Genomic DNA, 55,297 nt, shown 5'->3' on the forward strand with positions numbered 1-55,297 from the left:
CGTCAATTCTTTGCCCTGCCGGACAGCGAAAAAGCCGCAGTCGGTATGATCAACTCGCCACACTTTCGCGGCTACAACCGCGCCGCTTCGGAGATCACTCGCGGCAAGCCGGACTTGCGCGAACAGTTCGATCTGGGCGCCGAGCGCGAGGTGTTGCCGCAAGATGAAAACAGCCCGTTCTGGGCGCGTCTGCAAGGCCCCAATCAATGGCCGGACGCACTGCCGGCGCTCAAGCCGTTACTGCTGGATTGGCAGCACGCCATGACCCGCATGTCCCTGCGCCTGCTACAGGCTTTCGCCCAGGCGCTGGCGTTGCCAAGCGACGCGTTCGACCGCTTGTACGGCGACAAACCCAACGAGCACATCAAGCTGATGCGCTATCCGGGGCAGGGGCCTGGCGGCAGTCACCAAGGCGTCGGCGCGCACAAGGATTCGGGCTTCCTGAGCTTCCTGCTGCAAGACCAGCAGGCCGGTTTGCAAGTCGAGATCGAAGAGGGCCGCTGGATCGATGCGCTGCCTCGGGACAACACCCTGGTGGTGAACATCGGCGAATTGCTGGAGTTGGCCACCAACGGTTACCTGCGCGCCACGGTGCACCGGGTGGTGTCGCCGCCCAAGGGCAGCGAGCGCTTGTCGATCGCGTTTTTCCTCGGCGCGCAACTCGACGCGGTGGTGCCGCTGTATCCCTTGCCCACGGCGCTGTTGCGCGAAGCGCGAGGCCCGGCGAGTGATCCGGACAATCCATTGTTTCGCGATGTGGGCTGGAACTACCTCAAGGGCCGCCTGCGTTCCCATCCCGATGTGGCCCAGCGTTTTTACGCCGATGCACTGATCCCCAAAGCACTGTCTGCTTAATCAAAAAGGACTGCGAACATGTTGAAAAAAACAGGATTGACCCTGGCCGTGCTCGGCGCTCTGGTGACTTCTTTTAGCGCGTTGGCCGTGGAGCCATTGCGCGTTGCGGCGGACCCGGTGCCTCACGCACAGATTCTGGCGTTCGTGCAAAAGCTCGACCCAAAACTGAACCTCAAGGTCATCGAAATCCCCAACGGCGTGAACTCCAATGAGCTGCTGGTGCATGGCGACGTCGATGCCAATTACTTCCAGCATTTGCCGTACCTGAAGTCTCAGGAACAGGCCCTCGGCGAAAAACTCGCGGTGGCGGCGACCGTGCATATCGAACCGCTGGGGATCTATTCCCATCGACACAAGACCTTCGCCCAAGTCCCGCAACAAGGCACCGTTGCCGTGCCGAATAACGTCACCAACCTGAGCCGCGCCTTGTACCTGTTGCAGGACAACGGCCTGATCAAACTCAAGGCTGGCTTCAACGACCCGGCCACCGATCAGGCAACGCCGAAGGACATCGCCGAGAACCCGAAACAACTGAAGATCCTCGAAATCGAATCGCCGCAAATCCCTCGCGCTTTGGATGATGTGGACCTTGCGGTGATCAACGGCAACTACGCGCTGGAGGCCGGTCTGGTGCCGGCCAAGGACGCGTTGGGGCTGGAGAAGGCCGAGCACAACCCTTACGCGAATATTCTGGTGACCACGCCAAAATTGCAGGACGACCCACGGATCAAGCAACTGGCCAAGGACCTGACGTCCCCGGAAGTGGCCAGGTTCATCACTGACAACTTCGCCGGTTCGGTGATCCCGGTGGTGCCGGTGAGCGTCGCGGCCAACAAGCCATGATCATCGTCGAGCAGTTGAGCAAAACCTACGGGCCAGGGCAGGCACCGGCGCTGGATCAGGTGTCCCTGAGCATTCCCGATGGCGCGATCTACGGGATACTGGGCCGCAGCGGCGCGGGCAAATCGACGCTGCTGCGTTGCCTCAATCTGCTCGAACGGCCCAGCGCCGGGCGCATTCTGCTGGACGGCGAGGACCTGACGGCGCTGTCCGACATCGAACTGCGCCGCCAGCGCCAACGCATCGGCATGATCTTCCAGGGCTTCAACCTGCTGCACTCGCGCAACGTGTTCGACAACATCGCCGTGCCGCTGGAAATCGCCCGCGTCGGCAAAGCCCAGCGGCAGGCGCGGGTCCGGGAATTGCTCGATCTGGTGGGCCTGAGCGACAAGGCCCAGGCGTTTCCTTCGCAACTGTCCGGCGGTCAGAAACAACGGGTAGGCATTGCCCGGGCCCTGGCGGCGCGACCGGCGTATTTGCTGTCGGACGAAGCCACCAGCGCCCTCGACCCGGAAACCACCGCCTCGATTCTGCAACTGCTGCGCGACATCAATCGCCAGTTGGGCCTGACCATCGTGCTGATCACCCATGAGCTGGACGTGGTCAAATCGATTTGCGATCACGCTGCTTCGCTGGCCCACGGTCGATTGGTCGAGGCCGGGCCGATTGCCGAATTGCTGGCGAATCCGGATTCCAGCCTTGGCCGCTCACTGCTACCGGGCTACAGCGCAACGTTGGGCAGCGATGCCCTCGACCTGAGTTTTTTCGACAGCCTGTTGGCCACCCCGGTACTCAACGAACTGCAGCAACAAGGCGTAGAGCTGGACCTGCTGGCCAGCGGCGTCGAGTCCATCGGCGGACAACGAGTCGGGCGTCTGCGCGTAGCTTTCCGGCAGCCCGCCGATGAGCCGAAATTGAACCAGGTGGTGGCGTTTCTCAAGCAACGTGGCGTCAGGGTGGAGCGTTCATGAACCGTGTAATCGACTGGAACGAGATTTTCCAACTGGTGCTCACGGCCACCGGCGAAACCCTGTACATGGTGCTGTTGGCGGGTTTGTTCACCTTGCTGATCGGCTTGCCGCTCGGTGTGTTGCTGTTCATCAGCCGCAGCGGTGGTTTGTACCCGATGCCGCGTCTCAACAAAGGTCTGGGCAGCCTGGTCAACCTGGGGCGCTCGCTGCCCTTCGTGGTGATGCTGATTGCCCTGATCCCGCTGACCCGGCTGGTGGTCGGCACCACTTTGGGCAGCACCGCCGCCGTGGTGCCGATCACCATCGGCGCCTTTCCGTTCTTCGCGCGCATCGTCGAGAACGCTTTGGACGAAGTGGACAAGGGCCGCATCGAAGCGATCCTCGCCATGGGCGGTGACATCTGGCATGTGATTTTCAAAGTGCTGCTGCCCGAAGCGCTGCCGGCGTTGCTGGCGGGCATCACGCTGACGTTGGTGATGCTGATCGGCTTTTCTTCCATGGCCGGGGTTATTGGTGGCGGTGGCCTCGGCGACTTGGCGATTCGCTACGGCTACCAGCGTTTCAATAACCAGGTGATGGTCGCCACGGTGGTGGTGCTGGTGATTCTGGTGCAGAGCGTGCAAAGCCTCGGCGATCGGTTGGTTCGCTCGTTGGCGCACCGTCGATGAGGCCGCTGTCCGTAGTACCCGAGCCGCTGATTCGTGTACGTGAACTGAGCAAAACCTTTGGCGCCAGCCGCGCGCTGGATCGGGTCAGCCTGGATATTTATCCCGCCGAAGTGGTGGCGCTGCTGGGTGCCAACGGCGCGGGCAAATCGACCCTGGTGAAGATTCTCGGCGGCAGTCAGGCCGCCGATTCCGGTGAGCTGTGGGTCGATGGCCAACCCCGGCATTTTGCCTCGCCACTGTCGGCGCGGCGGGTCGGGATTGTCGCGGTGCATCAGCAGGTCAACGATGGCATTGCCCCCGGTTTGAGCGTGGCGGAAAACCTCTTGCTCGATGAACTCTGCCAGCCCGGCGCGGACTTCTGGCTCAACCGCAAGCGTCTGTTTGAGCGGGCCGCGAGCATCGCTGCCGGCCTCGGGCTGGAGCTGCCACTGGAGCAACCGATCGAACGTCTCGGCCAGGCTGAACGGCAATTGGTGGTGCTCGCCCGGGCCTTCGCCCTGCAACCGCGTCTGCTGATTCTCGATGAGCCGACGGCGGCTTTGTCGGACGTCGAGGCCCAGCGGCTGTTCGGTTTGATCGACACCTTGCGCAGTCGCGGCGTGGCGATTCTGTATATCTCCCATCGATTGTCTGATCTGCAGCGGGTCGCCGACCGCGCCATCGTCCTGCGTGACGGGCAACTGGCCGGCGAATTCAGCGCCCGCCAGTTGCCCGAAGCGGTCGAAGCCATGCTCGGGCATGCGCTGGACACCCATGTTTATGAACCGCGCACGGCGGGGCGGGAAGTCCTGACTTTGCTTGGGGCGAAAATCGCTCCGCAAAAGCAGGCCTTCGATTTGACCCTACGCGAAGGCGAAGTCGTAGTGCTCACCGGGTTGCTCGGCGCCGGCAAAACCGAGATCGCCGAAGTGTTGTTCGGTCTGCGTGAAACGGCGGTCGGCAATTTGCAACTGGATGGCGTGGACTGGCAACCGGGCTCGCCACGGGAGGCGATTCGCAGCGGGGTGTTCTTTGCCGCCGAGGACCGCGCGAGCCAATCGTTGATCGCCGATTTCTCCCTGCGCCGCACCCTGACCTTGCCATTCCTCGAACGCTTCACCCGTGGCGGTTTTATCCGTAACCGGGCTGAAGCCGCAGCGGTGGAAGCGCAGGTTGCGGCCCTCGGGATCAAGACTGCCGGCATCGATGTGCCCATGAGCGCGTTGTCCGGCGGCAACCAGCAGAAAGTCGTGCTGGGCCGCTGGCTGTTGGGGGAAGGGCGGGTGTTGATTCTTGATGAGCCGTTCCAGGGTGTCGACGTGCGCGCCCGCCGCGAGATCGGCCAATTGCTGCGCGACAGTGCCGCTGGCCGCGCGACCCTGGTGATCTGCGCCGATGTCGACGAAGCCCTGGAAATCGCCGACCGGATTCTGTTGGTGCGCGATCACGCGGTAGTCGCCGAATACCCCCGCGCCGATTTGAGCCGCGCCACGCTGGTGGCGGCGCTGGCCGGCGTCGAGGCCCCGGTTTCACCTGTTCAAGCCACGCCAAGGAGTAGAGCGAGTGCCTGATTCGAGTTCGTTGTTATCGACCACCCCCGCACCCGGGGAGCGTCTGCTGCAAGCGCTGATTCGCTATGGATTGCTCTGGGTGCTGGCGTTGATCGTGGTGTTTTTCAGCGTCGCCGAACCAGCGTTCCTGCGAGTCGGCAACCTGTTCAGCATCTTGCAGTCGGTGTCGATTGTCGCGTTGCTGGCGTTGGGCGTGACCTTGACCATGGCGGTCGGCGGCCTCGATTTGTCGATCGGCGCGGTGGCAGCGATGAGTTTGATGATCGCCAGTTACGTGATGGTGGTGCTCGGTTGGGGCGCGGTGCCGGCGGTGCTGATCAGCCTCGCGGGCGGCGCGCTGGTGGGGCTGCTCAACGGCTGGCTGATCGTGAAGATGCGGGTGCCGGACATCCTCGCCACCCTCGGCAGCATGTTTCTGGTGATCGGTGTGCAGTTGATTCCTACCGGCGGACGCTCGATTGCGGTGGGCATGACCCTGCCCAATGGCGACGAGGCCGAAGGCACCTTCAATGCGCTGTTTCTCGCCCTCGGTCGCGGCCGGCTGTGGGACACGGTGCCGATACCGGTGTTGATCACCGCCGTGGTGGCGCTGGTGGTGTGGCTGTTTCTTGAGCGAACGCGCATCGGCCGTTTGTTCTACGCCATTGGCGGCAACGAGCAGGCTGCGCGTCTGGCAGGGGCGCCGGTGCAGCGTTTCAAGTTGCTGGCCTATGTGCTTTCAGCCGTGCTCGCGTCGTTGGGCGGGTTGTTGCTGGCGGCGCGTTTGGGCCGGGGCGATGTCAGCTCGGGCAACGGCTTGGTGCTCGATGCGCTGGGCGCGGCGCTGATTGGTTTTGCCGTGCTCGGGGCGAAGAAACCGAATGCCTTCGGCACTTTGGTCGGCGCGTTGCTGGTGGCCACATTGCTGAATGGCCTGACCATGCTCAACGCGCCGTATTACGCCCAGGATTTCGTCAAGGGACTGGTGCTGGTGCTGGCCCTGATGTTCACCTTCGGCCTCGCGCATCGGGCGCGTTGAGCCGCTTTTAACGTTCGACCAAGGAAGCTGTATGCGCGGATCACTCAAGGTTTTTGTTCGTCATTGCCTGGCCACCGCTGTGCTTTCGGCACTGGCGCTGAACGCTCAGGCCAAGGCACTGCCGGGAGCACCGGCACCGTTCGACAAGGGCAATGTGCAAATAGCCCTGGTGGGTTATCTGTTCTCCGGGGATTTCACCGAAGCCTATTTGCGCGGCGTCGAGAAACAGACCGAAGCCCTGGGCGCGACCTTGCGCGTGTTCGACGCCCGGCAGCAGGCGGCCAGCCAGCGGGAGATGATCGATCAGGCGATTGACCTTGGCGTGGACGGCATCATCGTTCAGCTCGGTCTGGCGGAAACCCTCAAGGGCCCGATTGACCGGGCCATCGCCAAGGGCATCAAGGTCGTCGCGTTCGACGTCGACCTCAACACCCCGCAAGTCACTCAGGTCGAGCAGGATCACCATGCCCTGGCGCGTCTGGCACTGGATCAAGCGGTCAAGGACAACGGCACGCGCTTCGATGCCGGTTACGTCTACATCAGCGGTTTCACCCCAATGGAGCGCCGCGACGAAATCTGGAGCCAGGTCAAAGCCGCGAATCCGGAAATCATCGAGAAGGCGCGCTTCGGCACGCTTAACCCACCGATTGCCAACTCGGTCGCGGACCAGGCCAGCGCCGTATTGCGCGCCAATCCGGGGATCAGCGTGATCTTCGCGCCGTTCGACGAGTTCGCCAAAGGCGCGAAAATCGCGGTGGACGAGGCGGGGCTTGGCAAGAAGGTGAAAATCTACAGCGCGGACATTTCCACCGCCGATATCCAGATCATGAAAGAGCCGGACAGTGCGTGGGCGGCGACGGCGGCGGTGAATCCGCAAGTGGCCGGGGCGATCAGCGTGCGCAGTTTGGCGATGCTGATTGCCGGGGAGAATCCTGGGCACAAAGTATTGGTACCGCCGACGTTGATTACCCGACAACAACTGCTGGACCTCGATGTGAAGAACGTGCGGGACCTGGCGCAGAAACTGCCGGCGTTTGGTGATACGGCGAATGTGGCGCGGACTTCGTGGATTCCTGCCGCGGACTAAGTTAATACACAAATTTCCTGTGGGAGCGGGCTTGCTCGCGAAGGCGGTGTGTCAGGCACTATTAATGTCGACTGACACACCGTATTCGCGAGCAAGCCCGCTCCCACAGTTTTATTGTGATTGACTTGATATAGCCTGCGTTTGTTAGTTGGTTTTTTGCCGATATAACCTAAGTAGTATTGGTTCTTTTCCAAACTTCAGCCCCTCGTCTAGCATCGGCATTCACTAACTTTGGGGTTCTATTGTTCGGGTGCTATTGCACTTGAAAACATGCTTTAACAGCCTTCGCTGCCTTCCTGATTACTAAAACTACAGCAGACATTGCCGTGCACTGTTGGCCGACTTCTTTTTGTTGGCAAGGGCCGGGTATTAGCTGCGATAAAAGGAGCTGTTCCATGTATCACCGTTCTCGTTCATTACTCGCCGCTGCTGTAGTCACAGCAATGACGCAACTTCCCGTGCAGGCCGAAGAAGTTTCGGCGCGCGCCGACGACGACACACGGCTGGGGACCGTGCTGGTCACCGGCACCCGTGGCACCGCCCGCACGGTGCTGGATTCACCAGTACCGGTGGACGTGCTGACCGCCGAGGATCTCAAGTCCGCCGGGGCCAGTAATGGCGAACTCGGTCAGGCGTTGCAGACCTTGTTGCCGTCGTTCAGTTTTCCGCGTCAATCCAACTCCGGCGGCGCCGACCATGTGCGGGCCGCGCAGTTGCGCGGCATGAGCCCGGATCAGGTGCTGGTGCTGGTCAACGGCAAGCGCCGTCACACTTCAGCGCTGGTCAATGATTCGTCGAAGATCGGCCGGGGCACGGCGCCGGTGGACTTCAACTCGATTCCGATCAGTGCGATCAAGCGCATCGAAGTGCTGCGCGACGGCGCCGGTGCGCAATACGGTTCCGATGCGATTGCCGGGGTGATCAACATCATCCTCGACGATGCGCCGGAGGGCGGCGAAGTCTCCACCACCTATGGCGCCTACCACACCCATCAGGATGCGATCGGCAAGACCACCACCGACGGCCAGAACAGCATGACCACGGCCAAGATCGGCACACGGCTTGGCGAGGAGGGCGGGTTTATCCGTGGCGGCACCGAGTACAAGGATCGCGACCCGACCAACCGCGCCGGTTTCGACGGCTTCGCCGATACGCCGGGCCAGCGCAACTACGTGATGGGCGACGGCATCGCGCGAGATGTCAACGCCTGGTTCAACTCCGAATTGCTCCTGGCCGGCGGCAAGGCCTACTCGTTCGGAACCTACAACGAACGCCACACCACCGGCGCCGAGTTCTATCGCTACCCGTCCGAGCAACCGCAGTTCTACCCCAACGGCTACCTGCCGCAATCCCTCGGCGACAACCAGGACATCTCCGCCACCGCCGGTTTCAAGGGCTTGATCGGCGACGACTGGGACTTCGACAGCAGCGTCACCCATGGGCGCAACCACTTCGATTCCGCGACCCGACGCACCCTTAACGTCACCCTGGGCGCCGATTCGCCGACCCGGTTTGACACCGGCGAATACGAGTTGCGCCAGACCACCGCCAACCTCGATTTCACCCGCGAATTGCGTCTGGCCGGGCGTCCGTTCGTGCTGGCCCTGGGCGGCGAATATCGCTACGAAAACTACCTGACCTTTGCCGGCGACGAGGCCTCGTACATCGGCACTGGCGCGGACGGCGCCAACGGCTTGCGCCCGAGTGAAGAGGTGGACCTGGACCGCAACGTGTTCGGCACCTACGCCGAGTTGTCCGGCGACCTCACCGACCGCTTGTTCGTTGACGCCGCCACGCGCTGGGAGCGTTACGACGACGCCGGCAGCAAACTCACCGGCAAGCTCAGCGGGCGTTATCGTTTGACTGATCAATGGGCGTTGCGCGGCGCGGTTTCCAACAACTTCCGGGCGCCGTCCCTGGCGCAGATCGGCTTCCAGAACACCACCAGCAATTTCGGCGACGGCGGCACGCTCACCGACATTCGGGTGCTCTCGGTCAACGACCCGATTGCCCGCGCCCTCGGTGCTGAAAAGCTCGATCCGGAAACTTCGAAGAACTTCAGCCTCGGCCTGACCGCGCAACTGAGCGAGCGCTTCGATGCCTCCCTTGATGTGTTTCGCATCGACGTCAAGGATCGCGTGACACTGTCGCAACGCATCGGCAGTGATGCGCTCGAGCAGTACATCAACGACAACTTCGGCGTGGCCGGCGTGCACGACGTGAACTTTTTCACCAATGCCGCCGACACCCGCACCGACGGCGCCGAACTGGTGCTGAATTACCATCAGCCGTTGTACGAAGGCTTGCTGGGATTGACCACGGCCTACACCTACAACCACACCAAAGTTACCAAGACCAAAGGCACGCCTTCGCAACTCACCGCACTGGGGATCGGCAACGACGCGTTGGTCGGCGTCGAGGAACGCAATACCCTGACCGACGCCGCACCCAAGGATCGCTTCATGATTTCCGCGAATTGGGCCAGTCAGCATTGGGGTTTGCTCGGGCGCCTGACCCGTCAAGGCGAAACCACTCGAGTCTTCGATTTCGGCGATTCGCAGCCGGAGCAAACCTACGGCGCGGTCTGGCAATTGGATGCCGAGGTTCAGTACAAATTCACCCCCAAGTTCGACATCGCCCTGGGCGGCAACAACCTGACCGACAACTACCCGGAGCGCTCCAAGTCGGAAATCAACTACGGTGGCAACCTGCCGTATGACGTGCTGTCGCCGATCGGCACCAACGGCGCTTACTACTACGCTCGCGCCACTTACGGCTTCTGAGTGCTGCCGCCACCCTGCGTGGGTGGCGGTTCACCGTATATTTAGAAAGAGACTTGCGCCGGTTGCGACAGCCGCAGCACCGACAGGTCGCCGGTAATCCGCTTCCAGGCCAGGCGAATCGCTTCGATGTCCTTGTCATGTCCGGCGTCGTTTTCGTGAAGAATCACGATGACTTTGGTGCCCAGGCGCTCCGGCTCCTTGGCCCCGTGGTCACGCCATTGGCCGTAGGCGTCGAGCACGCTGAAACCGTCCGGAAAGCGCGGCGTGACTTCCTGATCGAGAAACTCGCGCCAGCGCGCGGGGCTGATCACACCTTCCTTACCTTCCAGCGGTCCCACCGAGAAATACAACTCGGTGCGCACCCATTGCGCCTGCGCCGGCCGCGAGGCGTCGCCTTGCAGGGTCGAACTGGAGGGATCCTTGGTATGAACAGCAACGGGCGGTGGGCTGGCACACCCGGCGACCGCCAGGAACAGTGCAGCCAATAAAAGGCGTTGAGGCATGGAACATCCTTATTTAGCGAGTTGGAGAACGCCGTTATTATAAGGGGGCGGGTTAATAGCTAGAAAAGATTAAAAAGTCGGACTGGTGGTAACTAACGGAATAAGCAGTCGAGTGAAAAAAGTTGCGGCTGTTTAGAACGAATATTTCTTTCAGTTATTTGTATAGCTTTCCGTCGAATATCCATGACCGCTGAAAACACGTCGCAGTCATCTTCTTGTCCGTAATAACCATCAATAAGCTGCTACAGCAGTCACGAGTGTCCCGTGCGCGACACTAAGTCGGCTCCCGCGTCCGTTTTTGCTGTTTTGTCGCCCTCTTGTCGGCCGGTCGCTAATCCTTAGAATCCACTCCATCAGCTTCGTCCAACTATTCAATCCTTCGGGGAACAACACCATGATGAACGCCATGCAGATGCAAATGCCGATGAACGCCAACATGCCAATGATGCCGATGATGGGTATGCCGATGATGATGGCGACCATGTCGTGCGACATGATGGACGACGGCATGATGTGCAAAATGATGCCGGCTGCCGGCATGGACATGGCGATGTTCAAGAACAGCGCTGAAATGATGCAGATGATGATGAACTGCGGCATGCCGATGATGATGCATTGCGGCAACATGAGCATGATGTGCATGTCCCAGGCGGCCATGACCATGCCGATGATGAACATGATGATGCCAATGCCGATGATGGGCATGCCGATGCCATCGATGAAGTGCGTGATGGAATGCACCATGATGGACGACTGCATGATGTGCAAAATCATGCCGATGGCCGGCATGAACATGGACATGATGAAAAACTGCTGCACCCTGATGATGAAAATGATGAACGACTGCAGCATGCCGATGATGATGAGCTGCAACGGCATGCCGCTGATGTGCTGCACCTGCTGATACCGGGCAGCATAAAAAAAGCCCCCGCAGGCCATCAGGCCGCGGGGGCTTTTTCATGTCCGCAAACACCACAAATCCCCTGTAAAAAACAAACCCCTGTGGGAGCGGGGGATGTGGTTCAGTCCAGGCGTTCCGGGTAGGTCACCACCAGATACGCGACAGCTTCACTGTCCGCCGGGTTGCGATAGCGGTGGGGCTGGTCGGCATAGAACAGGATCGAATCGCCGGTGGAAAGCAGATAACGTTCATCGTTGACGCTGATCTCCAGCACGCCTTGGGACACCACCAGGTTCTCCTGAACGCCGGGGCCATGGCCCTCGGAAACATCCTCACCCAGCGGGCTCAAGCGCAATTCGTAAAACTCCGATTGCCGTGCCACGTCGAACGGAAAAAGCGCCCGGCTGACAAACGCGCCGCTGGCACTGACCAGGCGTTTGCTCTGGCTCGCTGACAACACCGCCACGCCTTCAAAGGCCCGGTGCTCAAGAAACGCTGCCACCGATACTTTCAAGCCCTTGGCGATTTTGCACAGGACTTTGATCGACGGCACGCTGCGCCCGGATTCGATCTGCGCCAGCATCGCCCGGCTCACACCGCACTGGCGGGCGAGGGCATCAAGGGACAGATGCCGCTTGCCTCGCAGGCGTTGCAGGTTCTGCGCGACACGCTCGCAGATCGGGTCTTCTTCCTGTGATTCCAGGTTATTCAAATCCACGACAGGTTCGTCGGCGCTCGCCAGAAAGCGCGAGGGTTGCTGCCCGTTCACGCGTGACGCGTCTCGGAAGCCTTGGCCGCTTGCACCCATTGAAAGGCCTGCAAGCCGGCGTTGCGTGCGTACATTTCCCACATGGCCCGTGCCCGTTGCTGAGCCTGTTTGCGTTTGCGGTAGCTGGCGAAGTCGATGACGTTGGCAGTCGGATTCATGGGGCACTTCACTGTGTGATGAATGACGGGATGAGCTGACAGTACTCGAATATTTTTATAACGATAAATACTGATTTTGTATTTATTAATTCGTTTTGGTTCTTATAGGGGCAATGGCGGGGCGCAAGTGTTGGTGGGGCAACAGGGATTCGGCAGGCTGTGCGCGGGCGATACACGCTATCGAACCAACACTATGGCTTAACTGATTGATAGTTAAGCTTTTAGTGATTGGCACGACGGCTGCAATGGCTGTTTGCAGTCGCCCCCGAAGAGATCGCCCCATGACCCAGACACTGCCCCAGGCCTTGTTACTGCAAGCCGCCACCCGAGGTTCGGCGATCGCCCTACGCTATAAGCAGTTAGGCATTTGGCAGGTCCGGCGCTGGAGCGATGTGGCGCAGGACGTCGGTCGTCTCGCCGTGGGCTTGCAGCAACGCGGGTTCAGCCGCGGCGATGACTTGCTCATTATCAGCCAGGCCAAGGTCGAAGCCGTGTTGCTGGCGTTGGCGGCGCAATGGCTGGGTGGCAGTGTCACGCTGTTGGACCCGGACCTCGATCACCGCCAACGCTTGGCCACGCTGAAACCGGCGTTTGTCCTGGCCGACACCCTGGACGCGGTTCAGCAAGTGCGCGCCGCCGATCACGCGCCACGGGTTTTGCTGTACCTCGACGGACGCGGCCTGAATGCCGCCGCCGATGCCGGATTGAGCGCGTATGCCGATTTGACGACGGGTATCACGGTCGAGCCGCCGGCGCCGGTGACTGAATCAGCGTCAACAGCCTTCGTATTTCACCGTGCCAATGACAGCCAACCCCAGCGCCTGAGCCACGGCCAGTTGCTGGAGGGCGCGCGCAAATTGGTCGCGCGGGAACACCTCACTGCCAACGAAGACGCGCTGGCCGCCAGGGTCTTCGCCGCCAGTGGTCAGGCCCGTTATCTGCTGGCGCCCTGGCTGAACGCCGGGTTCCGCCTGAACTTTCCCGAAGCCCTGGCCACCCGCGACACCGACCGTCGCGAGCTCGGGCCGACCCTGGTGCTGGGCACCCGCGAATCCTATGCACGCCTTGAGCAGTGGGCCCGGGAACGCTTGCCGTTGCCGGGGACGCTCAGTCATCACCTGTATCGCTGGGCGATGGTCCCGGATCCGCATGGGTTACGGCGCTGGCTCGGCCATTGGCTGATCCGCCGACCCTTGCTCGATGTGCTGGGCATGAGCCGTTTGCGCGTGCCGTTGCTGGTGGGGCCGGCCCTGACCGAGGACAGCGCGACGTTCTTCGCGGCGTTGGGGATTCGCCCCGGCCACTGGCAAGAACCGTCCACCCCGCGTGAGCCCGCCGAAGTCCCGGCCCACCTGATTCCTCACTCCGTCTGACGAGCCCCCATGCGCGCAACCACTGAATCCATCTTATTGCGGCTCGATGACATCTCCCTGTCGTTCAAGGGCGTCAAGGCCATCACTTCCATCAGCTTCGCCGTGAAGACCGGGGAGATCTGTGCCCTGATCGGTCCGAATGGCGCCGGCAAAAGTTCGCTGTTGAACGTGATCAATGGCGTCTACCAGGCCCAGAGCGGCAGCGTCAGCTATGCCGGGCAGACCCGGCGCCGCATGCGTCCACACCAGGCCGCCGAGGGCGGGATTGCCCGGACCTTCCAGAACATCGCGTTGTTCAAAGGCATGAGCGTGCTCGACAACGTGCTGACCGGGCGCAACCTCAAGCGCCGCAGCAGCTGGATCGAGCAAATGTTGCGCATCGGCCGCGCCCCGCGCGAAGACGACGAGCAACGCCGTCACGCCGAAAAAATCATCGAGTTCCTGCGCATCCATCCCTGGCGCCATGTGCTGGTGGGCAAGCTTTCTTATGGTTTGCAAAAACGCGTGGAACTGGCCCGGGCCCTGGCGTCTGAACCGGTATTACTGCTGCTCGACGAACCCATGGCCGGCATGAACGCGGAAGAGAAGGGCGAGATGAGCCAGTTCATCCGCGACATCAACCGTGAGTTCGGCACCACCGTCGTGCTGATCGAAGATGACATCAGTGTGGTCATGGGGCTTTCCGATCACGTGGTGGTGCTCGACTACGGCCGCAAAATCGGCGACGGCACTCCCGAGCAAGTGCGCGCCAATCCAGAAGTGATCGCGGCCTACCTGGGTACCCGACGTTCCCGCGCGGAGGCCCGTTGAACATGGAATTTTTCTTTGAAGTGCTGATTGGCGGTTTGCTGGCCGGCGTCATGTATGCGCTGGTGGCGATCGGATTTGTGCTGATCTACAAGGCCTCCGGGGTTTTCAACTTCGCCCAGGGCGCGATGGTGCTGTTCGCCGCGTTGACCTTTGTCAGTCTGCTGGAGCGCGGCTTGCCATTCTTCTGGGCGTTTGTCGCGACGCTGGCGAGCATGGTGGTGATGGCGTTGCTGATCGAAAAAATGGTGCTGCGGCCCCTGGTCAATCGCCCGCCGATCATCCTGTTCATGGCCACCCTCGGACTCTCTTACATGATCGAAGGCCTGGCGCAATTTCTATGGGGGGCGCAGGTGCATGGCCTGGAATTGGGCATCCCGGATGAGCCGCTGGAAATTCGCGGGATGCTGCTCTCGCAATTCGACCTGTTCGCCGCCGGCACCGCCGCAACGCTGGTGATCGCCTTGTCGTTGCTGTTCAACAAAACCCGGGTAGGTCTGTCCTTGCGCGCAGTCGCCGATGATCCGCTGGCGTCCCTGGCGGTGGGCATTCGCTTGCCAAGGATCTGGGCACTGGTGTGGGCGGTGGCGGGGTTTGTCGGGCTGGTGGCGGGGCTGCTGTGGGGCGCGCGCCTCGGCGTGCAGTTCTCGTTGTCGCTGGTGGTGCTCAAGGCATTGCCGGTGTTGATCATCGGTGGCTTTTCCTCGATCGGTGGCGCGATTGTCGGCGGCTTGATCATCGGCGCGGCGGAAAAAGTCGCCGAGATCTACCTCGGGCCGATCATCGGCAGCGGCATCGAAAACTGGGTGCCTTACGTCCTCGCGTTGCTGTTCCTGCTGGTGCGGCCTGCCGGGTTGTTCGGCGAGCGCGCCATCGAGCGGGTCTGACTTTTTTCAAGGAATGCCTCCATGCTTTATCAAGAAGCCGGTCAACTGAACAGCACCTACGCGGCCGAGCGGCGTACGTTTCGCTTGCGCCAGGATCGCCTCGGCCTGTGGCTGCTGTTGGGTTTTGCCTTCGTCGCCGTGCCTTGGCTGGGCAATGACTATTGGTTCAGCGCGATTCTGGTGCCGCTGCTGGTGCTGTCCCTGGCAGGGCTCGGGCTGAACCTGTTGACTGGGTATGCCGGACAACTCTCCCTGGGTTCGGCGGCGTTTATGGCGGTCGGGGCGTTTGCCGCCTACAACCTGCAATTGCGCGTGCCGGGCTTGCCGTTGCTGGTGAGCTTCGCCCTCGGTGGGGTGATCGCCGCGCTGGTGGCGGTGCTGTTCGGTTTGCCGAGCCTGCGGATCAAGGGCTTTTACCTGCTGGTGGCGACTCTGGCCGCGCAGTTTGTCGTGGAATGGGTGCTGACCCGCTTCAGCTGGTTTACCAACGACAACGCCTCCGGGGTCATCACCTCGCCGCCGCTGTTGATCGCCGGGCTGGATTTCAGTTCGCCCCGGGGCCGTTACCTGCTGACCCTGGCGGTGGTGGTCGTGCTGTTCTGGCTCGGCAAAAACCTGGTGCGCAGCGAGTTGGGCCGCAACTGGATGGCGGTGCGCGACATGGACACCGCCGCCGCAGTGATCGGCATCCGCCTGTTCAAGGCAAAGTTGTTGGCGTTTGCCATCAGCGGCTTCTACCTCGGGGTTGCCGGGTCGCTGTGGGCATTCGCTTACCTGGGCACGGTGGAACCCCACGGCTTCGATCTCAGTCGTTCGTTCCAGGTGCTGTTCATCATCATTATCGGTGGCCTGGGCAGCGTGCTCGGCAACTTCCTCGGCGCCGCGTTCATCGTGCTGTTTCCGATTCTGCTGGCCAATGTCTGCGGGTTATTACCGGCGGGGCTGATCGATTCAGGCCAGTTGGAAAACATCCAGAAAATGCTCTTTGGCGCACTGATTATCGCCTTCCTGATCAAGGAGCCCGAAGGCCTGGCCCGACTGTGGCAGCGCTTTCGGCAACGGGCCAGGGTCTGGCCGCTGCGGTACTGATTGCTTTCATCCCTGACAAAAACACCATCGATCTCCCACGAGGAACTGCCTTCATGACTCACCGCACAACGCTGCGCCGCCTGGCACTGGGCCTGGCTTTACTGACTGCCGGGCTGAGTGCCGGGGTCCAGGCTGCCAACGAACAGTATTTCCCATTGCAGAGCTATCGCGTCGGGCCTTACGCCGCTGGCGGCACCGGTTTCTTCGGCGGGTTTATCGATTACCTGCAATACATCAACGCCAAGGGTGGGGTGAACGGGGTCAAGTTGACCTGGAGCGAATGCGAAACCGAGTACGTGGTGGAGAAGGGCGTCGAGTGCTATGAGCGCCTCAAGGGTGGCCTGAACGGTGCGCCGGCAGCCGCCACCAATCCGCTGTCGGTGGGCATTGCCTACGCGACCCTGGATCGCTCGACCGCCGACAAATTGCCGCTGATCACCATCAACCACGGGCGCACGGATTCCACCGACGGCAGTGTGTTTCCGTACGTGTTCCCGTTGCAGCTCAACCCGTATTCAGAAGTGTCGGCGATCATCAACTACATCGGTGAGCGCGAAGGCGGGGCGGACAAACTCAAAGGCAAGAAAATCGCCGTGCTCTACCACGGCTCGCCGTATGGCAAGGAAACCAACGGCGTGCTGGAGACCCTGGCGAAAAACGCCGGTTTCGAACTGACCCTGCTGGAAGTGCCGCACCCCGGCAACGAGCAGCAATCGCAATGGCTGAATATCCGTCGCCTCAAACCGGACTGGGTGATCCTGCGCGGCTGGGGGGTGATGAATCCGGTGGCGCTGAAGTCGGCGCAAAAAGTCGGTTACCCGGCGGATCACATCATCGGCAATATCTGGAGCAATTCGGAAGAAGACGTGGTGCCGGCCGGCGCGGCGGCCAAGGGTTTCATCGCGATTACCACGCACCCGTCGGGCACCGACTTCCCGGTGCTGCAAGGCATCAAGCAAAGTGTGGTGGACGCGGGCAAGGGCAACCTGGCTGATCCGAAACGCTTCGGCACCGTGTACTACAACCTCGGCGTGGTGAACGGCATTCTCAACGTTGAAGCCGTGCGCCTGGCCCAGGAAAAGTACGGCAATAAACCTCTGACCGGCGAGCAAGTGCGCTGGGGCTTCGAACACCTGAACCTCGACGATGCACGCTTGCAGGCCTTGGGCGCCAAAGGATTGGTGCAGCCACTGAAGCTGTCGTGCGCCGATCATGAAGGCGGCGGTGCGGTGCGCTTCCAGCAATGGGATGGGCAGCGCTGGAACCTGATCAGTGATTGGGTCCAGGCCGACCGCGCCTTGTTGCGGCCGATCATCGAAGCCTCCGCCGCGCAGTACGCCAAGGAAAAAGGCATCACCCCGCGCAATTGCAGCCAGGAGCAATAAGGTCCGATGAGCCAGAGCCCGATAGCCGACCCGCTGCTGAGCGTGGAGCAGGTTGAAGTTTTCTACGAACAGTCGATTCTCGCCTTGCGCGGTGTCTCGTTGCAGGTCGGCAAAGGGCAGATGGTGGCGTTGCTCGGGGCCAATGGTGCCGGCAAAAGCACCACTCTCAAGGCGATTTCCAGCCTGGTGCGGGCCGAACGCGGTGAAGTGACCACGGGGCGGATTGTCTATCAAGGGCAAGAGATCACCGAGGCCGATCCCGCCAGTCTGGTGTTGGCGGGGCTGGCCCAGGTGCTTGAGGGGCGACACTGCTTCACGCACCTGAGTGTCGAACAGAACCTGTTGATCGGCGGCTTTTCCGGGCGGCCATCACGCAAGGTTCTGGGGCAGCGGCTGGAGCGGATTTACGGTTATTTCCCGAGGTTGCGCTTGCTGCGCAAACGCCTCACCGGCTACACCTCCGGCGGCGAGCAGCAAATGGTCGCCATCGGGCGGGCGCTGATGTCCGAGCCGCGCCTGTTGTTGCTGGATGAACCGTCCATGGGGCTGGCGCCTCAGGTGGTGGAGGAAATCTTCGATATTCTCGCCCGGCTTAACCGCGAGGAAGGCCTGAGCCTGCTGGTGGCCGAACAGAACATCAACATCGCGCTGGATTACGCCCAGTACGCGTTTGTGCTGGAGAACGGCCGGGTGGTGGACGAAGGTTCAGCGGCCGAACTGGCCGCGCGGGAGGATTTGCACACCTACTACCTGGGCGCTGTGGGGTAGCCAGGTACACCGCGTAATCGTTCTTCGCGAGCAAGCCCGCTCCCACAATTGTCTGGTGTTGTTCGGAAGATTTTCAGTCAACACAGTTCCCTGTGGGAGCGGGCTTGCTCGCGAAGGCGTCAGGTCTGGCACACCGCGTTATTGCTCATCGAGGCATTGCTTCGTGCTGCTTGCGATACGCCCCCGGCTGCACGCCGACCGCTTTGGCAAACGCCCGGGTAAACGCGGCGATCGATTGATAACCCACCGCCGCGCAGACTTGCTCGACGGTGTGGTTGGTCTTGAGCAACTGACAGGCATGGCGGATGCGCAGTGCCAACAACACCTGGCCAGGGGATTGCCCAGCCAGTTCGTTGAAGCGCTTGAAGAACGCCGAGCGGGAAAGGCCGGTGCAGGCCGCCATGCTTTCCAGGGACCACGGTTGTTGCGGCTGTTCGATCAACTGATCCAGCAGCGGCGCGAACTGCGGGTGCCGGGCCAACGCGACGAGTCCGCCGAGGTGCTGGTTGTCGGCCACTTGCTGGCGCAGCACGTACAGAAACAGCAGGTGACTCAGGCGCTCCAGCAAAGCGGAAGAGGGCGCCGGTACGCGTTGGCATTCCTCAAGAATCAACTCAAACAAGGCCCGCGCTGCGCTCAGTGACGGATCGCCGGCGCGCAGGATGATCCAGTCCGGCAAACCCTCGATGATCAACGACGACAACCCGGACTTGAAGTGGAAGAAGCCGCAGACCAACCCGGCGCCATCCTGAGCCTGGCTGTCGAGGGCGGTCATCGCCATGCGCGGCAGGCGCCGGGCGTCGTCGGCCTGTTCGGCGCTGGACAACCGGTAATTCAGGTCCCGCAGCAGAAATACCGCATCCCCGGCATTCAGGCGCAATGCCTCATCCTGGCCGTCGATGTGCAGCCAGCAATGACCCTGCACCACCAGGTGAAAACTCGCGCGCGCCAAGCCGTGGGTGCTCGCATGCCAGCCACCGCAATAGCGCCCGACATGAAACAGGCTGGCCTGAAGTTCGAGGCTTTCTAATAACCAATCAACCAGTGGGCTCGACGAAATCATCTAATGGAAACACTCAGAAGCAAGTAATCGCTACTTTAGAATATGGTTTGGAATTCTTATAACAAACAGACTGGCCGGACACCTCTACAACGGGAGTTCGATCATGTCACGCGTCACGCTACACACCCTGCAAAGCGCCCCGGAAGCGGCCAAGCCGTTCCTGGAAAACGCCCAGAAGACGTCCGGTTTTATCCCGAACCTGTTGGCGATCCTGGCCAATGCCCCGGCGGCGCTGGAAACCTACGTTACGGTATCGGCGCTCAATGGCAAGGCCGAACTGAGCCTTGCCGAACGTGAAGTGGTGCAGCTGATTGCCGCCACTACCCACGGCTGTGATTTTTGCGTGGCCGGGCACACGGCCGTCGCGCTGAACAAGGCGAAGTTGCCGGATGAAGTGGTCAGTGCGCTGCGTGAACAAGCCAGCGTACCCGAGGCGAAACTTGAGACCCTCGCGGCGTTTGCCCGGGAAGTGATCGCCACGCGCGGCAAGGTCAGCGAGCAGACCTTCAGCGACTTCAAGGCCGCCGGCTACACCGAGGGCAACGCGCTGGAAGTGATCCTCGGCGTCAGCCTGGCGACCCTGTGCAACTTTGCTAACGTTTTTGCCGGGACGCCGCTCAATCCGGAGCTGGCCAAGTACCGCTGGCAGTCGGGTCAATGATTCGAAGGAGAACACCACCATGCTCAATCCGGCATTGACTGAATGGCTGGACGCCCACGCCCACGCTTTGGATGTCGGCGAGTGCGACCCGCAACAGGTGCTGTCGCGACTGGCGAACGCCGATGTGCTGCGCGTCGGCATCCGCCGGGAGCTGGGCGGCAGTGGCGGCAATCTGGCGGATGCCGTGGAAGTGTTGGCCGAAGTGGCCAGCCATTCCCTGGCGGCGGCGTTTGTTTTCTGGGGCCAGCGCGCCTTTATCGAGTACTTGCTGCAAAGCCCGAACGCGGTGTTGCGCGAAGGACTGCTGCCGTCCTTGTTGATTGGCGAATTGGCCGGCGCGACCGGGCTGTCGAACGCGATGAAATTCCTCTCGGGGATCGAGGCGCTGCAAGTGCGCGCCCGGCCCCTTGACAGCGGTTGGTCGTTGAGCGGGCGCCTGCACTGGGTCACCAACCTGCGCAAAAGCGGGTTTGTGGTGGCGGCGGCCATCGACGACGAAAGCGGCGGCGCACCCTTTGTCCTGGCGATCCCGGATGCACTGGCCGGGGTGCAGCGCTCGGCGGATTTGCAATTGATGGGCTTGCAGTCGAGCAACACGGCGGCGCTGGATCTGGATCGGGTCGAGGTGGATCGGGACTGGTTGCTGCACGAGGATGCGCGAGTCTTTCTGCCGGCGGTTCGTCCCGCGTTTCTTGGCTTGCAGTGCGGTTTGGCGATTGGCCTGGCGCGCCGCTCGCTGCGGGAAGTGGAGGCGCATTTGCAGGATGGCCGATCGATCCTGCTGGAGCCTTTGGGCGAGCAGCGGGAGCAACTGGAACAAACGGTGAAAGAACTGAAAAACGGTCTGCTCGACGACCGTTTCCTGAGTCGTCCAGCGGCGTTGTTTCGACTACGGATTGCCTTGGCGGAGTCGGCGGCGAATGCCGTGCAACTGGAGTTGCAGGCCAGTGGCGGCAAGGCCTATCTGAGCGAGCACGGCAGCGGTTTCGCTCGGCGCTGGCGCGAGTCAGCGTTTGTGCCGATCGTCACGCCGAGCCTGGTGCAACTGCGTGCTGAGCTGCAACGCCAGGCGCGGGAAGCGCTGGCATGAGCGGACCGTTGCTGCACGCCAGCGGCATCAGCCTTGGTTACCCACGGGAGCAAGGCTGGCAGACCGTGCTGGAGGATTTCGACTTGCAGTTGCAGCCCGGGGAGGTGGTGTCGATCCTCGGTCCCAGCGGTGTCGGCAAGTCGAGTCTGTTGCGTGTGCTCGCCGGTTTGCAGACGGCCCATCGCGGCAGTGTGAGCCTGCTCGGCCAACCGCTGAACGGCCCGCATCCCCGTGTCGCCGTGGCGTTTCAGGACCCGAGCCTGTTGCCGTGGCTGACCCTGGAAAAGAATGTCGCGTTCGGCCTGGATTTCGCCCGTCAACCGCACCTCAGCCAACCAGAATTCAAGGCACGCATCGACCACGCCATCAGCGCCGTCGGCCTGCAACACGCCCGGCAACACTACCCGGCGCAACTCTCCGGCGGCATGGCCCAGCGCACCGCGATTGCCCGCTGCCTGGCGCGTCAGCCCCAGGTGTTGCTGCTGGACGAACCCTTTGGCGCGCTGGATGAAGTGACCCGAACCGACATGCAACAACTGCTGCTGCAGGTGATTGCCGAACACAACACTGCGGCGGTGCTGATCACCCACGACATTGACGAAGCCCTGCTGCTCTCCGAGCGGATTCTGCTACTGGGTAACAGCCCGGCGCGGACCCTCGGCGAGTGGCGCATCGACCTGCCTCAGCCCCGTGCCGAGCTAGTAGAAGAACTGGGCGCGCTGCGCATCGATATTCTCAAAACCCTTCGGCGGGCGAGCCGCAATCCCCTAACCCAACCCTTGCCCGAACCGTCGGAGATTGACCATGTGCCTGGACGACTTCACTCACACACGTCGTGACTTCCTCAAACTCAGCGCCTTGCTGACCGCCGGCGGTGCGCTGCCGCTGCTCAACAGCCTGCAGGCCCGCGCCGCCTCGGAACCCAACGCCCCGGTGCGCATCGGCTACCTACCGATCACTGACGCCACGCCGTTGCTGGTGGCGCACAACAACGGCCTGTTCGAAGCCGAAGGCATCCAGGCCGAACGCCCGGTGCTGCTGCGCAGTTGGGCCCAGGTGATCGAGGCGTTTATTTCCGGGCAGGTCAACGTCATTCACTTGCTGTCACCGATGACCGTTTGGGCGCGCTATGGCAGCAAGGTGCCGGCCAAAGTCGTGGCCTGGAACCATGTCGGCGGCTCAGGCCTGACGGTTGCGCCGGGCATCACCGAGGTCAAGCAGCTGGGCGGACAATCGGTGGCGATTCCGTTCTGGTACTCGATTCATAACGTGGTGGTGCAGCAACTGTTTCGCGATCATGGATTGGTGCCGGTGAGCAAATCCGCCAGCGCCGTGCTCGCGCCGAACGAAGTCAATCTGCTGGTGCTGCCGCCGTCGGACATGCCGCCGGCCCTGGCCAGCAAACGCATCGCCGGTTATATCGTCGCCGAGCCGTTCAACGCGTTGGCCGAAGAGCTCAAGGTCGGACGCGTGCAGCGCTTCACCGGGGATATCTGGCGCAATCACGCCTGCTGCGTGGTGTTCATGCACGAGCAGGATTTGAACAACCGCCCCGAGTGGTCGCAGAAAGTGGTCAATGCGATCGTCAAGGCGCAACTGTGGACCCGCGACAACCGCGCCGAGGCCGCCAAGTTGCTGTCCAAGGACGGCGACAACCGCTACACGCCCCATGCGCAGCAAGTGTTGAATCGAGTGCTGGCGCCCGCCGCCACTGACCGTGGGCAATACCTGGCCAGCGGCGCGATCCAGCACAGTCACTGGGACGAGCAGCGCATCGACTTCCAGCCGTACCCGTTCCCGAGCTACACCGAAGAGTTGGTGCGACGGCTCAAGGACACGCTGATCGAAGGCGACAAAGGCTTTCTCGCCCACCTCGATCCACAGCACACCGCCCGGGATCTGGTGGACGACCGCTTTGTGCGCAACGCCATCTCGGCGGTGGGCGGGCTCAAGGCGTTTGGCTTACCGGACAGCTTCGAACGCAGTGAGGAGTTCAGTCTCTGATGAGTCGGCAAACTTCATCGCTTTTGCATTGGGGGCTGGGCCTGGTGGGGCTGGTGTTTCTGCTGCTGGGCTGGTGGCTGGGTGTGCATTTGTTCGGTGGCAGCGAAGGGTTGGCGGCGCGGTTTTCCCCGGAGGCGACGCTGGTCAGCCTGGTGGAGTTGCTGGGTCGCACCGAGCTGTATGAGCATGTGTTCGTCAGCCTCAAGCGCATCCTCGTCGGCCTGTTGCTGGCCTTGCTGATCGGCGTGCCGCTGGGGCTGCTGATTGGCAGCTATCGACACCTTGAAGCCGCGACGACGCCGGCCTTCCAGTTCTTGCGGATGATTTCCCCGCTGTCGTGGATGCCGGTGGTGGTGATGCTGATGGGCGTGGGCGACCAGCCGATCTACTTCCTGCTGACCTTCGCCGCGATCTGGCCGATCCTGCTCAACACCGTGGCCGGCGTGCGCCAACTCGACCCGCGTTGGTTGCAACTGAGCCGCAGCCTCAGCGCAACCCGCTGGGAAACCTTGCGCAAAGTGATCCTGCCCGGCGTGCTCGGCCATGTGCTGACCGGTGTGCGGTTATCCATCGGTATCTTGTGGATCGTGCTGGTGCCGTGCGAAATGCTTGGGGTCAGCGCCGGGTTGGGCTACTTCATCCTGGATACGCGGGATCGACTGGCCTATTCGGAACTGATGGCGATGGTGCTTCTGATCGGTGTGCTTGGGTTTGCCCTTGATGCACTGGCCAGAGGATTGCACCGGCGGTGGGGGCACACGAATCTGGCTTAGGTATCTTTCGAGGCTGACGGGTAGGTTTGCATATTCTTTTATTGAATAAACAAAGCTTTATATATTCCTTTTAATGTCACGACAGGCAGTGCACTTTGAGCGCCTGCGCATCCGTGCAGATTTTGCTTTCCCTTTCTTGCAATGACTTTGAGGTATTCATGGCAACTCCTTTCAAGCGCTCAGCGTTGACACTATTGGCAGGCTCCCTGGCGACGGCGAGCCTGTTGCTGAGTCCCGGCGTCCAGGCCGAAGGCAAGATCAGCATCGCCCAGCAATTCGGCATCGGTTACCTGATTCTGGATGTGGTGCGCGATCAGCAACTCATCGAGAAACAGGGCAAGGCGCAAGGCCTCGACATCAAGGTCGACTGGAACAGCATCTCGGGTGCCACGGCGATGAACGAGTCGCTGCTGGCCGGTGCGCTGGACGTGGTGTCGGCCGGTGTGCCGCCGATGCTCACGATCTGGGACCGCACTAAGGGCAAGCAGAACGTCAAGGCCATCGCATCGCTGGGCTCGATGCCCAATTACTTGCTGACCAACAATCCGAACGTGAAGAGCCTCAAGGACTTCACTGAAAAGGACCGCATCGCCGTACCGGCGGCGGGTGTCGGTTTCCAGTCGCGCACGTTGCAGATCGAAACGGCGAAGCAGTTTGGCCCAGAGCATTACAAGAAGTTTGACGATATCTCGATCAGCCTTGCCCACCCGGATGCAACAGCGGCGCTGATTGCGGGCGGCTCGGAAATCAACGCGCACTTTTCCAGCCCGCCGTTCCAGTATCAGGAACTGCAGAATCCCAACGTACACAAGGTGCTGAGCTCCTACGACGTACTCGGCGGCCAGGCCACGTTCAACGTGCTGTACACCACTGAAAAATTCCACGACGAAAACCCGAAAACCTACAAGGCCTTCTACGACGCGCTGGTTGAAGCCGAGAAAATCATCAAGGCCGACAAGCTCGCAGCGGCCCAGACCTACATTCGCGTAGAGCAATCGAAACTGGCCCTGCCGCTGGTTGAGAAAATCGTCGCCGACCCGGAAATCGACTTTACGGTCGTGCCACAGCGCACCTTTATCTATGCCGAGAAATTGCAGGAGTTGGGCGTGTTGAAAAACAAGGCGGCGAGCTGGAAGGATTACTTCTTTGAAGAAGCCCATGGCGGGGCGGGTAGTTGAAGCCGGGTTAACGCTGACGTTGCCAGAAGCGGCGCTGACAGGGCGGTCGGCGTCGCCAGTTAAATCAATGCTGTATTTTTCCTAAGCTTACGTGTCATACAATCATATTGAGTTGCGGCATCAGCGACAGGGCTGGCCGTCGGGCAGGGTGCCCGAGGGTTATTTCCCGGAGATGCTGCCCGCTCGCATGATTAATACTATTAAGGCTTTGGGAATACATTATGAAAGTTCACCGCCAGGCGGCTTCATTGCGGCATCAGGTGCAGGATGCCCTACGCAACGAAATCATTTCCGGTCGATTCAAGCCAGGCGACCGCCTTGTGGAACAACAGCTCTACACGGCCCTGGACGTCAGCCGCACGTCATTGCGCGAGGCGCTGCGTCAGTTGGAAGCGGAAGGTCTGGTGGAGCAGGTCCCGCATCGCGGGGCCTATGTCGCTTCGGTGAGTGCCAAGGATGCGATGCAGATCTACGACGTACGCGGCGCCCTGGAAGTGCTGGCCGTGCGCAATTTCGTTCGGCATGCCACTGATGAGGACGTTGCCGAACTGGCCGCGGTCTTCGACGAATTCGTTCAGCAATCCCATACCGCCCGGCGTGACGGCACGACGTTGCTGGACATCAAGCAACGCTTCTATCACGTGCTGCTCGACATCGAACAGAGCGCGGTGGTCGGTGGCATGCTGGAGCAGCTCAACAATCGCGTCAGTCTGTTGCGGGCCCTGTCCCTCGGACGTGAAGGACGCATGGTGCACACCTTGGCAGAGCTCAAGGAAATCGTGCGGATGATTCAGTTGCGCGATGAGGCCGGTGCTTGTGCGGCGGCGTTGCTGCACGTGGAGAATGCCTCGCAAAACGTTCTGGGCCTGCTGGAACAGAGCAGTTCGACCCCGGCCACCTGAAGCCTGTCGATCCACTGAGAATCAGGCCGCCGCTGACGATCGTCAGACGGCGCCTGTCCTTTCACTGTTGCCTCAACGCAGCGCCGAATACGCGGTGGGTGCCAGAAACTGGTTCTCGATCCGCTCGACGATGATGGCCTGCGCTTCGCTTTCAGCGCGCTTGGCGATCCACTCCGGATCTGCCTGGAACGCATTCCATTTCGCCTCGCGCTCGGCGAGGCTCGCCCATTTGAGCATGTAGCTCAACGACTGATTGGTCGGGCCGGCCAGTGTCGTCCAGAAGCCCAACTGCTCGATTCCATACTTCTCGAAGAACCCCAACGTCGTCTTGGTAAAGCGCTCGTGCAACGCGGGAAGGCGACCCGGTGCGCAGTGATAAATACGCAATTCAACAATCATATGAATCTCCTGGAGGAAGGTGCCGATCAAAAAAATAGGCCGATTAGCCTATTGACCGATTGTATGACAGTCCTATAGTTTTAGTCCAACTGCTGGCCTGCCTCGAAACAGCTTTTACGCTGTCGACCGCCGCCAACGCATGACCCGACAAGAAAACAATAGGGCTTGGACATGACTCAATCGCAACGAATCGGCTTCATCGGGCTTGGCATGATGGGGGTTCCAATGGCGACCTGCCTTGCGAAGGCAGGTTATGAACTCTTCCTCGCCGACGCGGATGAAGGGCGCCTGACGCAAACCCTGGCCACGCTCGAGGCCATGGGCCTCGATGCCGGCAACGCGCGGTCCCTTGATGTACTGATCACCATGTTGCCCAACTCGGCCATCGTCGAAAGCGTGCTGCTGGGCAGTGCAGGGGCAGACGGTTGGGCTGCTTCGTTACGGCCAGGCGCCGTGGTGATTGACATGAGTTCCTCGGAGCCGGCGCGCTCCCGTGATCTGGCGCTGAAACTGAAAGCCTTCGACCTCGATTACCTGGATGCGCCGGTTTCCGGCGGCGTCAAACGGGCGGTGGAGGGCACGTTGGCCATTCTGGTGGGTGGCGATGCAGCGGTGATGCAGGGTTGTCATCAGTTGCTTGAAGCCATGGGCAAGAACATTCTGCACATCGGCACTGCGGGTGCTGGTCATGCGGCCAAAGCCTTGAATAACTACGTGTCGGCGGCCGGGTTGATGGCCACGGTCGAAGCCCTGCATGTGGCCAAGCGGTTCGGGATCGACCCAAGCGTGATGGTCGACGTGCTCAACGCCTCCAGCGGGCGCAGCAACACCTCGGAAAACAAAGCCCGGCAATTCATGCTCAGTGGTTCGTATGCGTCCGGCTTTTCGATGCTACTGATGAACAAGGACCTGAAGATTGCCCAGGGGCTGTCCGACGCGCTGGGTTACCCGATGCGCCTGGGAAAAACCGCGACGGCGCTGTGGGATGACGTATCGAAGCAAGCGACGCCAACCACCGACCACACCGAAATGTACCGATTGCTGGTCGCCAACGACGGCGAATGACACCGCGCCCGTGTTGTTGAAAACAGCGATCCATCATTGAGTAAGGGAGTGAATCGAATGTCTCGTGCAGCCAGTTTTTACATCGGTGGAAAGTGGGTGGAACCGTCATCGCCCACATGGTTCGACGTCATCGATCCTGCGACCGAAACCGTTGTCGACCGCTTGGCATTGGGCAATGCCGACGACGTCGACCGGGCAGTGGCGGCGGCCCGTGCCGCGTTACCCGATTACGCTGGGCGCAGTGTCGCCGAACGTATCGCCTTGCTCGAACGCATCGTGGCCATTTACGAGCGTCGCCAGGAGGAGTTCGCCGAAGCGATGCGCGTGGAAATGGGTTCGCCGATCTCCTTCGCTCGTAAAGCTCAGGTGCCCCGTGGTCCGCTGCATCTCAATCAACTGATCGAAGTGCTCAAGGGCTTTCGGTTCGAGGAACCGCAAGGTACTACCATGCTGCGTTTCGAACCGGTCGGGGTCTGTGGGCTGATCACGCCCTGGAACTGGCCGATCAATCAGATCGTGGTGAAAATCGCCCCCGCATTGGCGGCCGGTTGCACCATGGTGCTCAAGCCGAGCGAATATTCCCCGCTCAGTGCGCTGCTGTTCGCCGAAGTGCTGGATGAGGCCGGCGTGCCGGCGGGGGTGTTCAATCTGGTCAACGGCGACGGGCCTGGTGTCGGGGCCGCGATTGCTGCGCATCCGGGTATCGACATGGTGTCGTTCACCGGATCGACACGGGCGGGTGTCCTGGTGGCGAAGTCTGCTGCCGAGACGGTCAAGCGCGTGGCACAGGAGCTGGGCGGCAAGTCCGCCAATATCCTCCTCGACGACGTCGATCTGCAAGACGCCGTGACCCGAGGCGTCGCAGCCTGCTTCACCAACAGCGGCCAGTCCTGCTCGATTCCGACGCGGATGCTGATTCCCCGGGCATTGATGGCCGATGCTATCCAGATTGCCGGACGTGCAGCGCAGGCCTTCAGTGTCGGCCCCACTTCCGAGGAGTCGACTCAACTGGGGCCGTTGGTCAATCAGGCGCAATTCAAACGCGTGCAGGCGCTGATTCAAACCGGCATCGATGAGGGCGCGCAACTGGTGACCGGCGGACCGGGTCTGCCGGAGGGGATCACCCGCGGCTATTACATCAAGCCCACCGTATTCGCGGGTGTCACGCCGCAAATGACCATCGCGCAGGAAGAGATTTTCGGTCCCGTGCTGTCGATGATGGCGTATGACACGGAAGCCGAGGCGATCGCGATGGCCAATGGCACGAACTACGGTCTGGCGGCCTATGTGCAGTCTGCCGACCTGGAACGAGCCCGGCATGTGGCGCGCGGCCTGCAGGCAGGTAGCGTGCATTTGAATTATCCGCCCGCCGATTTCGCTGCACCGTTCGGCGGTTATAAACAGTCCGGCAACGGTCGGGAATGGGGTGAATACGGACTGCGCGAATACCTCGAGGTCAAATCCATGGTCGGCTACGCCGGCGGCTAGTATGCATGGCGGCGACCCTTTTTGGCGCGGATCAATCCGCGTCAAAAAAATTTACCCGTTTTGATTGTATGACAATAATTCGATACTACGAAAACAGGCTGGAGAGAGAACAATGGAAGATAACGAACGCTTCACCAAAGGCTTCGAGAATCGTAAGGAAGTCTTGGGCGAAAGCCACGTGGAGAAATCCTGGGCGGCGGCCGACGACTTCAACCGTCCCATGCAAAAGCTCGTCACTGAGTATTGCTGGGGCGAGATTTGGGGCGATTCAACGCTCCCGTTCAAGACCCGCAGCATTATCAACCTGGCGCTGTTAACGGCCATGAGTCAGCACCATGAACTCGCCGTTCATGTGAAAGGCGCACTCAAGAACGGGGTTTCCAAGGAGGAAATACGCGCGGTATTGATGCAGGCATCCGTGTATTGCGGTGTGCCGGTGGGGCTTGCGGCTTTCCGGATCGCCTCTGACACGATCAAGGCCTATGAGCAAGCCGAGAAGCACTGATTCCGATCCTGTTCGATACGACGCTTAACGTCTCAACAATAATTATAAGGAAACGTCATGGCTACCTATGCACCCGTCCGACCCATCGAGTCGGAGCAGTCGATTGAGAAGAAGAGAAAAAACGCCATCAAGGGTGCGTTTTTCTCTGAGTACATCGACATGTTTGATATCTACCTGCCTGTGGTCGTTCTCGCGCCGGTATTGTTTTTTTTCCAGCCGACGAACCTGTCGCCCGGCATGGAAGCCATTCTTGCTTCGCTGGTGTTTATCACCACGCTGCTGGGGCGGCCTATCGGTGCACTGTTGTTCGGCATGATCGCCGACACGACAGGGCGCCGGATGGCCTCGATCTATTCAGTGACCGGTTTTGGTGTGGTTACGCTGTTGATCGCGCTGCTGCCGGGCTACGACAGCATCGGCATCTGGTCTTACTTGTTGCTGGTGTTGCTACGGTTCATCGACGGGATTTTTCTCGGCGGCGGTTACACCGGGGCGATGCCGTTGGCCATCGAGTATTCGAAAAAGCACCAGCGCGGTTTTGTCGGCGGACTGATCATTGCAGGCTTCCCGCTCGCCTACGTCAGCATCAACCTGGTGGCGATGCTGATGTTCGCGCTATTCCCGCTGGCCGGCATCGACTCGCCGTACGTGCAATGGGGCTGGCGCATTCCGTTCGTGGTCGGCGCGGTGCTGGCCGGGGTGCTGGCGTTGTACTACGTGTTCGCCGTGTCCGAATCCGAAATCTGGGAAGTGGACGCCAGCAAGCCGAAAGACAAGTTGCCGCTGAGCGATCTGCTGCGCGGCAAAAGCGGCCGCAACCTGTTGCAAGTGCTGATCATGATGACCGGTTTCTGGCTGACCCAGAACATCATCACGATCTTCCTACCGACCGGGCTGCTGGTGAAAACCCTGCACCTGTCGGGCTTTGAAGTCACTGCCACGCTGCTGATTTCCTACTCCGTGTTGTTCTTCAGTTACATCGCCTCGGGCATGTTGGGACAGAAGATCGGCCGCCGCCGCTTCTTCCTGATTCTGGGGCCGACCATTGCGATTTTTGGCGCGGCAATCATGTACGTACTGGCGAATGTCCCGGGGCTGTCCTTGCCGCTGATCATGTTCCTGGTGTGCCTGTTGTCGGTGGTGGTGACCGCGCCGTGGGGCGTGATCGTGACCTACATCAACGAGCGTTTCGTTACGGATGTGCGGGCCACGGGCTTCGGTGTCGGCTTCAGCCTGTCGGTGATTATTCCTTCCTTTTACGCCTTCTACATGAACGCGCTCGGCCTGGTCATGCCCTTCACTGTCACGCCAGCGGTTCTGCTGCTCATCGGCGGAATCATCGGCACGCTGGGTGCGTTCATGGGGCCGGAAACCAAAGACGTGGATTTCTGACGGGTATCAATTCCCCGTCGTTTTGAACATAGGAGAACAGCCGTGAGCAACAAAACAATTGGCTTTGTCGGACTCGGCAACATGGGCGGCAGAATGACCCGCTGCCTCGTCGACTCAGGCTTGACCGTACTCGGTTACGACCCCGAACCGCAGCGAGTCCATGCCGCTGGGGCGCAACTGGCCGCTTCGATCCGCGAGATCGCGGACAAGGCCGACGTCATTCTGTTGTCGCTGCCGGACAGCAAAGTGGTGGAAATGGTGGTGGAGGGCGGCGATGGCCTGCTGCAGCATTGCCGTGAAGGCCAGACGATCGTTGACCTCAGTACCGCCGCTGCGAGTTCGACGATCCGCTTGAACGTCCTGTTCGCCCAACGCGGCGTGCAGTATGTCGACGCCGGTATTTCCGGCGGTGCCGCCGCCGCGCAGAAGGGCACGTTGACGCTGATGGTGGGCGGCGACGTGGCCACCATCGAGGCGCTTGACTGGGTGTTCAAACCCATCGCCAGCAAGGTGTTCAACATGGGCGAAAGCGGCAGCGGGCACACCACCAAGCTGCTCAACAACTTTCTCAATGCGGTCAGCCTGGCCGCGACTGCCGAAGTGATGGTCGCGGGCAAGAAAGCCGGGCTCGATCTTCACCGCCTGCTGGATGTGCTCAACAGCAGCAGCGGCGTCAACTTCGCCACACAGAACCGCTTTCCCTACATCGTCGATGGCAACTACCTGGAAGGCGGCCTGACCGGCAAGTTGATGAGTAAGGACGTTGTGCTCTACATCGAACGCGCCCGTGAACTGGGAGTTGCCTCGCTCAATGCGTCCGGGCCGCTGGCGAGTTTCGGTTTGCAGGTGGCGTTGGGGTATGGCGATCAGATCAGCAACAAGGTCGTGGATGCCATCGGCGATATGTCCGGCGGCATCCGGCTTCACGAGAAATCATCAGGAGGCAAGGCATGAAGGTTATTCACGGTAACGCCAGTGGCGCCGTTTCAGAGCAACGCTCGTCGACATTCACCGGGGTGGTCTGGGCCGATCCGGTGATGCCGACCACTGACGGCGTCACGATCAACAACGTGTCGTTCACGCCAGGTGCACGCACCTTCTGGCACAGCCATGAGCAGGGCCAGGTGCTCTACGTCAGCGCCGGCAGCGGCTGGATCTGCATCGAAGGCCGTGAGCCGGAAGTCATTCGCCAGGGCGACACGGTGTGGATCGGTCCGCACGAACGCCATTGGCACGGCGCCAATACCACCAACTTCATGGTTCATCTGGCGACCTCCATCGGTAAAACCGTCTGGGAGGAAGCCGTCTCGGACCAGGACTATTTGCGCGCCGTGCGGTGACCGGTCACTGGCTCGATATCCCGGCGGGCGACGCCCTCAGCCGGGGTCCCTTGATGAAGGAAAGACGATGATGCTCACGCAAAAACAGCAGCACGTAAAACAGGCTTTCATGGATGCGGGCGGTGCCTGGAGCCCGGCCTGGGACAGTGTCCTGCGCCTGGATGCCGGTTTTCTCGAAGCGTATTCAGGGTTTGCCGCGGTCCCGTGGAAAAAGAACCACCTGGAGAACAAGGTCAAATCCTTCATCGCCATAGCCGCCGATGCCGCGGCCACCCATTTGTATGCGCCGGGTGTGCAGGAGCATTTGCGCGCGGCGATCAAGCATGGCGCCACTGCAGAAGAGTTGATGGAAGTGCTGGAGTTGATCAGCACCGTCGGCATCCATGCCTCCAATGTCGGTGTGCCGGTGCTGCTGGAAGTGCTGGAAGAGGAAGGCTTGCGCAACGGTCCGGTGCCGCTGGATGCCCGGCGCGAAGCGCTCAAGGACGCCTTCGTGAAAAATCGTGGTTATTGGCATGCGTCCTGGGAAGGTTTGCTGGAACTCGATCCGGAACTGTTCGAAGCCTATGTCGAGTTTTCCTCGGTGCCGTGGCGTACCGGCGTCCTGCCGCCAAAAATCAAGGAGCTGATCTACTGCGCTTTCGATGCCGCCGCCACGCACCTCTATGTGCCGGGCTTGAAACTGCACATGCGCAACGCCCTGGGCTATGGCGCGACGGCCGAGGAAATCATGGAGATGCTGGAGATCGTCAGCGTTATCGGCATCCACGGTGCGTTGCTGGCGGCGCCGATGCTTGAACAGGCGCTTGGCGAGACCGGTAATCATCAAACAACCCTATAAAAACAAGAGCGTGGCACACCCATGCGTTCTTCTCCTCAGGAGTCAGATATGAACACCCCATCAGTGGCGACCGTGAAGCCCGACTGGACCGATCCCGAAATCATCATCGTGCGTTACGGCACTCGCCAGACGAGCAAAAGCGAGTGCTATTACAACTTCCGTGCTTACAAGGAGCCGGATGCCGAAATCACCATGGATTACTTCTTCTGGATATTTCGCAACGCCGACCAGACCATCGTCATCGACACCGGGTTCAGCCCCGAAGCTGCGATTGCCCGTCGTCGTCAGCCGGTGGTGGCGCCGGCCGATGCACTGGCGCGCCTGGGCATCGATCCGGCCGAGGTCAAGCTGTTGGTGTTGACCCACGCTCACTACGATCACGCCGGTAATCTCGGTCTGTACCCCAACGCGCAAATCGTCATGTCGCGCAAAGAGTTTGACTTCTGGTCGACGGACATGGGCAAGCGTCCGCAGTACGCCCACCACATCGACCCTCTGGACATCCAGTTCATCCAGACGCTGGCCGACGCCGGTCGCATCACCTTGCTCGACGAGCCTCATAACACCCTGATCCCGGGCATCGAGCTCTACGAAATCGGCGGTCATACCCCGGGCCAGTTGGCCGTCGTGGTGCAAATGCCGGACGGGCCGGTGATCCTCGCGTCGGACGCCATTCATTACTACGAGGAACTGGAACAGGACCGTCCTTTCGCCGTGCTCGATAGTCTGGCCGACATGTACCAGGGCTATGCGCAAATCCGCGAATGGTTGCACGAGCAACCCGACGCGGTGGTGATTCCCGGTCATGACCCTGACGTCATGAATCGTTTTGCTCCGGTGGACCCGAATGATCCTTCGTTTGCAGTGCGTATCGGCTCAGCCGGGGCGCAGGCATGAAAGGTAAAACGGCGCTGATCACCGGTTCGTCGAACGGGCTCGGCCTCGCGATGGCCCGAGGCCTGGCCGCTGCCGGTTGCAACCTGGTGCTGCATGGCCTCGAGTCGCCGCAGGACATGACATCGACGTGCCAGGCCATGGAGCGCGAGCACGGTGTAGACGTCTGCTACGTGCGTGCCGATTTGACCGGGCGCGATGCAGTCGACGTGCTGATAGATGATGCGCAGACGCGCATGGGCGGCATTGATGTACTGATCAATAACGCCGTGATCCGGCACTTTGCACCCATTGAAGATTTTCCGGGTGAGCGTTGGGATCAGGCGTTGGCGGTCAATCTCACCGCTGCCTTTCGTGCCATTCAGCTGACCTTGCCGGGCATGCGTGCACGGGGCTGGGGACGGATCATCAACATGTCCTCCGCCTATGGCTCGCGCGCGATTGCCAACCGTATCGATTACGTGACCACCAAAACCGCGTTGCTCGGGTTGACCCGTGCGGTGGCGGTGGAAACCCAGGGGCAGGGCATCACCTGTAACGCGGTGTGCCCCGGTTCGGTGCTGACCCCCAATATCGAAAGCCGTCTCACGGCACTGATGGCGGACAAGCAACTGGACCGTGACGCCGCCACCCGTGTGTTTTTGCAGGGCAAGCAGGGCACCGGGCGGTTTGTCGATGCGGCGCATGTGGCGGATCTGGTGGTGTTCCTGTGCAGCGCCTCGGGCACTCATATCACCGGCGCGACCCTGCCGGTGGACGACGGTTGGCTGGCCAGTTGAGTCCTGCGACGACAGCACAACGCCGGGCCAACATTGAAGGAGACAAGCATGACCAGAGGCGAAGTTCGCCCAGAGCTGTATCGCGGCACCGAGGTGCCGCCGTTGACTCGACAACTGGCCGGGTTCATCGAGCGTACCCAGTGGAGCGATGTGCCCCATGCCGTGCGGTATGAGGCCAAGCGGGCGCTGGTGAATTATTTTGCGGTGTGTCTGGCAGGGTGCAATGACCCTGATGTCGGCAAAGCGATCTCGCTGTTCGAGGGTTTTCGCTCGGGACAGCAAGCGCGCCTGGTCGGACGTGCGCACCGCACGGACATGCTGCATGCCGCCTCGCTGAACGCCATGAGCGCGAATGTCTACGACTTCGACGACACGCATATCCCGACGATCATTCATCCGACCGCGCCGGTTGCCGCCGCGCTGTTTGCGTTGGCCGAGACGACGCTGGTGTCCGGTGAACAACTGTTGCTGGCGTTTGTTCTGGGAGTTGAAGTCGAGTGTCGCCTGGGCATGGCCGTTTTTCCGGATCACTACCAGCGCGGCTGGCATATCACCTCAACCTGCGGCGTTTTTGGCGCAGCGGCGGCGTCGGCAAAACTGCTGGGCCTGGACGCACAACAACACCTGTGGGCGCTGGGTAATGCGAGTGCCCAATCCTCGGGTCTGGTGGAAACGCTGGGCAGTGCGGCAAAGAGCATCGGTGTCGGCAATTCGGCGCGTAACGGGCTGCTTTCGGCGCTACTGGCCCAGCAAGGTTTTGCCGGCCCCGAGCGACCGATCGAGGGCGAGCGCGGCTTCCTTCGGGTCATGGGCGAACGCCCGGATTTTCTCCAGGTCAGCGAGGGGTTGGGCGAGCGTTGGGCGTTGTCGGCCAACACCTATAAATCGTATCCCTGTGGCGTGGTGTTGAACCCGGTGATCGAGGCGTGCCTGGCGCTTTATCAAGATCGCGCATGGTCGATGGACGACATCGCGCGCGTCGAGCTGACCGGCCATCCGCTGCTGCGCGAGCGCACCGATCGGCCCGACATCCGCAGCGGCCGGGAGTCGCAAGTCAGCGCCCAGCATGCGGTCGCCGTGGCCTTGTCGACGGGGGAGGCCGGCCTCGCGCAATTCAGCGATTCGGCGGTGGCCGACCCGGCGTTACGGGCGCTGTATCCCAAGCTGGTGTTCGTCGATGACGCGGATTACGCGGTGGAAGCGGCGCAGGTACGGATCCTGTTGCATTCCGGCCAGACGCTGTCGCGCAAGGTCTCGGTTTCCCGAGGCAGCCTGGCCGCACCGCTCAGCGATCCGGACCTTGAACGCAAACTGCGCGAACTCGCGGAATACGGTCGTTCGGGCTGCGCGGTGGAACCGCTGATTGATGCGCTGTGGTCACTGGATCAGGCGTCGGATGCGAGCGTAGTGATGCAACTCGCCACTGGCAGATGAATGTCGATCGCTGCGGCCACAGGCCACTCTGGCCAAGGGCGCGGCGCAATGGTTTGAAATTTCGGGAGCGGACATGACAGACAACAGATTGCTTGGATTTATCGGGGTAGGGGTCATGGGCCGTCCCATGGCTCGACGCTTGATCGAGCACGGCCATCAATTGGTGATTTTCGATACCGATGCGCAGGCGCTGGAGGAACTGTCGGCGTTGGGCGCACGGGTGGCACAAAGCGTCCTGGAGGTCGCGAACAGTGCTGAAATCATCTTCACCAGTTTGCCGAACCCGGCGATTTTCAAAGCCGTGGCCTTGGGCGCAAACGGCATCGTCGAGGGCGCTGCGGTGCGGATTCTGGTCGACCTGTCGACGGTCGGCTCGCGGGCTGAGCAGGAGGTCGCCGCCGGTCTTCTCGCGCGGGGCATCGAAACCGTCGATGCACCGGTCAGCGGCGGCGCTGCGGGTGCGCAGAAAGGCACGTTGGCCATGATGGTCGCGGGCAAGCCTGACGCCATCGCCGAGGTGCGCGAGTTGTTCGATGTGTTCGGCAAGGTGTTCGTGGTCGGCGAGGAGGCCGGGCAAGGGCAGTTGCTCAAGCTGCTCAACAACATGCTCTCGACCACGGCCTTCGCCATCACCGCCGAGGCGTTTGTCGCCGGGGTGAAGGGCGGGCTCGATCCGCACGTGATGATGTCGGTGATCAATGCCGGCAGCGGCAAGAACGGCGCGACCCTGGATAAATTCCCCAAACACGTGCTGCCGCGCACCTTCGATTTTGGCTTTCCCATTGGCAGCGTCTGCAAGGACATCGGCCTGGCGGTCGATGAGTGCCAGGCGCTGGGCGTACCGATGTGGGTGGGCAGCAGTTTGCGCCAGATGTGGAATGTCGCGGCGCTGCAAGACGGCGGCAAGCGCGACTTGACCGAACTGGTGCTCGACATTGAGGCGTGGGCGGGCCTTTAGCGAGGGCGGCTGTCGCCACACATCCCTGTAGCAAAACCTGCAACCGCGGCTCTCTTCAGGGGGCCGTAGGGCGAAGTAGTGCCTGACGATTCACTCATAATAAAAATGCATCCCGGGAGTACACATGAAAAACAACAATAAATCGCTGTCCGCCTCCATCGCGCTGGCCGGTCTGACCGTGGGCGTGACCCTGAGTCAGGCCGCCCATGCGGCTTTTCTGGAGGACAGTAAAGCCAGTGTTTCCGCACGCAATTTCTACTACGACAATGACAACCGCGAAGGCGGCGCCGACCAACGCGAATGGGCGCAAGGTTTCAGGCTGGACTACTTGTCCGGCTTCACCGAGGGGGTTGTCGGTTTCGGCCTGGACGTTCAGGCGCTGGTCGGCATTCACCTGGATGGCGGTAAGGGGCTTCATCCCGATAACAACAGCTTCACCCCCAGCGACAGCGACGGTTCGGCCGTGGATCAGTGGAGTCGCCTGGGCGCCACTGCCAAGGCGCGCTTCTCCAAGACCGAAGCACGTTACGGCAGCACCCTGGCGCCCAATCTGCCGATTCTGGTGGCCAACGATGCGCGTCTGCTGCCGCAAACGTTCGAGGGCGGCATGATCACCTCGAAGGAACTCGACAACTTCACCTTTATCGCCGGGCAACTTGAACATGCAACGGGCCGCGCATCGAGTAACCGCACCGGCCTGTCCGTGGCGGGCGGCACCGAGGACAGCAACCAGTTCCGTTTCGGCGGCGCCGACTGGAAAGTCACCAAAGACCTGACGTTGCAGTACTACTATTCGAACCTTGAAGACTTCTACAAGCAGCACTTTCTCGGCCTGGTTCACGTGTTGCCCATCGGCGATGACCAGTCCTTCAAAACCGACCTGCGCTATTTCGACAGCCGCTCCGACGGCGCCAATGGCACGGCCGGCTACCTGTTCAATAACAATGGTGGTTACGCCAAAACGCCGGGCGAGGTCGACAACAAGACCTGGTCAGCGATGTTCACCTACACGCTGGGTGGCAACGCGCTGATGCTCGGTCATCAACGGGTGTCCGACGACGGTGGTTTTGTCTGGGTGAACCAGGGCAACCTGGTGAATGAAGGGGCGGGCGGTGCCAGTTTTTATCTGTTCACCGACAGCGTGATCAACCAGTTCGCGCGGGCGGGTGAGAACACTACGTTTGGTCAGTATTCCTATGACTTCGCGACCATGGGGGTGCCGGGCCTGAAGGCCTCCGTCGCTTACTTGCATGGCGATGACATCAAGTCAGTGGCGGCCGGTGGCGCTGATCAGAAGGAATGGGAAACCGACATGCGGGTTGACTACGTCATCCAGACTGGCGCGTTGAAAGGCTTCGGCACGACAGTGCGTCATGGCACCTATCGCGGTGGCGGTACGAACATCCCCGACCAGGATCAGACCCGATTGATCTTCAACTACACCTACAACTTTATGTAACCCCTATGGGAGCGGGCTTGCTCGCGAAGAGGCCGGTACATCCGACGCATCTTCTGTGCCTGGAATACCGCTTTCGCGAGCAAGCCCGCTCCCACAGTTGATCGAGGGTGAATCAGGTATTTGCGTACCACCGCAATCTCCACAATGGTGGGTGTCATGGCTTCCAGATATCGACGTCCTTGGCATCCACCGCTTTAGGCAACAACCCTTCGGCAAAAAACGCATCGGCGATTTTCTGCTGTTCGCCCAACTGGTCAGCCTTCACCGGTTGCACTTGGTAGCTGCGATGGGCATTTGCCGTTTCGACGGTTGCCACATCCAGGTTGCCCCACAGCGGCCCGAGCACTTGCGCGGCGTCGCGGGGGTTGTGTTTGATCCAGTCGCCGGCCTTGTGCAGTTGGTCATACACCAGTTTCAGGACTTCCGGGTGTTGCTTGGCGTAGCTGTTGCTGGTCAGGTAATAACGTTTGTAGTTGGCCAGGCCGACACCGTCCGCCAGGGTGCGGGTCGGCAGTTGGCGTTGCACGCCGGTGAGGAAGGGTTCCCAGGTGACCCAGGCATCGACCTTGTTGTTCTCGAAAGCCGCCCGTCCATCGGCAGGGGACAGGTAAGCGGGTTCGATATCGGAAAACTTCAGGCCGGCCTTGTTCAGCGCCGCGATCAGCAAATAGTGGGAACCCGCCGCTTTGGTCACCGCGACTTTCTTGCCTTTCAAATCCGCCAGTTGCTGCAGCGGCGAATCCTTGCGCACCACAATCGCCTGGGCCGAAGGCGAGGGCGCCTCCTCGGCAAAGTAGGTCAATTTGGCCTGTGCGGCCTGGGCGAAAATCGGCACGGTATCGGCCACGTCGGCGCTGATATCGACATTGCCAACGTTCAACGCTTCGAGCAGCGGCAAGCCACTGGAGAACTCATGCCAAGTCACGTCGATGTTGTTCTGCGCGAGGGTTTTTTCCAGGGTGCCCTGGGTTTTCAGCAGGGTGATCAGAGTCGATGATTTCTGGTAACCGATGCGCACGGTTTCCCGGGCTTGGGCCGGCAGTGCGAAGGACAGGGCCAGTGCAACGGCCAGGCTGGTAAGGACAGCATTCTTGAAGGGCTTTGACATGGCGGACTCGACAGTAGGCAACGGAGAAGGTGGCGATCTGTCATGAGCATAGGGTTCTAAGAATTATTCTTTAAATAATTTTTAGATCTTAGCTTAGGAGGTTTGCATATACGATTCAGGAATAAATAAATCGTTATATATTCCTTTTGTTATCGGCTCGGGCAGTGCATTTTGAAGACCAGCACATCAGTGCGGTTTGCCCACCATCAGACAGGAAGCCTCAACATGACCATCAAAGCGATCAACGTTCGTAACCAGTTCAAAGGTGTTATCAAAGAAATCCTGGAAGGCGAAGTGGTCTCGGAAATCGATGTGCAAACCGCCTCCGGCATCGTCACTTCGGTGATCACTACCCGTTCCGTGCGGGATCTGGAATTGAAAATCGGCAGCGAAGTGATTGCGTTCGTGAAGTCCACCGAAGTGTCGATTGCCAAGCTCTGATTTGCAGTTGTGGCGAGGGGGCTTGCCCCCGTTGGGTCGCGAAGCGGCCCCCCCGCAATCTCTCAGATAGACCCTGTCGTCAGGTTTTACGACTGCTCCGCAGCCGAACGGGGGCAAGCCCCCTCGCCACAGGGTTTTCGCGGGGCACAATTCTCAGCGGGAAATCAACCCCCGCTCAATCGCGTAGTTGAGCAGCGCCGCCGGTTTATCGATGTTGAGTTTGCGGCGAATGCTCAGGCGATGGGTTTCCACCGTGCGCACGCTGATGTCGAGTTCGCGGGCCATTTCCTTGTTGTTCATGCCCAGCACCATTTTGCACAGCACCTCGCTTTCACGCGGGGTCAGTTCGTTGTCGGCGGGGCGGTCGGCGGCGAGTTTCCGGGCGATTTCCGCGCTGTAGAAGGTGCCGCCGCTGGCAATTGCTTCGATGGCGGCGATGATTTCCCGGGAAGGGGAATTCTTCAGCACATAGCCGCTGGCCCCGGAGCGCACTGACTCGCTCACGTACTCGTTGTTGTCGTACATGCTCAGGATCAGGATCTTGATGTCCGGGTGCTCGCGGCGCAGTTGGCGGGTCAGTTCCAAGCCGTTCATGTCCTTGAGGCCGATATCCACCAGCAGCAAATCCGGCTGGGTTTCGCGGACCATTTCAATCGCGCTCGCGCCACTGTCGGCCTCACCGACGATGGCCAGGAAATCCACCACCGTGAGCAACGCGCGGATGCCGTCGCGCACCAGTGAATGATCGTCAACCAGGGCGACGCGGATCGGGAAGGGCAGGTTCATCAATGCAACTCTCTTATTGTTTTGTGAGGATGATCGGCTTCAGGCGGCCGTCATACTCATCGGGATAAGGACGTTCAGTTCACTTCGGCCCGGCGTTGAATGCAGGTCGAGCCGGCCGCCGAAGTGTTCGACCCGTTCGCGGATATTGCGCAGGCCGATCCCGGCGTTCAGGCGATCGACTCGGTTGACGTTAAAACCGACGCCGTTATCCACCACGACCAGTCGCAACGCCTCTCTGGAACCCTGCAAGGTGATCGACACCGAGCTGGCCTGGGCGTGCCGTTCAATGTTGGTCAGGCCTTCCTGGGCAATGCGGAACACCGCCACGGCCGCGCCATCCACCAGATCACAGTCGAACAGGTCGCTTTCGTAGTTCACCTGCAAGCCGCTGCGCTGCTGGAATTCGGCGGCCAGTTGCCCGATGGCGGCGGGCAGGCCCAGGGTGTCGAGCAGCGACGAACGCAAGTCATGGGAAATGCTGCGCACCTCGCCGATGGCACTGCCCAGGCGCTCCGTGGCTTCACGCAGAATACTCAAGCCATTGTCGCGCCCGGCCTCGATCAAATGGCTGGCCAGTTCGAACTGAAACTTGATCGACACCAGCAACTGGCTGATGCCGTCATGCAGTTCCCGGGAGACCCGTGAGCGTTCCTCTTCCTGCAAGCTGACGATGCGCTGGTTGAGGCGCTGGAGTTTTTTGTCCGCCAGGCGATGTTCGCTGACGTTGAGGGTCATGCCACTGATAAACACCAGCAACACCGCAATCAGTGCGACCGCAGCAATCGCCAGCATGGTGCCGTGGATGCCATTTGCGACTTCATCCCGGGCTTGTTGGGTGGCCTGTTCGACGTCTTCAAGGTAGATGCCGGTGCCGAGCATCCAGCCCCAACGGTCCAGCATCACCACGTAGGCGAGTTTGTCGGTGACCGCGCCGGTGGAAGGTTTTTTCCAGGCGTAGCGTTGGAACCCAGCGCCGGATTCGGCGCTTTTCAGCAAGGCTTGAATCACCGGCAGACCATGGGGGTCGGTCATGTCCCACAGGTATTTGCCGACCAGGTCCGATTGCCGGGCGTGCATCAGGCTGCGGCCCTGGCGGTCGTAGACGAAGAAGTAACCGTCGATGCCAAAGCTGAGTTTGCGCAGTTCTTCGAGCACTTGCTGCTGGGCCGCCGCGTCGCCTTTGCCGTCGGCATACAGCGGCTCGATCAGGCTCTTGGCCATTTCTACGTAGTTTTTCAGTTCGGCGCGTTTGCTGGCGAGGATGCTGTCCTCGATCAACTGCGCCTGCTGCTCGCCGAGCTGGCGGTTCTGGAACATGACCAGGGCGCAGATCACTGCAATCGCCAGGATCAGCGGCAGGATGCCCAGGGCAACGATTTTGTGTTTGAGCTGCATATCTACTCCTGTCCAGACCGGGCGACGGTGCGGCAGGGCCGTTGGCGGGTGGCGTGGTGGGGGCATGATAGGCCAAAAAGATCTTCACTTCGCCAGCGTAAAGCGCCGTCGGACTAATGGATCAATCCGGTCTGCGTAGTACTACGTAGAAGGGGTTTACGTAGTACTGCGGATTTCACTGATGGCGACATGCGCGGATATTAGGCACGTCCGCAAAACGGGCACCATTATAAAAATTTTCGCCGCGGCCTATCGGACTGCCGGCAGGAGACACGCAATGACCCGTCTGGTTAAACACCTCGCCTGGTTTGTCGTGGCCGTCATTGGAGCGATTGCGCTGAGTGTCGTGGCCCTGCGCCGCGGCGAAGCGATCAACGCCCTCTGGATCGTCGTCGCCGCCACCGCCATCTACCTTGTTGCCTACCGCTACTACAGCTTGTTCATCGCCAACCGGGTGATGGAACTCGACCCCAATCGCGCCACCCCTGCTGTTCTCAACAACGATGGTCTGGACTATGTTCCGACCAACAAACACATCCTTTTCGGTCACCACTTCGCGGCCATTGCTGGCGCGGGGCCTTTGGTCGGGCCAGTGTTGGCGGCGCAAATGGGCTATCTGCCCGGTACGCTGTGGCTGATCGCCGGCGTGGTGTTTGCCGGTGCGGTGCAGGACTTCATGGTCCTGTTCCTCTCCACGCGCCGTAACGGTCGCTCCCTGGGCGACATGGTCCGTGAAGAAATGGGCCGCATCCCCGGCACCATCGCGCTGTTCGGCTGCTTCCTGATCATGATCATCATCCTCGCGGTGCTGGCGCTGATTGTGGTGAAAGCCCTGGCCGATAGCCCGTGGGGCATGTTCACCGTGATGGCGACCATCCCGATCGCGATGTTCATGGGCATTTACATGCGCTACATCCGCCCAGGTCGCATCGGCGAAATCTCGGTGATCGGCGTGGCGTTGCTGCTCGGTTCGATCTTCGTCGGCGGGCAGATTGCTGCGGATCCGGTGTGGGCCAAAATGTTCAGTTTCACCGGTGTGCAAATCACCTGGATGCTGATCGGCTACGGTTTTGTCGCGGCGGTGTTGCCGGTGTGGCTGATCCTGGCGCCCCGTGACTATCTGTCGACCTTCCTGAAAATCGGCACCATCCTGGCGTTGGCCGTCGGGATCCTGGTCACCATGCCCGAGCTGAAAATGCCGGCACTGACCCAATTCATCGACGGCACCGGGCCGGTGTGGAAGGGCGGGTTGTTTCCGTTTCTGTTCATCACCATCGCTTGCGGCGCGGTCTCGGGTTTCCACGCGTTGATCGCTTCCGGCACCACGCCGAAACTGCTCGCCAGCGAAGGCCATGCCCGTTACATCGGTTACGGCGGCATGCTGATGGAATCCTTCGTCGCCATCATGGCGATGGTTGCCGCTTCGGTAATCGAGCCAGGCGTGTACTTCGCCATGAACAGCCCGGCTGCCGTGGTCGGTGGTGATGTGATCCAGGTTGCACAGACCGTCAGCAGCTGGGGTTTTGCAATCACCCCGGAAGCCCTGCAAGCGGTGGCCCATGACATCGGTGAAACCACCGTGCTGGCTCGCGCTGGCGGTGCACCGACCTTGGCGGTTGGTATCGCGCAGATCCTGCACAGTGTCCTGCCGGGTGAAAACACCATGGCGTTCTGGTACCACTTCGCGATCCTGTTTGAAGCGCTGTTTATCCTGACCGCCGTGGACGCGGGCACCCGTGCCGGACGCTTCATGCTTCAGGATTTGCTTGGCTCCTTCGTTCCGGCGCTGAAGCGCACCGAGTCCTGGACTGCCAACCTGATCGCGACTGCCGGTTGTGTCGCAATGTGGGGCTACTTGCTCTATCAAGGCGTGATCGATCCTCTCGGCGGGATCAACACCTTGTGGCCGCTGTTCGGTATCTCCAACCAGATGCTCGCCGGCATCGCGCTGATGCTTGCGACTGTCGTGCTGATCAAAATGAAACGCCAACGCTACATCTGGGTGACCTTGTTGCCAGCCGCGTGGTTGCTGATCTGCACCACGACGGCGGGTTTCATCAAGTTGTTCGACGCCAACCCGGCGATCGGCTTCCTGGCCCTGGCCAAGAAATACAGCGATGCCTTGGCCAACGGCCAGATCCTCGCGCCGGCCAAGGACATCAACCAGATGCAGCACGTGATCTACAACGCGTACACCAACGCAACGCTGACCGCGCTGTTCCTGTTTGTGGTGTTCAGCATCCTGTTCTATGCGCTCAAGGTCGGGATTTCCGCCTGGGGTACAAAAGAACGCACGGATAAAGAATCGCCGTTCCAGGCTGTGCCGGAAGTGTGATCGAGGATTGCCACGATGTTCAATGACCTGAGTCGCCTCGGTAAATACCTCGGTCAGGCCGCACGCCTGATGGTCGGCATGCCCGACTACGACAACTACGTCGAGCATATGCAAACCAAACACCCGGACAAACCGGTGATGGACTACGAGATGTTCTTCCGGGAACGTCAGGAAGCGCGTTACGGAAGCAAGGCCGGGCCGAAGTGTTGTTGATCGGTTGGCTCTGAAGTAACGCATTACCCTGTGGGAGCGAGCCTGCTCGCGAAGGCAATCTGTCAGTCGATATCTTTGTTGGCTGACACACCGTTTTCGCGAGCAAGCCCGCTCCCACATTTGATTGGGGTTGAGCCTTGTATTTGTGAGCGACGCAAAACCCCTGTGGGAGCGAGCCTGCTCGCGAAGGCGATCTGTCAGTCGATATCTTTGTTGGCTGACACACCGCTTTCGCGAGCAGGCTCGCTCCCACATTTGGTTTTGTGTTGTTAGTGCTCAAACACCCGGATAACCCTATGTAGGAGCCAGGCTTGCCGGCGAAGGCGTTCTTGAGTACGCCTTCGCCGGCAAGGCTGGCTCCTACGTATGCGTTTTGGGGTGTCAGTGACCCTGATTGCTTTTAATTAAATCGTAGGCCCTGCGCACCAGCGGGTTCACGGTATTCGGCCGAATCCACAAGTGATACGTCACGTCCGGCAGTCGCGGTAACCCGTCGTTTTCCCCCAATACCCGCATGTCCGGCCCGAGCATTTCCATGCTTCTCGGGGTCACGCCCAACCCTGCGCGGGTCGCGGCTTTGATGCCGATCAGGTTCGACGCCAGGTACGCCTGGCGCCAGGGAATGTTGGCGCGTTCCAACGCTTCCAGCGCATAGCGGCGATAGATGCTCGGTTCATCCACCAGGATCAGCGGCAATGGTTCGCCGGGGTTGTGGATGTACTGCGCCGAGCAAATCCACCACACCGGCGAGGTGCGCAAGGCGAAGCCTTCGAGGTTCGGGTCGGCGCGGGTGGAAATCACCATATCGACCTTGCCCCGGTGCAGGTCATCCATCAGGAACGGACTGCGCCCGACATCGATCTCCAGGCGCAAACGCGGCGCCGAACGGGCGATGTGGCTGAGCATCGGCGGCAGGATGGTGTCGGCGATGTCGTGGGGCGAGCCGATGCGCAGCACGCCGCTCAAGCTGCTTTCACGCAGGGAATTCAGCGCATCGTCATTCAACGAAAGCATCTGCCGCGCATGCCGCAGCAACTGCTGGCCGGCTTCGGTGAGCTGTTTTTGCCGACCGCGCTTTTCGAACAGACTCACGCCCACCTGCTGCTCCAGGCGCTGCATATGTTGCGTAACTGACGATTGCGTGCGGTCCAGTTGCGCGCCGGCTTCGGCAAAGCTGTGGTGATCCACCACGGCAATGAAGGTGCGCAGTAATTCGAGATCGAGGGTCGACATGGCGGCTGCTTTTTATATCAAGGGTGCAAACCTAAACATTACATATTTTTATGTATTTGTTGACGTGTATTTTTTGGAAGGACGACGAATGCCAGTAAATATGGGGATATAAGCGTTTTGCTCAAAAATGAAATACTGCGAGTTATAACGATATTAGATATTTGTATTTCCGTTACCTCTGCGCTGTACCCAGGATGCCCACTCATCAGGTCGGGGTACGCCGATCATCCATGAGGGAAAAATCCATGTTGCTCGAGCGCTCACCCGTAAAACGATTATTGCCTGTGATGCTGGGCGCCTTGATCTCCTTGTCCGGCATCTCTGCCGCGCAAGCCGACGCGACCCTGGACAAGATCCAGGAACGCCACGTGCTGGTGGTCGGCGTGCTGCTGTCCGGCGGCCCGTTTGGCGGGATCGATCCCGCCAGCCAGAAACCTCGCGGCTTGAACGTTGACCTCGCCAACGAACTGGGCCGCCAACTCGGCGCCGAAGTGCAATTGGTACCGGTGCTGCCGGCCAACCGTGTGCAGTTCCTGCAGCAGGGCAAGGTCGATTTGCTGATCGCCAACATGGAGTGGACCGCCGAGCGCGGCGAGATTCTCGGCTTTGTGCCTACGCCGTTCTACCGCGTCGGCGGCACCGCAGCCGTTCTGAAGGACAGCAAGATCACCCGTTGGGAAGACCTGAAGAATCAACCGGTCTGCACCTCTCAGGGCAGCAGCTACGTCAAGCCGCTGACCGAACTGGGCGCCGAGATCAAGGCGTTCAAGAGTTCGTCGGAATCCTTGCTGGCCCTGCGCGGCAACAACTGCGTCGCCGCCGTGCACGACGCCACGCTGATCAACCCGCTGATCGCCGACACCGCCGAATGGCAGGGCTACCGCGCGATCGCCCCGGAACTCAACCCGGCGCCGTCGGTGATCTGGACCCGCCGTGGCGAAAGCGACACCCAGGCCAAACTCGACCCGATCATCAAGGAGCTGCACCGCAGCGGCTGGTTGATCGAGGCCCAGACCCGCAACCACATCACCCCGGCATCCCCGGCGCTGGTCGAGTTGCAGAAACAATTCCAGGCCAATGGCGCCTGAGTCCGGCTCCTCGTTTTCAACCGCTCAACGCTCAAGGTAGCCGTGCATGAAGCCACTTTTTTCCGCCAGAACCCTGACCTCCCTGTGCCTGGCCGGATGCGCCGCGCTGGCCGCCAGCTTCGCTCAGGCCGACGCCACCCTGGACAAGGTTCAACAACGCCACGCCATCAGCGTCGGGGTGATTCTCAGCGGCCCGCCGTTCGGCACCATCGACCCGAAGACCGGCGAACACCTGGGCTACAACGTCGAACTGGCCAAGGGCATCGGCAAGGCTCTGGGCGTCGAAACCAATACCGTCTCGGTGCTGGCGCCGAACCGCGTGCAGTTCCTGCAACAGGGCAAGGTCGACATCCTGATCGCCAACATGCAGTACACCGACGAGCGCGCCGAGATTCTCGACTACGTGCCCACGCCTTATGAAGAAGTCGGCGGCGCCGCACTGATTCGCAAAGGCGCGGGCATCACCCAGTGGGCCGACCTGAAAGGCAAACCGGTGTGCGTGTCCCAGGGCAGCAACTTCATCAAGCCGTTGCAAGAAACCTATGGCGCAGAAATCAAGGCGTTCCGCAGTCAGTCCGAATCGCTGTTGTCCCTGCGCGGCAATGGTTGCGTGGCAGCGGTGCATGTCAGCCCGACCATGCATGCGTTGTTGAGCGATGCGGAATGGGCCGGTTATGAAATTCCGCTGCCGGGGGATTTGATCCCGTCGAACTCGGTGATCTGGATTCGCAAGGGCGAACACGATACCCAAGCCAAACTGGATGCCATCGTTCGCGACTGGCACCGCAGCGGCTGGCTGATCGCGCTGGGTGAACGCACTGGCATGGCGCCGTCCCAGGCTTTGCGTGACTTGCATGAACAGTATCGCAACGCTGCACCATTGGCGGTTCAACCATGAGCCAAGGGCTGTTCGCGACCTTGCAGCAACTGCTCGGCGCCAGTCATGTGCAAAGCGGCGAAGAGGCTGCGCCGTACCTGACGGACAAGCAGGGTCGCTACGTCGGACAGGTGATTGCCGCCGTGCATCCGGCCAACACCGAGAAAGTCGCGGCAGTGGTCCGCGCTTGCATGGCCAATGACACACCGATCGTGGTGCAGGGCGGCAACACCGGTTTGATGGGCGGCGCGACCCCGGACGCCAGTGGCCGCGCCGTGTTGCTGTTGCTCGATCGCCTGAACCGCGTACGCAACGTGGATACCGACAACGACACCCTGACCGTCGAGGCCGGCTGCATTCTGCAAACCGTGCAGGACGTGGCGCGTGATGCCGGACGTCTGTTTCCCCTGAGCCTCGGTGCCGAAGGCAGTTGCACGATTGGCGGCAACCTCGGCACCAACGCTGGCGGCACCGCCGTGTTGCGTTATGGCAATACCCGCGAGCTGACCCTCGGCCTGGAAGTGGTCACCGCCCAGGGCGAAATCTGGAATGGCCTGCGCGGTTTGCGCAAGGACAATACCGGCTACGACCTGCGCGACTTGTTTATCGGCAGCGAAGGCACCCTCGGCATTATCACCGCCGCGACCCTTAAACTGTTTCCGCTGCCCAAGGCCCAGGCCACGGCGTTGCTGGCCTTCGATTCGCTGGCCCAAGCGGTGACCTTCCTGTCCCACGCCCGCGCCGGTTTCGGCGCCAGCCTGACCGCGTTCGAATTGCTCAGCGCCGATTGCCTGGCGTTGCTGCGCGAAAAATTTCCCCAAGGCCCGCAACCGTTTCTCGGCGCGGTGCAGCCGTGGTTTGCGCTGCTGGAGCTCTCCGATAACCACAGCGAAAGCCATGCCCGCGAAGCTTTTGAGACGGTGCTGGGCGATGCCTTTGAACAAGAACTGCTGGCCAATGCGCTGATCGCCGAAAGCCTGGCCCAGAGCGAAGGACTGTGGCTGCTGCGGGAAAACATGAGCGAGGCGCAGAAGCGTGCCGGGCGCAACATGAAGCACGACATCTCGGTGCCGATTTCCCAGGTCGTGGCGTTTGTCGCGCACACCGATGCGCTGCTGCAACAACACTTTCCCGGCGTGCGGCATTTCACCTTCGGTCATTTGGGCGACGGCAACCTGCACTACAACGTCGCGCATCCGCTGGATTCGTCGGTCGAGGCGCACATGGCCAACTACGCGGCACTTAGCGAGTTGGTGCACGACAGCGCCCACGCCCACGGCGGTTCGATCAGCGCCGAACACGGCATCGGCCAGCGCAAGGTCGGTTTGCTGGACCGCTACAAAAGCCCGGTGGAGCTGGACCTGATGCGGCGCATCAAGCACGCGCTGGACCCGAAAAACCTGCTCAATCCGGGCAAAGTCGTGGAGGTGGCCAAGCCATGAATGTTCGCCTGTCAAAACGCGTACAGCGCGTCTCGCTGTCGGCCAATGCCGCCGCCAAATCCCAGGCCACGGCGTTGCGTGAAACCGGTCGCGACATCCTCGACCTGACTACCGGCGAGCCGGATTTCGACACCCCGGAACACATCAAGCAAGCCGCCTATGCCGCCATTGCCGCCGGGGCCACCAAGTACACGCCGACGCCTGGCGTGAAAGCTTTACGCGTCGCAGTGCAACGCAAACTCCAACGGGAAAATCGGCTGGAGTACCCGCTGGAATCCATCGTGATTGCCAACGGTGCGAAACAGATCATCTTCAACGCCTTCGCCGCGACCCTCGATGACGGCGATGAAGTGCTGGTGCCGACGCCGTACTGGCCGTCGTTTCCGGACAGCGTACGCATCAATGGCGGCGAGCCGGTGTTTATCGAGTGCGGACTGGCGCAGGGCTGCAAGCTGACGCCGCAGCAGTTGGAACAGAGCATCGGCGAACGCACGCGATGGCTGATCCTCAACGGTCCAGGCAATCCAAGCGGCGCGGTCTACAGCACCGCCGAGTTGCAGGCATTGGCCGAAGTGCTGCGGCGTCATCCGCACGTGTTGATCCTGCTGGATGAGCTTTACGAACATATTCGCTTTGACGGCCAGCAACCGTTGAGTCTGCTTAACGTCGCGCCGGATTTGCAGTCACGCTGCCTGTTGGTGGGCGGGGTGTCCAAGACCTACGCCATGACCGGTTGGCGCATCGGTTTCGGTGCTGGGCCGCAGGTGTTGACCAGTGCGATGGCGGTTGTGCAATCGCAATCGACGTCGGGGGCTTCCTCGGTCGGACAAGCCGCTGCGCTGGCCGCTTTCGACGGCGGGCTGGATTTCTTGCCAGCGCAGGTCGCGGCCTATCAGCAGCGCCGGGACTTGTTATTGACGGCGTTGAAAGCCGTAAACGGTCTTGAAGTGCTTGAGCCTCAGGGCGGTTTCTTCGTGTTCGTCCGCTGCGAAGGCTTGCTGGGACGTTATCGCCCGAACGGCGTGCGCCTCGACAGTGATGCCGATGTCGTGGCGTATTTGCTGGAGGAGGGTGTCGCCGGTGTGGCGGGCAGCGCCTATGGATTGTCGCCGTGGTTTCGCCTGTCCATCGCCACCGCGACGGATAGCGTTGCCGAAGCCGGCCGCCGCATCGCCCAAGCCTGCGGGCAATTGCGAGGCGCAGCATGAGTCATCTGTTGGAGCTGTTCGTCCACTGGACCGCCGGGTTTGGCCTCAATTACAACTTCCTGCTGGACGCCTATCAACGCGGCACCCTGGAGCAAGGCGCGCTGACCACCGCGTTGCTGTGCCTGTTCACCATCGTCGGCAGTCTGCTGGCGGGTGTCGGGTTGGCGGCGATGTTGACCTCGGGCAAACCGTGGCTGGCGAAACCGTCACGGGTGTTTATCGAAGTCACCCGCAACACGCCGACGCTGGTGCAGCTGTATTGCGCGTTTCTGGTCTTGAACATGTTGCTGACCCAAGCCGTCGGCGCGGCGAATCCGCTGACGCCGTTTGCCTGGGTGGTGATCGTGATCTCGCTGCACAAGGGCGCGTTCCACGCCGAAGCCTTGCGCGCCGGGATCGAGGCGGTGCCGGCAGTGACCCTGGAAGCCGCCAGTTCCCTAGCCTTCAGCAGCCGCCAGTTGCTGTGGAATGTGCAACTGCCCCTGGCCCTGCGTTTTGCCTTGCCGTCGCTGATCAACAACCTGATCGACCTGGTGAAGATGACCGCCGTGGCCTCGGCGATTGCGGTGGGCGACATCACCTACGCGGCGATCATGATCTGGACCCAAAGCGATAACGTGCTGGAGCTGATGATCCTGATCCTGAGCTTTTTCGGCCTGCTGAGTTTTATCGTCAATTGTGTGGGGCGCCTGCTCGAAGCGCGCCTGAGGATGCCCGGCTATGGCCATTGAATCGTCCGTCAGCGCACCGCTGGCCTGGCCGCGCCGGCATGTCGGCAAGTTGCTTTTGCTGGTTGGCGCGGTGCTGTTCCTGCTGTATTTCGCGCCGCAAAGCCCGGTGTTCAAGGCGTTGCTGCAATGGTCGCCGGCATTGGCGGTGGGCTTTGGCCAGAACATTCTGATCAGCCTGGTGGCGATTGGTCTGGGCTCGGTGCTGGGACTGTTGGTGGGTGCGTTGGCGGTGTCGCCGCTGCGCCTGTTGCGCTTGCCGGCGCAGATCTGGGTGCAGATTTTCCGCAATGCGCCGTGGCTGGTGCTGATCTATTTCACCACCTACGTATTCCCGTTCGAGATCAAGCTTGGCAGCACTTATGTCTCGTTCCCGGACTGGGTCAAGGTCACCATCGGCCTGGCCCTGCCGGCGAGTGCCAACGTCGCGGAAATCTTCCGGGGCGCCATTGCCTCGATCCCCAGCACCCAGTGGGAAGCCGCGCGTTCCCTGGCGTTTACCCGTGGGCAGATTTTCCGCTCGATCATCCTGCCGCAGTGCTTCAAACGCATGTTGCCACCGTGGATGAACCTCTACGCGGTGATCACCATGGGCACCGCACTGGCCTCGCTGGTGGGCGTACATGACGTGATCGACACCGCGCAGATTGCCAGCAACACCGTGAACATGACCGGTTTCACCGTGGTGATTTACCTGAGTCTGCTGGTGCTGTTCTTCGCTTATTGCTACCCGATTTCCCGACTGACCCAACGCCTGGAGCGACGTTATGCCTTCTATTGAAACCGTCGCCGAGCCCCTGGTCAGCCTGCGGGACCTGCACCTGTCGTTCGGCGCCAACCCGGTGCTCAAGGGCATCGATCTCGACGTGCATCGCGGCCAGGCCGTGTCGATCATCGGCCCGTCGGGCTCGGGCAAGTCGACGATCCTGCGCTGCATCACCGGCCTGTTGCAGCCCCAGCGCGGCAGCATCCGCGTCGGCAGCACCGACGTGCACACGTTGGCCAAGGAAGCCCAGCGCATCGAGTTGCGCAAACGTGTGGGTTTTGTGTTCCAGCAATACAACCTGTTCCCGCATCTGTCGGTGCTGGAAAACCTGGTGATCGCTCCGCGCAAAGTCTTGGGCCGCAGCCGTGCCGAGGCGGAAAAAGAGGCCCGGGCGCTGCTGGCTAAAGTGCGCATGGAACACAAAGCCGATGCCTATCCCGGCCAGTTGTCCGGCGGTCAGCAGCAGCGGGTAGCCATCGCCCGTGCCCTGGCCATGCGCCCGGAACTGATTCTGTTCGATGAAGTGACCTCGGCTCTCGATCCGGAGACCGTCGGCGAGGTGCTGACGGTGATTCGCGAGCTGACCGAAGAGGGCATGACCTGTGTGCTGGTGACCCACGAAATGCGCTTCGCCGAGGAAATCAGCGACATCGTCTACTTCACCGAAAACGGCGTGATCGTCGAACACGGCAGCGCCGCGCAAATCTTCCAGCACCCGAGCAGCGAGCGCACCCAGGAATTCCTGCGCCATGCCTTGGGTGATCCGGGCCGTCGCCCGGCGAATTCTAATGATCCGTACCTGTTGACCAACCTGGGCCGCTACAGCCTGTCCGTGTAACACCGAGGAGCTAATTCATGAGTACCGATAACCGTGCCGTCGTCATCGAGGATTTCCTCAAGAAAATCCGTGTGATCAATCAACGGGGCGTCGACCGCACCGCGCTGGTGGAAATTGTTGCCCTGCTCGAAACCCTGGCCGAGCGCCGGGACCTGTTCAACTTCGACGCCTTCCCGGCGCCGGTGCCGGGGCAGGGCAGCACCGCGTTCCGCTATCGCCTGAACGACGATGGCGACACGCCGACGCTGTACCTGAACTCGTTGTTGCCGGGCAAAAGCACAATCGCGCACAACCACGAAACCTGGGCGATCATCAGCGCCGTCGAAGGCCAGGAAATCAACTACGTCTACGGGCGCAGTGATGAAGGACGCGAGCCGGGGTTCACCACCCTGCGCCTGGAAAAAGAAGTGATCGTGCAACCCGGCACGTCGATCTCGTTCCTTGGCGAAGACCTGCACGGGATTCGGGTCGAGGGCGAGCAGGCGACCTTGCATTTCCACCTCTACGGCTTGCCGCTGGAATCCCTCAACGGGCGCTACGGCGTCGAAGCCGACGGGCGGATTCTCAACTACAACGCCTCGCAAATGGCGCCATCAATCAAGGCCTACGCATGATCGACTTGCACTACTGGCCTACCGGCAACGGGTTGAAGATCGGCATCTTGCTTGAAGAGCTCGGGCTGGAATACCGCGTGGTGCCGGTCAACATCCGCACCGGCGAGCAGAAGCAACCGGCGTTCCAGCGCATCAGTGCCAATGGGCGGATTCCGGCGATTGTCGATCATGCGCCTGAGGCGCTGGACGCACCGCTGAGCCTGTTTGAGTCCGGGGCGATCCTCAATTACCTGGCCGACAAGGCCGGGCGTTTCCTGCCGCCAACGGGGACTGCCGAGCGGCAAAAAGTTCAGGAATGGTTGTTCTGGCAGGTCGGGCATGTCACGCCGTACCTGAGCCAGTTGCAGCTGTTCAAGGAGAAGGCGCCGGAGCCGATTCCGTTCGCCCTCGACCTGCTGAATGCCGAGGCGACGCGGCTGTATCGAGTGCTGGAAACGCGGTTGTCCGAAGTGCCGTATGTGGCGGGTGAGTACTCCGTCGCCGACATGGCGATCTTCCCGTGGATTCAGCCGCAGCGGCAGGGCCAGGATTTGACGGACTACCCGCACATTCACGCCTGGCGCGAACGCCTCAAGGCCCGGCCAGCCATCCAGCGCGCCTATGCCAAGGGTCGCGACATCGCCGCCAACGAGCGCTCCCTCGCGCTTCAATAATTTCTATTTTCAAGCGGGACTTCCATGAGCCAGACCGTAACCCCAGGGCAACTGCAGCAGTGGCTGTTCGACGGGCAGGAAATTGCCCTGTTTGACGTGCGTGAGCATGGCCAATATGGCGAAGCCCACCTGTTTTTCGGGGTGAACCTGCCCTATAGCCGACTGGAGTTGGAGGCCCGGCGTTTGGCGCCGAATCCTCAGGTACGGCTGGTGATCTATGACCAGGACGGTGGCGACGTTGCGGCCCGTGCTGCCCGGCGTTTGCAGGCGCTGGGTTATGCTCGCGTGCATATTCTGGAGGGCGGTGCCGAGGGCTGGCAGGCCGCCGGTTTCCAGTTGTTTGCCGGGGTGCATGTGCCGTCCAAGGCGTTTGGCGAGTTGGTGGAGGAGGCGAGTCATACGCCCCACATCACCGCCACGCAGTTGGCCGAATGGCAGGCCCGGGGCGAGCCGTTGGTGGTGCTCGACGGTCGGCCGTTCGATGAATACCGCAAGATGACCATTCCCGGTTCGGTGTGCTGCCCGAATGGCGAGTTGGGCTATCGCGTGCATGATCTGGTGCCGGACGAGACCACGCCGATTGTGGTCAATTGCGCCGGTCGCACCCGCAGCATTATCGGTGCGCAGACGCTGATCAACCTGGGGGTGAAAAATCCGGTTTATGCCCTGGAAAACGGCACCCAGGGTTGGTATCTGGAAGATTTTCAACTGGAGCATGGCAGCACCCGGCGTTATGCCGATGTGGTGTCATCCGATGCCTTGCCGGGTCAACGCCTGGCTGCCGCGCAATTGGCGGAAAAGGCCGGAGTGAGAACCGTCGGGGCCGCGCAGGTTGAGCAGTGGGCGAAAGACAGCGGACGCAGCCTGTTCCTGTGCGACGTGCGCACCGCCGAAGAATTCGCCGCCGGCACGCTGCCGGGCGCGCAACACACGCC

At 61.0% G+C, this 55,297-nt stretch carries 56 protein-coding genes (2 of these 56 running past the window's edge); 47 read left to right on the top strand and 9 right to left on the bottom strand.

Going from position 1 to position 55,297, the window contains the following annotated elements; genetic code table 11:
- From ACIQY3_RS08940 to ACIQY3_RS08975, 8 genes are all read left to right on the top strand, one after another.
- Nucleotides 1-855: the 3' portion of an isopenicillin N synthase family dioxygenase gene (locus tag ACIQY3_RS08940; protein ID WP_403018630.1), read on the top strand. It extends 183 nt beyond the left edge of the window; only the last 855 of its 1,038 coding nucleotides appear in the window; its start codon lies off the left edge, out of view; the stop codon is at nt 853-855.
- A gap of 18 nt (nt 856-873) precedes the next feature.
- Nucleotides 874-1,698, top strand: coding sequence for a MetQ/NlpA family ABC transporter substrate-binding protein (locus tag ACIQY3_RS08945; RefSeq protein WP_403018632.1), 825 nt, complete (start codon nt 874-876; stop codon nt 1,696-1,698).
- Nucleotides 1,695-2,666 carry a methionine ABC transporter ATP-binding protein gene (locus tag ACIQY3_RS08950; protein WP_403018634.1) on the top strand — a complete coding sequence of 324 codons (972 nt, stop codon included), beginning with the start codon at nt 1,695-1,697 and terminating at the stop codon, nt 2,664-2,666. The genes ACIQY3_RS08945 and ACIQY3_RS08950 overlap by 4 nt, the downstream gene beginning before the upstream one ends.
- Nucleotides 2,663-3,334 carry a methionine ABC transporter permease gene (locus ACIQY3_RS08955; RefSeq protein ID WP_403018635.1) on the top strand — a complete coding sequence of 224 codons (672 nt, stop codon included), beginning with the start codon at nt 2,663-2,665 and terminating at the stop codon, nt 3,332-3,334. Before ACIQY3_RS08950 ends, ACIQY3_RS08955 begins: the two co-directional genes overlap by 4 nt.
- Nucleotides 3,331-4,884 carry a sugar ABC transporter ATP-binding protein gene (locus ACIQY3_RS08960; protein ID WP_403018637.1) on the top strand — a complete coding sequence of 518 codons (1,554 nt, stop codon included), beginning with the start codon at nt 3,331-3,333 and terminating at the stop codon, nt 4,882-4,884. Before ACIQY3_RS08955 ends, ACIQY3_RS08960 begins: the two co-directional genes overlap by 4 nt.
- Nucleotides 4,877-5,902, top strand: coding sequence for an ABC transporter permease (locus ACIQY3_RS08965; protein WP_403018638.1), 1,026 nt, complete (start codon nt 4,877-4,879; stop codon nt 5,900-5,902). The genes ACIQY3_RS08960 and ACIQY3_RS08965 overlap by 8 nt, the downstream gene beginning before the upstream one ends.
- A 31-nt stretch (nt 5,903-5,933) precedes the next feature.
- On the top strand, nt 5,934-6,989 hold the full coding sequence (locus ACIQY3_RS08970; protein ID WP_403018640.1) for a substrate-binding domain-containing protein: 1,056 nt from the start codon (nt 5,934-5,936) through the stop codon (nt 6,987-6,989).
- Nucleotides 6,990-7,384: 395 nt separating this feature from the next.
- Nucleotides 7,385-9,772, top strand: a complete 2,388-nt coding sequence (locus tag ACIQY3_RS08975; RefSeq protein ID WP_403018642.1) for a TonB-dependent receptor plug domain-containing protein — start codon at nt 7,385-7,387, stop codon at nt 9,770-9,772.
- A 41-nt stretch (nt 9,773-9,813) separates the two neighbouring features.
- Here the strand turns inward: ACIQY3_RS08975 and ACIQY3_RS08980 are convergent, their stop codons facing one another.
- The gene (locus ACIQY3_RS08980; protein WP_403018644.1) at nt 9,814-10,275 is read right to left on the bottom strand and encodes a DUF3574 domain-containing protein; all 462 of its coding nucleotides are present in this window, start codon (nt 10,273-10,275) and stop codon (nt 9,814-9,816) included.
- Between the two features lie 394 nt (nt 10,276-10,669).
- Here ACIQY3_RS08980 and ACIQY3_RS08985 point away from each other — a divergent pair, with 394 nt between their 5' ends.
- Nucleotides 10,670-11,179 (top strand): hypothetical protein, encoded by a 510-nt coding sequence (locus ACIQY3_RS08985; RefSeq protein WP_403018645.1) that lies wholly within the window; start codon nt 10,670-10,672, stop codon nt 11,177-11,179.
- Between the two features lie 118 nt (nt 11,180-11,297).
- Here the strand turns inward: ACIQY3_RS08985 and ACIQY3_RS08990 are convergent, their stop codons facing one another.
- Nucleotides 11,298-11,945, bottom strand: coding sequence for a helix-turn-helix domain-containing protein (locus ACIQY3_RS08990; RefSeq protein WP_054050744.1), 648 nt, complete (start codon nt 11,943-11,945; stop codon nt 11,298-11,300).
- Complete coding sequence (locus ACIQY3_RS08995; RefSeq protein ID WP_403018647.1) at nt 11,942-12,103, bottom strand: hypothetical protein; 162 nt, start codon at nt 12,101-12,103, stop codon at nt 11,942-11,944. Before ACIQY3_RS08995 ends, ACIQY3_RS08990 begins: the two co-directional genes overlap by 4 nt.
- A gap of 281 nt (nt 12,104-12,384) precedes the next feature.
- On the opposite strand from ACIQY3_RS08995, the gene ACIQY3_RS09000 reads away from it, so the two are divergent.
- The 6 genes from ACIQY3_RS09000 to ACIQY3_RS09025 are packed head-to-tail and all read left to right on the top strand — an operon-like array spanning nt 12,385 to nt 18,412.
- Nucleotides 12,385-13,476: an AMP-binding protein gene (locus ACIQY3_RS09000; RefSeq protein ID WP_403018650.1), complete on the top strand. Its 1,092-nt coding sequence runs from the start codon at nt 12,385-12,387 to the stop codon at nt 13,474-13,476.
- Nucleotides 13,477-13,485: 9 nt separating this feature from the next.
- Nucleotides 13,486-14,286: an ABC transporter ATP-binding protein gene (locus ACIQY3_RS09005; protein WP_403018651.1), complete on the top strand. Its 801-nt coding sequence runs from the start codon at nt 13,486-13,488 to the stop codon at nt 14,284-14,286.
- Nucleotides 14,287-14,288: 2 nt separating this feature from the next.
- A complete protein-coding gene (locus tag ACIQY3_RS09010) occupies nt 14,289-15,170 on the top strand; it encodes a branched-chain amino acid ABC transporter permease (protein WP_403018652.1) in 882 nt (293 codons plus the stop codon).
- A 21-nt stretch (nt 15,171-15,191) separates the two neighbouring features.
- Complete coding sequence (locus ACIQY3_RS09015; protein WP_403018655.1) at nt 15,192-16,259, top strand: branched-chain amino acid ABC transporter permease; 1,068 nt, start codon at nt 15,192-15,194, stop codon at nt 16,257-16,259.
- A gap of 53 nt (nt 16,260-16,312) precedes the next feature.
- Entirely contained in the window at nt 16,313-17,644 is a 1,332-nt protein-coding gene (locus ACIQY3_RS09020; RefSeq protein WP_163914550.1) for an ABC transporter substrate-binding protein, read from the top strand.
- 6 nt (nt 17,645-17,650) lie between these two features.
- Nucleotides 17,651-18,412 (top strand): ABC transporter ATP-binding protein, encoded by a 762-nt coding sequence (locus tag ACIQY3_RS09025; RefSeq protein ID WP_403018658.1) that lies wholly within the window; start codon nt 17,651-17,653, stop codon nt 18,410-18,412.
- 145 nt (nt 18,413-18,557) lie between these two features.
- Here ACIQY3_RS09025 and ACIQY3_RS09030 read toward each other — a convergent pair whose 3' ends face one another.
- Nucleotides 18,558-19,475 (bottom strand): cupin domain-containing protein, encoded by a 918-nt coding sequence (locus ACIQY3_RS09030; protein ID WP_403018660.1) that lies wholly within the window; start codon nt 19,473-19,475, stop codon nt 18,558-18,560.
- Between the two features lie 103 nt (nt 19,476-19,578).
- Between ACIQY3_RS09030 and ACIQY3_RS09035 the strand changes: the two genes are divergently transcribed.
- The 7 genes from ACIQY3_RS09035 (at nt 19,579) to ACIQY3_RS09065 (ending at nt 26,083) form a co-directional block, all read left to right on the top strand.
- Nucleotides 19,579-20,136, top strand: coding sequence for a carboxymuconolactone decarboxylase family protein (locus tag ACIQY3_RS09035; protein WP_403018663.1), 558 nt, complete (start codon nt 19,579-19,581; stop codon nt 20,134-20,136).
- A gap of 19 nt (nt 20,137-20,155) precedes the next feature.
- The gene (locus tag ACIQY3_RS09040) at nt 20,156-21,226 is read left to right on the top strand and encodes an acyl-CoA dehydrogenase family protein (RefSeq protein WP_403018665.1); all 1,071 of its coding nucleotides are present in this window, start codon (nt 20,156-20,158) and stop codon (nt 21,224-21,226) included.
- Nucleotides 21,223-22,065 carry an ABC transporter ATP-binding protein gene (locus tag ACIQY3_RS09045; RefSeq protein WP_403018667.1) on the top strand — a complete coding sequence of 281 codons (843 nt, stop codon included), beginning with the start codon at nt 21,223-21,225 and terminating at the stop codon, nt 22,063-22,065. Before ACIQY3_RS09040 ends, ACIQY3_RS09045 begins: the two co-directional genes overlap by 4 nt.
- On the top strand, nt 22,031-23,230 hold the full coding sequence (locus tag ACIQY3_RS09050) for an ABC transporter substrate-binding protein (protein ID WP_403018670.1): 1,200 nt from the start codon (nt 22,031-22,033) through the stop codon (nt 23,228-23,230). Before ACIQY3_RS09045 ends, ACIQY3_RS09050 begins: the two co-directional genes overlap by 35 nt.
- Entirely contained in the window at nt 23,230-24,003 is a 774-nt protein-coding gene (locus ACIQY3_RS09055; RefSeq protein ID WP_403018672.1) for an ABC transporter permease, read from the top strand. Before ACIQY3_RS09050 ends, ACIQY3_RS09055 begins: the two co-directional genes overlap by 1 nt.
- Before the next feature lie 158 nt (nt 24,004-24,161).
- Nucleotides 24,162-25,181: an ABC transporter substrate-binding protein gene (locus ACIQY3_RS09060; RefSeq protein WP_403018674.1), complete on the top strand. Its 1,020-nt coding sequence runs from the start codon at nt 24,162-24,164 to the stop codon at nt 25,179-25,181.
- Between the two features lie 221 nt (nt 25,182-25,402).
- Nucleotides 25,403-26,083: a GntR family transcriptional regulator gene (locus tag ACIQY3_RS09065; protein WP_403018676.1), complete on the top strand. Its 681-nt coding sequence runs from the start codon at nt 25,403-25,405 to the stop codon at nt 26,081-26,083.
- Between the two features lie 72 nt (nt 26,084-26,155).
- On the opposite strand, the gene ACIQY3_RS09070 is transcribed toward ACIQY3_RS09065, so the two are convergent.
- Nucleotides 26,156-26,482 (bottom strand): NIPSNAP family protein, encoded by a 327-nt coding sequence (locus ACIQY3_RS09070; RefSeq protein WP_403018678.1) that lies wholly within the window; start codon nt 26,480-26,482, stop codon nt 26,156-26,158.
- Between the two features lie 171 nt (nt 26,483-26,653).
- Between ACIQY3_RS09070 and ACIQY3_RS09075 the strand changes: the two genes are divergently transcribed.
- The 12 genes from ACIQY3_RS09075 (at nt 26,654) to ACIQY3_RS09130 (ending at nt 38,637) form a co-directional block, all read left to right on the top strand.
- Nucleotides 26,654-27,547 (top strand): NAD(P)-dependent oxidoreductase, encoded by an 894-nt coding sequence (locus ACIQY3_RS09075; RefSeq protein WP_403018679.1) that lies wholly within the window; start codon nt 26,654-26,656, stop codon nt 27,545-27,547.
- Nucleotides 27,548-27,604: 57 nt separating this feature from the next.
- On the top strand, nt 27,605-29,035 hold the full coding sequence (locus ACIQY3_RS09080) for an aldehyde dehydrogenase family protein (protein ID WP_403018681.1): 1,431 nt from the start codon (nt 27,605-27,607) through the stop codon (nt 29,033-29,035).
- 112 nt (nt 29,036-29,147) lie between these two features.
- Nucleotides 29,148-29,540, top strand: coding sequence for a carboxymuconolactone decarboxylase family protein (locus ACIQY3_RS09085; RefSeq protein ID WP_169850745.1), 393 nt, complete (start codon nt 29,148-29,150; stop codon nt 29,538-29,540).
- 57 nt (nt 29,541-29,597) lie between these two features.
- Nucleotides 29,598-30,932: an MFS transporter gene (locus ACIQY3_RS09090; RefSeq protein ID WP_403018683.1), complete on the top strand. Its 1,335-nt coding sequence runs from the start codon at nt 29,598-29,600 to the stop codon at nt 30,930-30,932.
- A 9-nt stretch (nt 30,933-30,941) separates the two neighbouring features.
- Nucleotides 30,942-31,886: an NAD(P)-dependent oxidoreductase gene (locus tag ACIQY3_RS09095; protein WP_403018779.1), complete on the top strand. Its 945-nt coding sequence runs from the start codon at nt 30,942-30,944 to the stop codon at nt 31,884-31,886.
- Complete coding sequence (locus tag ACIQY3_RS09100; RefSeq protein ID WP_403018684.1) at nt 31,883-32,272, top strand: cupin domain-containing protein; 390 nt, start codon at nt 31,883-31,885, stop codon at nt 32,270-32,272. The genes ACIQY3_RS09095 and ACIQY3_RS09100 overlap by 4 nt, the downstream gene beginning before the upstream one ends.
- A 70-nt stretch (nt 32,273-32,342) precedes the next feature.
- The gene (locus ACIQY3_RS09105) at nt 32,343-33,113 is read left to right on the top strand and encodes a carboxymuconolactone decarboxylase family protein (protein WP_403018686.1); all 771 of its coding nucleotides are present in this window, start codon (nt 32,343-32,345) and stop codon (nt 33,111-33,113) included.
- A gap of 48 nt (nt 33,114-33,161) precedes the next feature.
- Complete coding sequence (locus ACIQY3_RS09110; protein WP_403018687.1) at nt 33,162-34,010, top strand: N-acyl homoserine lactonase family protein; 849 nt, start codon at nt 33,162-33,164, stop codon at nt 34,008-34,010.
- A complete protein-coding gene (locus tag ACIQY3_RS09115; RefSeq protein WP_403018690.1) occupies nt 34,007-34,786 on the top strand; it encodes an SDR family NAD(P)-dependent oxidoreductase in 780 nt (259 codons plus the stop codon). Before ACIQY3_RS09110 ends, ACIQY3_RS09115 begins: the two co-directional genes overlap by 4 nt.
- Nucleotides 34,787-34,834: 48 nt before the next feature.
- Entirely contained in the window at nt 34,835-36,220 is a 1,386-nt protein-coding gene (locus tag ACIQY3_RS09120; protein ID WP_403018691.1) for an MmgE/PrpD family protein, read from the top strand.
- 73 nt (nt 36,221-36,293) lie between these two features.
- Nucleotides 36,294-37,178 carry an NAD(P)-dependent oxidoreductase gene (locus tag ACIQY3_RS09125; protein WP_403018692.1) on the top strand — a complete coding sequence of 295 codons (885 nt, stop codon included), beginning with the start codon at nt 36,294-36,296 and terminating at the stop codon, nt 37,176-37,178.
- Nucleotides 37,179-37,302: 124 nt separating this feature from the next.
- On the top strand, nt 37,303-38,637 hold the full coding sequence (locus ACIQY3_RS09130) for an OprD family porin (RefSeq protein WP_403018693.1): 1,335 nt from the start codon (nt 37,303-37,305) through the stop codon (nt 38,635-38,637).
- Nucleotides 38,638-38,791: 154 nt separating this feature from the next.
- Here ACIQY3_RS09130 and ACIQY3_RS09135 read toward each other — a convergent pair whose 3' ends face one another.
- The gene (locus ACIQY3_RS09135; protein ID WP_403018695.1) at nt 38,792-39,745 is read right to left on the bottom strand and encodes an aliphatic sulfonate ABC transporter substrate-binding protein; all 954 of its coding nucleotides are present in this window, start codon (nt 39,743-39,745) and stop codon (nt 38,792-38,794) included.
- Between the two features lie 225 nt (nt 39,746-39,970).
- Between ACIQY3_RS09135 and ACIQY3_RS09140 the strand changes: the two genes are divergently transcribed.
- Nucleotides 39,971-40,186, top strand: a complete 216-nt coding sequence (locus ACIQY3_RS09140; RefSeq protein ID WP_034150404.1) for a molybdopterin-binding protein — start codon at nt 39,971-39,973, stop codon at nt 40,184-40,186.
- Between the two features lie 153 nt (nt 40,187-40,339).
- Here the strand turns inward: ACIQY3_RS09140 and ACIQY3_RS09145 are convergent, their stop codons facing one another.
- Entirely contained in the window at nt 40,340-40,972 is a 633-nt protein-coding gene (locus tag ACIQY3_RS09145) for a response regulator (protein ID WP_403018697.1), read from the bottom strand.
- A gap of 39 nt (nt 40,973-41,011) precedes the next feature.
- Entirely contained in the window at nt 41,012-42,367 is a 1,356-nt protein-coding gene (locus tag ACIQY3_RS09150; protein WP_403018698.1) for a cache domain-containing protein, read from the bottom strand.
- Between the two features lie 277 nt (nt 42,368-42,644).
- Between ACIQY3_RS09150 and ACIQY3_RS09155 the strand changes: the two genes are divergently transcribed.
- Together ACIQY3_RS09155 and ACIQY3_RS09160 are read left to right on the top strand one after the other, a co-directional pair.
- The gene (locus ACIQY3_RS09155) at nt 42,645-44,702 is read left to right on the top strand and encodes a carbon starvation CstA family protein (protein ID WP_403018700.1); all 2,058 of its coding nucleotides are present in this window, start codon (nt 42,645-42,647) and stop codon (nt 44,700-44,702) included.
- Between the two features lie 15 nt (nt 44,703-44,717).
- The gene (locus ACIQY3_RS09160) at nt 44,718-44,915 is read left to right on the top strand and encodes a YbdD/YjiX family protein (RefSeq protein WP_054050768.1); all 198 of its coding nucleotides are present in this window, start codon (nt 44,718-44,720) and stop codon (nt 44,913-44,915) included.
- A gap of 381 nt (nt 44,916-45,296) precedes the next feature.
- On the opposite strand, the gene ACIQY3_RS09165 is transcribed toward ACIQY3_RS09160, so the two are convergent.
- Nucleotides 45,297-46,148: a LysR substrate-binding domain-containing protein gene (locus tag ACIQY3_RS09165; RefSeq protein WP_054050770.1), complete on the bottom strand. Its 852-nt coding sequence runs from the start codon at nt 46,146-46,148 to the stop codon at nt 45,297-45,299.
- 245 nt (nt 46,149-46,393) lie between these two features.
- Here ACIQY3_RS09165 and ACIQY3_RS09170 point away from each other — a divergent pair, with 245 nt between their 5' ends.
- The 10 genes in view from ACIQY3_RS09170 to metC are tightly spaced (at most 46 nt apart) and all read left to right on the top strand, a layout consistent with a single transcriptional unit that may run on beyond the window.
- Complete coding sequence (locus tag ACIQY3_RS09170; RefSeq protein WP_403018704.1) at nt 46,394-47,236, top strand: transporter substrate-binding domain-containing protein; 843 nt, start codon at nt 46,394-46,396, stop codon at nt 47,234-47,236.
- Between the two features lie 46 nt (nt 47,237-47,282).
- Nucleotides 47,283-48,134, top strand: coding sequence for a transporter substrate-binding domain-containing protein (locus ACIQY3_RS09175; protein WP_403018707.1), 852 nt, complete (start codon nt 47,283-47,285; stop codon nt 48,132-48,134).
- Nucleotides 48,131-49,555 (top strand): FAD-binding oxidoreductase, encoded by a 1,425-nt coding sequence (locus tag ACIQY3_RS09180; RefSeq protein WP_403018709.1) that lies wholly within the window; start codon nt 48,131-48,133, stop codon nt 49,553-49,555. Before ACIQY3_RS09175 ends, ACIQY3_RS09180 begins: the two co-directional genes overlap by 4 nt.
- Nucleotides 49,552-50,763, top strand: a complete 1,212-nt coding sequence (locus tag ACIQY3_RS09185; protein WP_403018711.1) for an aminotransferase class I/II-fold pyridoxal phosphate-dependent enzyme — start codon at nt 49,552-49,554, stop codon at nt 50,761-50,763. The genes ACIQY3_RS09180 and ACIQY3_RS09185 overlap by 4 nt, the downstream gene beginning before the upstream one ends.
- Nucleotides 50,760-51,494: an amino acid ABC transporter permease gene (locus ACIQY3_RS09190; RefSeq protein WP_403018713.1), complete on the top strand. Its 735-nt coding sequence runs from the start codon at nt 50,760-50,762 to the stop codon at nt 51,492-51,494. Before ACIQY3_RS09185 ends, ACIQY3_RS09190 begins: the two co-directional genes overlap by 4 nt.
- Entirely contained in the window at nt 51,484-52,272 is a 789-nt protein-coding gene (locus tag ACIQY3_RS09195; protein WP_403018714.1) for an amino acid ABC transporter permease, read from the top strand. The genes ACIQY3_RS09190 and ACIQY3_RS09195 overlap by 11 nt, the downstream gene beginning before the upstream one ends.
- The gene (locus ACIQY3_RS09200; protein ID WP_403018716.1) at nt 52,259-53,095 is read left to right on the top strand and encodes an amino acid ABC transporter ATP-binding protein; all 837 of its coding nucleotides are present in this window, start codon (nt 52,259-52,261) and stop codon (nt 53,093-53,095) included. Before ACIQY3_RS09195 ends, ACIQY3_RS09200 begins: the two co-directional genes overlap by 14 nt.
- A gap of 17 nt (nt 53,096-53,112) precedes the next feature.
- Nucleotides 53,113-53,709 (top strand): cysteine dioxygenase, encoded by a 597-nt coding sequence (locus tag ACIQY3_RS09205; protein ID WP_403018717.1) that lies wholly within the window; start codon nt 53,113-53,115, stop codon nt 53,707-53,709.
- Nucleotides 53,706-54,362, top strand: coding sequence for a glutathione S-transferase N-terminal domain-containing protein (locus tag ACIQY3_RS09210; protein WP_403018718.1), 657 nt, complete (start codon nt 53,706-53,708; stop codon nt 54,360-54,362). Before ACIQY3_RS09205 ends, ACIQY3_RS09210 begins: the two co-directional genes overlap by 4 nt.
- Before the next feature lie 24 nt (nt 54,363-54,386).
- Nucleotides 54,387-55,297, top strand: partial view of a cystathionine beta-lyase gene (gene metC, locus ACIQY3_RS09215; protein ID WP_403018719.1) — the beginning only. It continues 1,813 nt past the right edge of the window; only the first 911 of its 2,724 coding nucleotides appear in the window; it begins with the start codon at nt 54,387-54,389; the stop codon falls past the right edge of the window.

The organism is Pseudomonas sp. NPDC096950 (assembly GCF_044762525.1).
Lineage (GTDB): Bacteria > Pseudomonadota > Gammaproteobacteria > Pseudomonadales > Pseudomonadaceae > Aquipseudomonas.

What these genes read in the sequence shown, in the direction of transcription:
- ACIQY3_RS09045 (WP_403018667.1), top strand. Translation starts at nt 21,223, where the DNA reads ATGAGCGGACCGTTGCTGCACGCCAGCGGCATCAGCCTTGGTTACCCA.
- ACIQY3_RS08945 (WP_403018632.1), top strand. Translation starts at nt 874, where the DNA reads ATGTTGAAAAAAACAGGATTGACCCTGGCCGTGCTCGGCGCTCTGGTG.
- ACIQY3_RS09205 (WP_403018717.1), top strand. Translation starts at nt 53,113, where the DNA reads ATGAGTACCGATAACCGTGCCGTCGTCATCGAGGATTTCCTCAAGAAA.
- ACIQY3_RS09085 (WP_169850745.1), top strand. Translation starts at nt 29,148, where the DNA reads ATGGAAGATAACGAACGCTTCACCAAAGGCTTCGAGAATCGTAAGGAA.
- ACIQY3_RS08995 (WP_403018647.1), bottom strand. Translation starts at nt 12,103, where the DNA reads ATGAATCCGACTGCCAACGTCATCGACTTCGCCAGCTACCGCAAACGC.
- ACIQY3_RS09080 (WP_403018681.1), top strand. Translation starts at nt 27,605, where the DNA reads ATGTCTCGTGCAGCCAGTTTTTACATCGGTGGAAAGTGGGTGGAACCG.
- ACIQY3_RS09185 (WP_403018711.1), top strand. Translation starts at nt 49,552, where the DNA reads ATGAATGTTCGCCTGTCAAAACGCGTACAGCGCGTCTCGCTGTCGGCC.
- ACIQY3_RS09075 (WP_403018679.1), top strand. Translation starts at nt 26,654, where the DNA reads ATGACTCAATCGCAACGAATCGGCTTCATCGGGCTTGGCATGATGGGG.
- ACIQY3_RS09110 (WP_403018687.1), top strand. Translation starts at nt 33,162, where the DNA reads ATGAACACCCCATCAGTGGCGACCGTGAAGCCCGACTGGACCGATCCC.
- ACIQY3_RS09130 (WP_403018693.1), top strand. Translation starts at nt 37,303, where the DNA reads ATGAAAAACAACAATAAATCGCTGTCCGCCTCCATCGCGCTGGCCGGT.
- ACIQY3_RS09100 (WP_403018684.1), top strand. Translation starts at nt 31,883, where the DNA reads ATGAAGGTTATTCACGGTAACGCCAGTGGCGCCGTTTCAGAGCAACGC.
- ACIQY3_RS09005 (WP_403018651.1), top strand. Translation starts at nt 13,486, where the DNA reads ATGCGCGCAACCACTGAATCCATCTTATTGCGGCTCGATGACATCTCC.
- ACIQY3_RS09195 (WP_403018714.1), top strand. Translation starts at nt 51,484, where the DNA reads ATGGCCATTGAATCGTCCGTCAGCGCACCGCTGGCCTGGCCGCGCCGG.
- ACIQY3_RS08970 (WP_403018640.1), top strand. Translation starts at nt 5,934, where the DNA reads ATGCGCGGATCACTCAAGGTTTTTGTTCGTCATTGCCTGGCCACCGCT.
- ACIQY3_RS09165 (WP_054050770.1), bottom strand. Translation starts at nt 46,148, where the DNA reads ATGTCGACCCTCGATCTCGAATTACTGCGCACCTTCATTGCCGTGGTG.
- ACIQY3_RS09115 (WP_403018690.1), top strand. Translation starts at nt 34,007, where the DNA reads ATGAAAGGTAAAACGGCGCTGATCACCGGTTCGTCGAACGGGCTCGGC.
- ACIQY3_RS08950 (WP_403018634.1), top strand. Translation starts at nt 1,695, where the DNA reads ATGATCATCGTCGAGCAGTTGAGCAAAACCTACGGGCCAGGGCAGGCA.
- ACIQY3_RS09145 (WP_403018697.1), bottom strand. Translation starts at nt 40,972, where the DNA reads ATGAACCTGCCCTTCCCGATCCGCGTCGCCCTGGTTGACGATCATTCA.
- ACIQY3_RS09120 (WP_403018691.1), top strand. Translation starts at nt 34,835, where the DNA reads ATGACCAGAGGCGAAGTTCGCCCAGAGCTGTATCGCGGCACCGAGGTG.
- ACIQY3_RS09010 (WP_403018652.1), top strand. Translation starts at nt 14,289, where the DNA reads ATGGAATTTTTCTTTGAAGTGCTGATTGGCGGTTTGCTGGCCGGCGTC.
- ACIQY3_RS08975 (WP_403018642.1), top strand. Translation starts at nt 7,385, where the DNA reads ATGTATCACCGTTCTCGTTCATTACTCGCCGCTGCTGTAGTCACAGCA.
- ACIQY3_RS09035 (WP_403018663.1), top strand. Translation starts at nt 19,579, where the DNA reads ATGTCACGCGTCACGCTACACACCCTGCAAAGCGCCCCGGAAGCGGCC.
- ACIQY3_RS09050 (WP_403018670.1), top strand. Translation starts at nt 22,031, where the DNA reads ATGTGCCTGGACGACTTCACTCACACACGTCGTGACTTCCTCAAACTC.
- ACIQY3_RS08980 (WP_403018644.1), bottom strand. Translation starts at nt 10,275, where the DNA reads ATGCCTCAACGCCTTTTATTGGCTGCACTGTTCCTGGCGGTCGCCGGG.
- ACIQY3_RS09160 (WP_054050768.1), top strand. Translation starts at nt 44,718, where the DNA reads ATGTTCAATGACCTGAGTCGCCTCGGTAAATACCTCGGTCAGGCCGCA.
- ACIQY3_RS09000 (WP_403018650.1), top strand. Translation starts at nt 12,385, where the DNA reads ATGACCCAGACACTGCCCCAGGCCTTGTTACTGCAAGCCGCCACCCGA.
- ACIQY3_RS09150 (WP_403018698.1), bottom strand. Translation starts at nt 42,367, where the DNA reads ATGCAGCTCAAACACAAAATCGTTGCCCTGGGCATCCTGCCGCTGATC.
- ACIQY3_RS09140 (WP_034150404.1), top strand. Translation starts at nt 39,971, where the DNA reads ATGACCATCAAAGCGATCAACGTTCGTAACCAGTTCAAAGGTGTTATC.
- ACIQY3_RS09180 (WP_403018709.1), top strand. Translation starts at nt 48,131, where the DNA reads ATGAGCCAAGGGCTGTTCGCGACCTTGCAGCAACTGCTCGGCGCCAGT.
- ACIQY3_RS09055 (WP_403018672.1), top strand. Translation starts at nt 23,230, where the DNA reads ATGAGTCGGCAAACTTCATCGCTTTTGCATTGGGGGCTGGGCCTGGTG.
- ACIQY3_RS09030 (WP_403018660.1), bottom strand. Translation starts at nt 19,475, where the DNA reads ATGATTTCGTCGAGCCCACTGGTTGATTGGTTATTAGAAAGCCTCGAA.
- ACIQY3_RS09065 (WP_403018676.1), top strand. Translation starts at nt 25,403, where the DNA reads ATGAAAGTTCACCGCCAGGCGGCTTCATTGCGGCATCAGGTGCAGGAT.
- ACIQY3_RS09090 (WP_403018683.1), top strand. Translation starts at nt 29,598, where the DNA reads ATGGCTACCTATGCACCCGTCCGACCCATCGAGTCGGAGCAGTCGATT.
- ACIQY3_RS09175 (WP_403018707.1), top strand. Translation starts at nt 47,283, where the DNA reads ATGAAGCCACTTTTTTCCGCCAGAACCCTGACCTCCCTGTGCCTGGCC.
- ACIQY3_RS09210 (WP_403018718.1), top strand. Translation starts at nt 53,706, where the DNA reads ATGATCGACTTGCACTACTGGCCTACCGGCAACGGGTTGAAGATCGGC.
- ACIQY3_RS09060 (WP_403018674.1), top strand. Translation starts at nt 24,162, where the DNA reads ATGGCAACTCCTTTCAAGCGCTCAGCGTTGACACTATTGGCAGGCTCC.
- ACIQY3_RS09155 (WP_403018700.1), top strand. Translation starts at nt 42,645, where the DNA reads ATGACCCGTCTGGTTAAACACCTCGCCTGGTTTGTCGTGGCCGTCATT.
- ACIQY3_RS09200 (WP_403018716.1), top strand. Translation starts at nt 52,259, where the DNA reads ATGCCTTCTATTGAAACCGTCGCCGAGCCCCTGGTCAGCCTGCGGGAC.
- ACIQY3_RS09070 (WP_403018678.1), bottom strand. Translation starts at nt 26,482, where the DNA reads ATGATTGTTGAATTGCGTATTTATCACTGCGCACCGGGTCGCCTTCCC.
- ACIQY3_RS08985 (WP_403018645.1), top strand. Translation starts at nt 10,670, where the DNA reads ATGATGAACGCCATGCAGATGCAAATGCCGATGAACGCCAACATGCCA.
- ACIQY3_RS09105 (WP_403018686.1), top strand. Translation starts at nt 32,343, where the DNA reads ATGCTCACGCAAAAACAGCAGCACGTAAAACAGGCTTTCATGGATGCG.
- ACIQY3_RS09025 (WP_403018658.1), top strand. Translation starts at nt 17,651, where the DNA reads ATGAGCCAGAGCCCGATAGCCGACCCGCTGCTGAGCGTGGAGCAGGTT.
- ACIQY3_RS09015 (WP_403018655.1), top strand. Translation starts at nt 15,192, where the DNA reads ATGCTTTATCAAGAAGCCGGTCAACTGAACAGCACCTACGCGGCCGAG.
- ACIQY3_RS09135 (WP_403018695.1), bottom strand. Translation starts at nt 39,745, where the DNA reads ATGTCAAAGCCCTTCAAGAATGCTGTCCTTACCAGCCTGGCCGTTGCA.
- ACIQY3_RS09190 (WP_403018713.1), top strand. Translation starts at nt 50,760, where the DNA reads ATGAGTCATCTGTTGGAGCTGTTCGTCCACTGGACCGCCGGGTTTGGC.
- ACIQY3_RS08955 (WP_403018635.1), top strand. Translation starts at nt 2,663, where the DNA reads ATGAACCGTGTAATCGACTGGAACGAGATTTTCCAACTGGTGCTCACG.
- ACIQY3_RS09125 (WP_403018692.1), top strand. Translation starts at nt 36,294, where the DNA reads ATGACAGACAACAGATTGCTTGGATTTATCGGGGTAGGGGTCATGGGC.
- ACIQY3_RS09040 (WP_403018665.1), top strand. Translation starts at nt 20,156, where the DNA reads ATGCTCAATCCGGCATTGACTGAATGGCTGGACGCCCACGCCCACGCT.
- ACIQY3_RS09170 (WP_403018704.1), top strand. Translation starts at nt 46,394, where the DNA reads ATGTTGCTCGAGCGCTCACCCGTAAAACGATTATTGCCTGTGATGCTG.
- ACIQY3_RS09020 (WP_163914550.1), top strand. Translation starts at nt 16,313, where the DNA reads ATGACTCACCGCACAACGCTGCGCCGCCTGGCACTGGGCCTGGCTTTA.
- ACIQY3_RS08960 (WP_403018637.1), top strand. Translation starts at nt 3,331, where the DNA reads ATGAGGCCGCTGTCCGTAGTACCCGAGCCGCTGATTCGTGTACGTGAA.